This is a genomic window from Saccharopolyspora sp. NPDC000995, from assembly GCF_053599315.1.
In genome coordinates this window covers 1-56665 of record NZ_JBSFLZ010000033.1, presented here as the reverse complement: position 1 = coordinate 56665, position 56665 = coordinate 1, and the positions used below count along the sequence as shown (strand labels likewise).

Below are 56665 nucleotides of genomic sequence, written 5' to 3'. Positions count from 1 at the left end.
GACCAGGACCGATCTCGGCGATCACCTCGCCGTCGACCAGCACGTCCACCGGATCGCCCACGCCGTACGGGCGGACGTCCTTCTGTTGGAGTGTCGGGTTGGCGTCGATCGATCGCACTGTGGATGGACATGGCATCCACCTGGCGGCCACGCTGGCCGTCGCGGCGCCGCACCAGATCGCCCGCGGCCGCAGCGGTCCCGGGCTGGTGCTGCGCTCCGACGATCTGCGGCGGGCCATCCGGGAAGGGCGTGAGGGGAACCTGGTGCTGTTCGCGGTGGATGCGTCGGGGTCGATGGCCGCCAGGGAGCGGATGTCGGCGGTCAGCGGCGCCGTTGTGTCGCTGCTGAGGGACGCCTACCAGCGGCGAGACAAGGTCGGCGTGGTGACCTTCCGCGGCGACTCCGCGGAACTCGCGCTGCCGCCGACGTCCTCGGTTGACGTCGCGGCCGCGCGGATGCGGGGGCTGCGCACCGGCGGTCGCACGCCGCTGGCCGACGGGCTGCTGCGAGTTCGCCGAGTGGTGCAGATCGAGCGGATGCGGGATCCGAATCGGCGGACCCTGCTCGTGCTGCTGACCGACGGAAAAGCCACCGTGCCGGTGAACCCCGATGTCGGCGGGCGGCTTCGGGCCCAACGCGCCGTCGACGACGCGCTGCGTTCGGCCGGGCTGCTCGCCGAGGCGGGCGTGGCCTCCGTCGTGGTGGATTGCGAGAGCGGGCCGGTCCGCCTCGGGTTGGCCGCCCGCCTCGCGGCCGCGCTGGGCGGCCCTTGCCTGCGGTTGGAGGAGCTTTCGGCCGGCAACGTCGCGGGCGTGGTGCGCGCGGTCCGGGACGAGCGGCGCGCCGCTTGATCTCGTTTTGGTTACGAGATCCGGCGTTCTGCCTTCTGGCCCAGCCGACTGATTGGTACGGTACTGCCGTCCACCTGACCCCCAGGGGTGGACTTCCAAGATGCCCCCGCGCTCCCGGCGACCCCCAGGCTGGTCGAGCGCGGGGGCTCTTTTCCGGCCGTCCGGATCAGCTCGTTTCGGCGAGCTTCACCTGGCCCGGCCAGCGCGGACAGGCTCGTTTCGCTTCTGGTAGCGGAAGCGGCACGCGGACGCGGTGATCAGCAGGGGAACCGCGGTGGCGGCGGCGATTCCGAAGACCAGCGAGTACGAACCTCGCTGGATGAACGGACCCGCAGCAGCCGAAGCGACCGCGCTCCCGAGGAACAGCGCCGCGGCGAACAACGCCACGGCGGTGCCCCTGGCCTCCGGGACCACCGACGTCACCCAGGTCTGCAGCGACGAATGCATGAACGACCAGCCGCCACCGAGCAGCAGCGCCGCGACCACGACGGTCGCGATGTTGGCGTCGGCCGTCACGACCAGGTATCCGAGCGCCATCGCGGTGCCGCCGATCGCGATCAGTTGCCAGACCGCCAGCCGCCGCCCCAGCATCTTGACCAGCCTGGAGAACAACCAAACGCCGGCGCCGTAGGTGGCGGTGGCGAGGCCGGCCACGGCGACGTCGACACCCTCCTGCACCAGTGCCGAGGCGAGGAACGTCATGGTGCCCAAAAGCACCGCGCCCTCGACGAACACCAGCCCGAAGACCAGCAGGGCCCAACGATTCCCCAGCACCGCCATCAGGTGGCTGCGCACGCCCTCGACCTGGCTGCGCTCAGGTTCCGGAAGCTTGCGGAGCAGGAATGAGCACAGTGCGGCGCACCCTGCCGGGACGGCGAAAACCGTGCGCCAATCCAGGAAACCGGCCAACAGTCCGCCGACGGCGGTCGCCAGCGCGGTGCCCATCGCCGACGCCGCCATCAGGTCCGAAAGGGCGGCCTGACGGTTCTTCTGCGGCACGGTGTCACCGACGTATGTCAGCGAAGCTGGAACGACGGCGCCCATGCACGCGCCGGTGATGGCGCGCGCCACGACCAGTGCGGTCAGGTTCGGCGCCAGCGCGGAGACCACGCCCGCCGCAGCGGCACCGAGCAGCGTGCCGCGCATGACCGGAACGCGCCCGAACCGATCCGACAGCAAACCCCAAACCGGTTGGGAGAGGCCATAAGCGAGGAAGTAGCCGCTCGCAACGGCGACCGCCGCCCCCAAGGGCACCTGCAAACCGAGCGCGATCAGCACCAGCATCGGCGTGACAGCGAAGCGGTCGAAATTGGAGATCAGCGTGGCGGCGGACAACACCGGCGGCGGCCTGGTAGACATCGGGCGGCTCCTGGTGGATTGGGACGCCCGTCCATGTTCGCCCTCCGCGCCGGCTCGCGACGCGTGAAGTTGGCCACGTTCGTCCCGGGAACCGAGTTGGTCCGTTAGGGGTTTTCGGTCCGGCATAAGGACGAATCTCGCAATTGTCCGGAAGCCGGAGCTGTCGGCGGTGCTAGCTTCAGGCGCGCTGAAGCCAGATTGGACAGCCTGGGGGAAGCCGGATGAAGGAGCCAATCGGAGCGGCAGCCGACGCAGCAGTCGGACTCGCTGCCACGAGCGATGCGATGCAAGGCGTCATCAGCGCGGCCAACAGCGGCCGATTCCGCGTAACCCAGGAGGCAGGTGACGAGCTGATCAGGATTTTCCTGGATTTCCAGGACGCGTTGGGTTCTATGCGCCGCGACGGTCGACAGCTCAACCACCGCACCTTGCTCGGAGACAGCCCTGCGGGCAAGACGATCAGTGATTTCAATCAGCAGGTCGCGGCCGGCGGGGACGGCCGATCGTATGAAGAAATGCTCTTACACTTGCACGAAAGGGTGCCGCAGGTGATCGAAGCCATCAAGAAAGGCATCCGGACATACCGAGAAATCGATGAGGGAAACGCCGAATTCGGTGTGCCGACATGAGATAGAGGTTGTCCAGGTGGGTAAAAATGGTTCGTGTTCCGCTGCGCTGGCAGCGTTGCTGTCCTTGCTCCTCGGCGCTGCCGCCTGCAGCTCGAAACAGCCTGGGGTCCCGGCCCAGACCGATCAACCGGAACCAACGTATGCGAGCAGTGTCTATTCCGGCTTGGCAGCGATGGACGCATGCCAAGTCTTCAACCCCGACCAGGCGTCGCAGCTCGGCCTGGAGGGCACCGGCGAAGTGAAGAACTTCGCCGGTGGCCGCGGTTGCGACTGGAAAACCGCCGACGGCGGTATCCGGGTCGTCCTCTACGACACTACGAGACTGGACCAACTGAACCTGTCCGATGGTCGGGTCGAGCCCACCACTTTCGCCAGTCGGGACGCCAGAATCCAGCGCGATGCATTGGGGCCTGGTGACTGCTCCCTCCTATTCGCGGCCGGTGGGTCGTCCTCGGTTTCGCTGGACGCGTCCTCGAACGACATGAACACCGAGGCGGCCTGTCTGTTCGCCCAGCAGGTCGGGCAATTGGTCGAAGCTAAGCTCCCGGAAAACTGAACAACGCTCGCAGAATCGAAAAAAATCGACGGAAAACTGAAAATGGTTTCGAGGGGGAGTTATGACGTCTCCGTCGGGCGGGGGATCGGAATACATCGCCGACCACGAGCATTCCACGTACGAACAGCGGCGTCAGCAGTACGCCGGGCTGGCTGACATACCGCTTGTCGGCGATGCGCTGACTAAAGCGCTTTCGCGGGCACAGGCCGCGCAGCAGGCCGCGAAGTACGGGCAGCAGCAGGCCGCGGCGCTGTCGGTCGATCAAGAGCTGCGCGAAAAACCGAGTGAGTTGGGGAACACGCACTACCTCTCCTACGGGCACGCGGAACTGGCGCGGTTCGTCCAGGAGAACTTCGACCCGGCCGCAGTGCACGATGTCGGTCGCATCTACCACGACCACGGCCAGAAGTTCCTCGACTTCGCCGAGCGGATCAGGCAGGCCGCGGCCAAGACCCAGGACACCTGGGAAGGCGCGGCGGGTGACGCCATGCGCGCGCACGTCACGCAGTTGGCCGATCACATGTCGCACTCCGGTAATGCCGCGCAGTTGACCGGCAACCAGATCGGCTTGCAAGCCGAGGTGGGGGAGCGGGCGCGGAACTCGATGCCGGACGTGGTCGAGTTCGACCTGAAGGGAGAGCTGAAGGACTACGTCTCCGACCCCAATCCGTTCACCGCCATCAGCCGGGCGAACGCGATCGTGGAGAAGCAGCAGAAGAGCCAGGCCGCGCATCAGGAAGCAGCCGAGGTGATGTCGAAGATGGAGTCGGACTTCGGGTCGGCCGCCGCGCAGACCCCGGCGTTCGTGCCCGCGCCGCGTGCGCCGGAGGAGCAGACCAGCACTCCACCGCAGCAACAGCAGCACACGCTCGGTTCCATCGACTCGTCGATCAGCACATCGGGCAAGCCTTCGTCGACTCATTCGGCTTGGGTCGGTCCGACCCCGTCGTTGCCGCCGCACAGCCCGCCGAGTTCCCCGCCGGTACCGCCGAACAGCACGATCCCGGTGTGGCAGCAGGGCATGGTCTCGCCGGGGCCGGACACCCGGTGGAATCCGCAGACCAGCCAGTGGGAACGCCGCAATTCCTACAGCGGGCGGTGGGCTCCGCTGGCGCCCGACCAGCAGCGTCCGGGGCCCGGCGGCGGGCCGGGTGCTGGCGGTGGCCGTCCCGGCCCCGGTGGTGCCGGCCGGGGTGGCGGCATGGGTGGTGCCGGTCGGATCGGTGGTGCCGGTGGCTCGCTCGGCGCGGGTGGCCGCTGCGGCGTCGGCGGACTCGGTGCGGCCGGAGGTGCGACCGCCGGAGGCACCGGTGCGGCGGGTGCGCGTGGTGGTGCCGCGATGGCCGGTGGCGGTGCCGCCGGGCGCGGTCAAGGTGGCAAGTCCGAACAGGACGAAGAGCGCGCGACCAAGTACGTGCTCGACACCGATGAGGTGTGGGAAGACCTCGGGCTGCCGAAGGTTGCGCCTCCGGTGTTCGGCGAATAGCTCGTTGGTTTCTCAGGGAGTCGGGGCATTTCCGGAGGGGAAGTTATGCTCGATTCGTTCACGCTTTCCGCGGAAGCGGCGGACATCCTCGGCGAAGATCTGCGGATCGACCTGCGGCAGTTCCCGTTCGAGATACCGCACTTCGGCGCCACCATCGACGATCGGGCCCGGCTGCGCAGGGACGTCTGGAGCGGGTTGGAGCGGCGGCGGTTGGCGGAGCGCGGCCGGGCGGAACCGGCGCTGGAGCAGGCGCTGAACCTGTTGCACAGACCGGAGATTTCGGTGGCGGTGACCTCCTACGATGGTCGGGCCGACGCCGTCTATCGGGCGCGGGCGGCGGTGGCCGGCAGCGCTGGGGTGGTGGCGGTCCAGGAGGAGCAGGGCCTGCGGATCGAGTTCATCGACGCCCGCGGGTTGTCCCGGGTTTGCGTCGAGCTGCTGCCGGATGTCCCGGCGGGAAAGCTCGAAGCGGGCACGATCGCAGCCGCCGGTGAGCCGGAACCGGAGCGCGTGGCCAACGACGAGCCGGACTCGTGGCTGGCGACGGCGAGCATCTCCGGCCACGGTGGCGGTGATCTCCGCAAGGTGCAGAAGATCATGGCGTTGCCGGTGTGGCGGGTCGGCTATTTCATGGTGACGGGCGGAAGGCAGGTGCGGTCCCCGGCGATCGGCTGGCGCGACACTGAGGAAGGCCGCTACAGCGTCACGACGAGGCGCAACAACGACGGCGAGCACTGGAACACCTTCGGCCCGGCGGACAAAGCCCGCCTGCACCGCTACCTCGACGAGCGACTCGCCGCCTTCCATCTCGAAAGCTGACCCCGGGCGACCCGGCGCATCCGGGGGAGGCGGCGGTGCCCGACCGGCGATGGTCGGTGCCGGTTCCCGAAACCGCGACAGCACCAACGGCACCCGGTGCGCGGATTACCGTGTATCACGTTTCGGTGACCGACAGTGGCAGAGCGAGGTCCCCGAGGACCACCTGTTCCCGCTGCGCGACTGGCTCGGCACCGCCGATGCGGCTGTAAAGCGGCAGAGGCCCGAACCGTGGTATCCCGGAAATTCACCTGGGTGCCCGAACGGGATCGACCCACCTGCGGGTTGGCGATGTCGCCCCTGTGCGCTCGCCGCCGCAGTCCGTGCGGTCGTCGTGGACGAGCCGCAATCTGACGATCTCTGACGAGCAGGAAGACCTGTGCCGGGGGGCCGCAGGCACGAGCCGAGCGAACCGACGCTGTTGCGGCCCGGTCCGCCCGTTAAGGTCGGTGCATGCCTCAGGGACAGCCTTCGACCGTGCCGAACGACGGGTTGACCACTCGCCAGCGCCGCAACACGCCGCTCGTCGTGGTGCACACCGGTGAGATGAAGGGCAAGTCCACCGCCGCGTTCGGGCTCGCGCTCCGCGGCTGGAACCAGGGCTGGTCGATCGGCGTGTTCCAGTTCGTCAAGTCCGCGAAGTGGCGCGTCGGCGAGGAGTCGGCGTTGCGCGCGCTGGGACGGTTGCACGACGAAACCGGTGAGGGCGGCCCCGTCGAGTGGCACAAGATGGGCGAAGGCTGGTCCTGGACCCGCAAGAAGGGCAGCGAGGACGACCACGCCGCGGCCGCGCTGGAGGGCTGGCGGGAGATCGCCCGTCGGATCGGCGAGCAGCGCCACGGCCTCTACGTGCTGGACGAGTTCACCTATCCGCTGCACTGGGGCTGGGTCGACGTCGCTGAGGTCGTCGAGACCCTGCGCGACCGACCCGGGCACCAGCACGTCGTGATCACCGGACGCTACGCCCCGCAGGCGCTGATCGACGCTGCCGACCTCGTCATGGAGACCACCAAGGTCAAGCACCCGATGGACGCTGGCCAGAAGGGCCAGAAGGGAATCGAGTGGTGACCGGTGCGCTTCCGCAAGCCCGGTTGATCGTGGCGGCTCCCGCATCGGGACAGGGCAAGACGACGGTGGCGACCGGGTTGCTGGGCGCGCTGCGGCGCCGGGGCACCGTGGTCGCGCCATTCAAGGTCGGCCCGGATTACATCGACCCCGGGTACCATCGGCTCGCCGCCGGCCGCCCCGCCCGCAACCTCGATCCCGTGCTGGTCGGGGAGGACCGCATCGCGCCGCTGTTCCGGCACGGTGCCGCCGGGGCCGAGTTGTCCATCGTGGAGGGTGTTATGGGGCTGTTCGACGGCCGCATCGGGCCCGGGGACGGGGTCGCGGTCGGCTCCACCGCGCACGTCGCTCAACTGCTGAGCGCGCCGGTCGTGCTGGTCGTCGATGCCAAGGGGCAAAGCCACAGCCTCGCCGCGCTGCTGCACGGTTTCCGCAGCTACCGACCGGAGGTCCGGGTCGCAGGCGTCATCCTCAACCGAGTCGGCTCGCCGCGGCACGAGGAGGTGCTCCGCGACGCCGCCGACAACGCGGGTCTCCCGGTGCTCGGCGCGATCCCGCGCACCGAGGACCTCGCCGTTCCGTCGCGCCATCTCGGTCTCGTCCCGGCTGCCGAGCACGGCGGGGAGGCCGTCCGCGCGGTCGACGCGATGGCCGACGTCGTTGCCCGGTCAGTGGATCTCGACGCGGTGTGCGCGCTCGCGCGCTCGGTTCCCGCGCTGCCCTGCCCCGCCTGGAATCCGCGCGACGAGGTGGTACCGCAGGCGGGGCCGGTGGTCGCGGTGGCCGGTGGGCAGGCATTCACCTTCGCCTACGCCGAGCACGCCGAGCTGCTCGAAGCCGCCGGTGCCGAAGTCGTCGTCCTCGACCCGCTCAACGACGAGCGGCTGCCGGAACGCACCGCGGGTTTGGTGCTGCCGGGCGGTTTCCCCGAACAGCACGCCGCCGAACTGTCGGCGAACACCGCTCTGCGCGAGGAGATCGCGGCGTTCGCTGCCACCGGCGCGCCGATCCACGCCGAGTGCGGCGGGCTGCTCTACCTGGCAGCGGAGGTGGACGGCCACCCGCTGTGCGGGGTGCTCGACGCGCGGGCGCGGATGTCGCCGCGGTTGGTGCTCGGCTACCGCGACGCGGTGGCCGCCGCCGATTCAGTCCTATTCGCCGAAGGAGCACGAGTGAGCGGGCACGAATTCCACCGCACCGTCCTGGAACCCGGCAGCGGACCGCAACCCGCCTGGATGTGGCGCGGCGCGACCGGTGTCCAGCGGGAAGGCTTCGTGCAGGTAGGAGGCGTGCACGCCTCCTACCTGCACACCCATCCGGCCGGGCAGCCCGGCGCGGTCCAGCGGTTCGTGGCGAGGTGCGCTTGATGCGGCTGGTCGGTGTCGGGGTCGGCCCCGGCGACCCGGAAATGCTGACCCTGGCCGCGCTGCGCGAGATCCGGGAGGCGGGCACAGTGTTCGTCCCGGTGCTCTCCGCCGACGAGCAGGGTCGGGCGGAAGCCATCGTCCGCGCGCACCTGGGTAACGACGACCGGGTGCAGCGGCTGGTCTTCGCGTTGGCCGATCCGGTGGACGGCCCCCAGGACCGGCGACGCAGGCACTGGTACGAGGCCGCCACGGTCGTCGCGCGGCGGCTGCGTGCTCAGGGCGGCACCGTGGCCTTCGCCACCCTCGGGGATCCCGCCGTGTATTCGACCTTCAGCTACCTCGCGGGCACTGTGGCCGAGCTGTTGCCCGAGGTCGAACTGGCCACCGTGCCGGGGATCACCGCGATGCAGGCCACGGCCGCACAAGCAGGCGTGGCGCTGACCGAAGGTGCCGAATCACTCACCGTGATACCGGTGATGCGTGACGTGACCGCACTGCAGGAGGCGCTGCGGGCACGCGGTACGGTCGTTGCCTACAAAGGCGGCCGGCGGCTCGGCGAACTGCGCGCCGCGATCGCCGAGAGCGGAGCCATGCAGCGCGCGGTCTACGCCGAGCACCTGGGCACGCCGGACGCGCGGGTGCTGCCGCTGTCCGATGTGTCCGAAGTGGATGACGCGCCTTATCTGTCCACTGTGGTAGTGCTTCCACCCCGAGGCGGAAGAGGAGAACAATGGTGACTGGCCGGATCTCGTTCATCGGTGCCGGACCGGGCGCGGCCGACCTGATCACGGTCCGCGGTGCCCGGCGGATCGCCGAAGCCGACATCGTGGTATGGGCTGCGAGCCTGGTCGCGCCGGAATGCATCCAGGAGCACGCGCGCAGCGATGCGGAACTGGTCGACTCCTCCCGGCTGACCCACGAACAGGCGCTGGAGATCTACCGCCGCGCCGAGCGCGACAAGCTCAACGTCGCCCGGGTGCACTCCGGTGACCCGTCGCTGTGGGGCGCTGTCCAGGAACAGCACGACGCGTGCGCGCGGATGAACCTGGAAGTCGAGATCGTGCCGGGCGTTCCGGCGTTCTCCGCCGCGGCGGCCGCCGTCGGGCGAGAGCTCACCGTGCCGGAAGTCGCCCAGTCGCTGGTGCTGACCCGCCTGGAGGGCGGCAAGACGCCGATGCCCGAAGGCGAGAAGGTTCGCGAGTTCGCCAAGCACGGCACCACGATGGCGCTATTCCTCTCCGCCGCGCGCACCGGCCAGCTAGTCGAGGAACTGCGGGCCGGCGGCTACCCCGACGACACCCCGGTGCTGGTGGCCTACAAAGTCACCTGGCCCGATGAGCTGCTGCTTCGCACTAACCTCGCCGACCTGGAGAAGACCGTCAAGCAGCACAAGCTCTGGCGGCACACGCTGTTCATCGTCGGCAAGGGCCTCGCCAGCTCGGGAACCCGCTCGCACCTCTACCACGCGGGGCACTTCCACACCTACCGCCGAGCCGACCCGGCCGCGCGCCGCGCGCTGCGGGCCGAGCGCCCCACCGCCGCGGGCCGCCGCGCGGAGAGCGCCGTGAAGCCCGCCCCCAGCGCCGAAGACCCGGGGGAGCGGGTGCGCGACTCCGACGTCGCCTGGTGGGCGGTGCGCGACTGGCAGGAGAGCGCCCGCGGCGCGGCGCGGGTCGCGGCGAACCGCGCGGCCCCGGCCCGTCGGGTGGACGCCGCGCAGTCCCAGTTGTTCACCGACGACCTGACGGCGGGCGAACGGCCTGTTGGTGCCGTGGAGGTGGGTGAAGGGTCCGTTGGCTCCGATGCGCGTGTTGGTGCGGTGGGGGGCGAACGGCCTGTTGGTGCCGTGGAGGTGGGTGAAGGGTCCGTTGGCTCCGATGCGCGTGTTGGTGCGGTGGGGGGTGAACGGCCTGTTGGTGCCGTGGAGGTGGGTGAACAGTCCGTTGGCTCCGATGCGCCGGAGCCGGAGCCGCGCCGGACCTCGGCGGCCAGCACGACGGTTACCCGGGCCACGGCGCAGGCCGTTCCCGCGAAGCGGGGTGGAACGAAGTCCGGGGCGAAGAGCGCGGCGACGAAGTCCGCGGCGAAACCGGCCGCGGTGAAGCGGACGAAGTCCGCGACCACCTCGACGGCAGCGGCGAAGGCGAAGCCCGCCGCGCGGCGCAAGTCCCCGGCGAAGCCGGATGAGCACAGCGAGTAACGAGGCGCAGCCGCCGCTGCGGGAGCCGGACCTGCCGCGCACCGCGAAGGTCCGGCCCAAGGCGCTGCGCACCGGGTTCACCACGGGTGCGTGCTCCGCGGCGGCGGCCCGGGCGGCGGCCCAACTGCTCGCCACCGGAGACCTCCCGGCCACGGTGGACATCCCGTTTCCGGACGGCAGGTACCGGCGCTTCCAGGTCGATTCGGGATCGATCGGGCCCGCCACCGCAGTGGTCGTCAAGGACGCGGGCGACGATCCCGACGTCACGCACGGCGCTCGGATGACCGCGTCGGTCACCGCCCGCGATGATGGCGAGATCGTGCTGCACGGCGGAGAAGGCGTCGGCGTCGTGACCAAGCCGGGCCTCGGCCTGGAGGTCGGCGGACCGGCGATCAACCCGGTGCCCCGCGAGATGATCACCAACGCGGTGCGCGAGGCGCTCGGCGCGCGCGGCGCGGACGTCACGATCACCGTGCCCGGCGGCGAGAAGATGGCCTACAAGACCACCAACCGGCGGTTGGGCATCTTCGGCGGCATCTCGATCCTCGGCACCACCGGCATCGTGCGGCCGTTCTCCACCGCGTCCTGGCGGTCCAGCGTCGAACAGGCGGTTTCCGTGCTCGCCGCGCAGGGCGGCCGGGTTGCGGTGCTGTCCACCGGCGGTCGCACCGAGAAGGCCGCGATGCGGCTGCTGCCCGACGAGCCCGAGGTGGCGTTCATCGAGGTCGGCGACTTCACCGGTGCAGCGCTGCGTCGCGCCGTCGAGCACGGGCTGGACGAGGTCGTGTTCGTCGGCATGATCGGCAAGCTGACCAAGCTCGCCTCCGGCGTGGTGATGACGCACTACACAAGGTCCAAAGTGGACACGGCGTTGCTCGGCAGGCTGACCGGCGAGTTCGGTGGCGCTCCCGAGCAGGTCGCCGAGATCGAGCAGGCCGCCACCGCCCGCCGGGCCTACGAGGTGTGGCAGCACAGCGGGCTGCTCTCGGCGTGTGCGCACCGGCTCTGCGGGCAGGTGGCAGCAGTATTGGAGCGGTTCAGCGAGGAATGCGGCCGTCGGCTGCGTGTTCGGGTCGCGATGGTGGACTTCCAGGGTGAACACGTGGTGGCGGCCACCGAGGCGAGGTGGGTGACGTGGCAGTCACGGTGATCGGGGTCGATGGTGGCGACTTGCCGAAGGGCGGTGCCGAAGCACTGGAGTCGGCGCGGCTCGTGGTGGGCGGCAGACGGCACCTCGAAGTGCATGCGCCGGAACACGTGCGAAAGCTCGAGCTGGGGCCGCTGGAACCGGCGCTGAACGCCTTGTCGTCGCTGTCCGGTGACGAGAACGGCGTGGTGCTGGCCTCGGGCGATCCCGGCTTCTTCGGTGCGGTCCGAGCGCTGCGCGAACGCGGCATCCGGTGCACGGTGCTGCCCTCGACCTCCAGCGTTCAGCAGCTGATGGCGCGCGTCGGCCGCTCCTGGGACGACGTCGTGGTGGTCAGCGCGCACGGCCGCGACCTCCGCCAGGCGATTAACGTCTGCCGCGCGCGACCGGCGGTGGCGGTGCTGACCGCGCCGAAGGCGGGCCCGGCCCAGATCGCATCCGGGCTGGCCGGTTGGCGCCGGACCATGGTCGTCGCCGAGGACCTCGGCGGGCCGAACGAGTCGGTGGTCACCATCGAACCGGCCGAGGCGGCCAAGCGCACCTGGTATGAGCCGAACATCGTGCTTTCTCTGACGGAGCTGGACGACGTGCCGCACCGGGGCTGGATCGCCGGCGGCGAGCCGGTGCCGCCGGCGACCGGCTGGGCGCTGTCCGAGGACGAGTTCTCCCACCGCGACGGCATGATCACCAAGGCCGAGGTGCGGGCCGTGGCGCTGGCGAAGCTCGCGCCGAGGCCGGGGACGCTGGTCTGGGACGTCGGGGCGGGATCCGGTTCGATGGCGGTGGAGTGCGCCCGGATGGGAGCGGCGACGATCGCGGTGGAGTCCGACGAGGCCCAGGTGGTGCGGTTGATCACCAACGCGGCGAGCCACGGCGTGGACGTCCGGATCGAGGAGGGCGCGGCGCCGCAAGTGCTGCGCAACCTGCCACGGCCCGACGCGATCTTCGTGGGTGGCGGCGGCACCGAGGTCGTCGCGGCGTGTGCGCACGCCGGAGCGTCCCGCGTCGTGGTTGCGCTGGCGGCGCTGGACCGGGTCGGGCCAACCCGCGACGCGCTGCGGGCGGCGGACTACGAGGTGGAGGGCGTGCAGCTGTCGGCGGCAAGGCTGGCGGAACTGCCCGACGGCGCGTCCCGCCTGGAAGCGGCCAACCCGGTCGTGCTGATCTCCGGATGCCGGAAACAACGCTGACGGGCCGGAGTTTTCGCATTTCAGGGCCCGTGAGTACTTTTGGGTGAGATAGCCCCCGAACGCAATCGCGGCCGTTGACCAGCGCTGGGTTCCCGGCCCTGGATGTCGATGTTCGGGAAGATGACTTGCTGGCTCGGGGTGGCCGCTTCGCGTGGGCGACGTTGTCGACGACCTTCAGGCCTGGGGGGCCCGATCGGCGCGCATCTCCGGAAAAGCGCCGACGGCTGATCAAGGCCGGACAACGCATCTGGGCTGGGCCGCGCTGGCGCAGACGTCAGCACGAGGTTCGCAGCCGCCGACGCGGCTACCCCTAAACTGCCGGGCAGAACTGAACGCAGAATCAGAACGCGGCGAGAAGGTGCCCGGCATCGGGATTCGGCCTGGCGCGACGCTGCCCGGACAACGGCGGCTGACGGCGTCCGCGCGAGAAACATCGACGAGGTAGAGGAGCAGCAGTGATCGGTCTGTTCGCGGTGACCGCGGCGGGGCGGCGGGCGGCCGCCGAGCTGGCCGGACGGCTGGGGCCGGAGGCGGTCGTCGCCGACGGGCCGATCGGTCCCGCCGTGCGCCGGCTCTGGGACCATCTGGACGCGGCGGTGTTCTTCTTGGCCAGCGGCGCTGCGGTGCGGCTGGTTGCGCCGCTGCTGCGGGACAAGCACACCGATCCCGGTGTGGTCTGCGTCGACGAGGCGCGCCGCTTCGCCATCTCCCTGGCCGGTGGCCACGCCGGAGGCGCCAACGCGCTCGCTGAGCAGGTCGCCGATGTGCTCGGCTGCACCCCGGTGGTCACTACCGCGACCGACAGCATCGGCACCACCCCGCTGGACGAACTCGTCGACCAGCTCGACGCCAGCGTGGACGGTGACCTGGCGGCCTGCGGCGTCGCGATCCTGGACGGCTGGCCGGTCCGCCTGGTCAACCCGCACGGCTTCCCGCTTCCCGCTCTGCCGTCCAACGTCGCCACCGCCGCCGAAGCGCCACTGTGGACGGTCGTGATCGACGACCGGCGGCCAACGCAGGACGAGGAGCGGACGCTGCGGCTCATCCCGCGCACCCTGGTCGTCGGCATCGGATCCGCGCGGGGCGTCTCGCGGACGGCGGTGACCGAGACGGTCGCGCGGCTGGACCGCGAGCACGGTCTGGACCCGAGGGCGATCCGCGCGGTGGCCAGCGTCGACCTGAAGGCCGACGAGGACGGCATCCTCGAAGCCTTGCAGGACCTGAGCTTCTGGTACTCCGACGGCGGGGAGGAGCTGTCGCTGCTGACCTATCCGGCGGCGGCGCTGGCCGGTGTCGAGGTGCCCAACCCCAGCGAGGTGGTGCGCGCCGAGGTCGGCACGCCCTCCGTCGCGGAGGCATCCGCGCTGCACGCGGCCGCCGAACTGGGAGCCGGGGCGCCCGTCGAGCTGGTGGTGCCGAAGATCAAGGGCGACAACGTGACCGTCGCCGCCGCCCGCATCCAACCGCGCGGTCGGCTGGCCATCATCGGCATCGGCCCGGGTGCGCCAGACCTGCGAGCCCCGCGTGCCGACATCGAGCTGCGCCGCGCCTCCGTGGTCGTCGGTCTGGACCAGTACGTCGACCAGGTGCGGCACCTGCTGCGCCCCGGCACCGAGGTGCGCGCCACCGGGCTCGGCGCCGAGGAGGCCCGCGCCGCCGAGGCGGTGGAGCTGGCCCGGGCGGGGCGGGCGGTGGCCTTGATCGGCTCCGGCGACGCCGGGGTGTACGCGATGGCCAGCCCGGCGATGGAGAAGGCCGACGTCGATATCGAGGTCGTCGGCGTGCCGGGGGTGACGGCGGCGCTGGCCGCGTCCGCGCTGCTGGGCGCGCCGCTGGGCCACGACCACGCGCTGATCAGCCTGTCCGACCTGCACACGCCGTGGGAGATCATCGAGCGCCGCGTCCGGGCAGCGGCCGAGGGTGACCTGGTGGTGTGCTTCTACAACCCGCGTTCGGAGCAGCGGCACTGGCAGCTCGGCCGGGCCCTGGAGATCCTGGCGGAGCACCGCCCGGTGACCACGCCGGTCGGCGCCGTCCGCCAGGCCAGCCGTGCTGGGGAGCGGGCGTGGTGCGCCCCGATCGGCGAATTCGACCCGGCCGAGGTGGACATGTTCACCACGGTGCTCGTCGGCTCCTCGCAGTCCACTGTGGTCGGTGGTCGGATGGTGACGCCCAGGGGTTACCGGTGGATGGCGGCGGATGCCCGCTGATCCGCTGGTGATCTCGACGGCCTGCACGGCGTGCGGGGCCTGCCTCTTGACCTGCCCGGAGCACGCCCTCCGCCCGGCCCACGGGCGCCCGGCGGTCCTGGCGGACCGCTGCACGGCCTGCGGGGAATGCGTCGAGATCTGCCCGGCGGACGCCATCGACCTGCTCCGCTGACCGATTTCGGTTTGTTCGTTTCGCCGGTGGTGGTGTGCATGCGGGGGACATCGCGAACGCACGGTACTGCCGCCGGCGGGGGCCGATGAGCTGCTGGGATTGCTCCGGGGCGCTGGATGAGCAAGGCAATGCCGCAGCGTTGATCACCCGCGACGGCTCGCGGATTGACCTGCCGGACGAACTGTAGGACGTGTCGCACGACGTGGTGTTCGCACTGGCCCGTGGCTTGGCGATCACAGTTGCCCGGGACACACGGTGCTGACGACCGGCGAGGCGGAGGAGATTTGGGGTCTCCAGGCCAACGCTCGGCCGGCTCCTCGAATCAGGCGGATGCCTTTCGAGCAGCCGGGCCGCCATCGCCGGATTCGGCTGGACGACTTGTTGGCGTACCGCGAGCGCGCTCGACGTGCCCGCGCGGCGGGCTGGATGAAATGGCGGGTGTCCGACGCGGCGGGCTTTTACGACCTCCCAGCCGACTCGGATGTCGAGCGGTGTCCGAATCAGAGCAGGAAGACTGAGCCACGACGGATGATGCGAGCTTTTCATGCGTGTGTGCTGTTCGAGCCGCTGCTCTGCGGTTCCCTCCTCGGCATCGCGGGGAGGACGCATACCGGCTGCGAAGACCTCATCAGAGCAATGACCAACGACGCCAGATATAGTCACGGGCTCGCCGCGGCAGTTCGCGGAAACGCAGAGGTGGTCGTGACGGAGAACCTCCGCGTTTTCCCGAAGGCAGCCGTGGAGCCCTACGACATCGTGGTGCTCGACCAGGACGAGTACCTGCTCGGTCTGTACTTCCTGGCTTCGGGTGCGGTGGAGTGCTTAGCTGGCTGTGATGAGTGAGCACATGTCGCCGGAGGAGTTCCGGGCGTTCGGTCGGCAGGTCGTTGACTGGATCGCCGACTACTACGCCGGTGTCGAGAAGCATCCGGTTCGCTCGCAGGTGCGGCCCGGTGAGGTCAGGTCGCAGCTCCCGGCGCATCCGCCCGAGCAGGGCGAGCCGTTCGAGCGGGTGCTGAGCGACCTCGACGCGGTGCTGATGCCGGGCGTGACGCACTGGCAGCACCCGAACTTCTTCGCCTACTTCCCGGCCAACGCCACCGGCCCGTCGATCCTCGGCGATTTGCTCTCCAGCGGGCTCGGCGTGCAGGGCATGATCTGGACGACCAGTCCCGCGTGCACCGAGCTGGAGTCCGTGGTCGTGGACTGGATGGCCGAGCTGCTGGGCCTTGCCGAGCACTTCCGCACCGACGCCGTTGGCGGCGGGGTGATCCAGGACTCCGCCTCCAGCGCTGCGCTGGTCGCCTGCCTAGCGGCGTTGCAGCGGGTCAGCGACGCGCAGGTTGCGAGTCGGGGCATCACCCGGCGGCACACGCTCTACGTCTCCGCGCACACCCACTCGTCCCTGGAGCGCGCGGCGCGGATGGCCGGCATCGGCGCGGACAACGTCCGGATCGTCGACGTCGACCCGGACTCGCTCGGCATGGACCCGAAGCACCTCGACGCCCTGATCACCGAGGACCTCGCAGCCGGCGCGGTGCCCACGCTGGTGTGCGCGACGATCGGCACCACCTCGACGACCGCGATCGATCCGGTCCGCGAGATCGGCGGCGTGTGCCGGGCGCGTGGGGTCTGGCTGCACGTGGACGCGGCGTACGCGGGCGTCGCCGCGGTGTGCCCGGAGCTGCGCTGGATCAACGACGGCGTCGCCGAGTTCGCCGATTCCTACTGCACCAACGCGCACAAGTGGCTGTTGACCAACTTCGACTGCAGCCTGCTGTGGATGGCCGACCGGCGGCCCATGATCGACGCGCTGTCGATCCTGCCCGAGTACCTGCGCAACCCGGCGACCGCGTCCGGTGAGGTGATCGACTACCGGGACTGGCAGGTGCCGCTGGGCCGCCGGTTCCGGGCGTTGAAGCTGTGGTCGGTGCTGCGCTGGTACGGCGCGGAAGGGCTGCGCGAGCACATCCGCACCACCGTCGGCCTCGCCCAGGAGTTCGCCGGCTGGGTCCGCGACGACCCGCGCTTCGAGCTGCTTGAGCCGCACCCGCTGGGCCTGGTCTGCTTCCGGCCGCTGTTTCCCGGACTGTCCACCGGGGACGCCAACGATCAGGTCTACCGGCTGATGGAATCGCTGAACGAGTCAGGGGAGCTGTACCTGACCCACACCAAGGTGGGCGGCAGGACGCTGCTGCGGCTCGCGGTCGGTTCGCCGCAGACCGAGCGGCGCCACGTGCTGGCGGCCTGGAAGCGGATCCAGCAGGCGGCGGGCTGACTTGCCGCGAGCAGCGCGTAGCGATCAGCAGGAACACGTGCGTCGGCGCTGGCCAGCGGCCCGCGGTCGCGGCTTGGAGCGCGTGAATCGCGGCTGGGGTGCTCGTCGTCGGCGCGTGGCGGTGAAGTCGCTGATCGGTGCCGTGCTGGACGTCGTCGCGCTTTGTTGATCAATCGGCCGGTCGGCGGGCGCAGTCGGGACGCGGGAGCGCTCCGGCTGGACTGGTACGCGGCGGCGGGCTGGACGCTGACGGGGCCCGCCGAGCCACTGCCGATGGTCGTCTTCGACGAGCCGTGCATCATGCGGCGGCTCGCATTGGACGCGGTGACCGAGACCGGCCGGTAGCCGGACCTGGTGTGCGAGGCGGCCGATCTGGTCGGCGTGCTCGCGGCCGCGCGATCCGGACTCCGCGTCACGCTGCTGCCCTCGGCGAAGCCGCGCCTGGATGGGCTCGTAGTGCGCGATGACCTTCCACAGTTGGAGCCCACGCCGCTGCGCGTCCGGGCACGTCCCGGACTTGCCGACGACCTCGCGGGCCTGGCGGCGCAGACGGTTCGCGAAGTCCTCGAAGCGCACTCGTGATCGCGCTGCGCACGACGTGAAGGGCACTTCTGACCGAAAAATCGGACAGCAAGTGTCCTTCCAGGTCAGGCCCGGTGTGTTCGATCTTGATACGGCGTCTGCTACGTGTAGCGCTACACAAGATCATCGCCGGGCCTGATCCTGAGCTAGGCTCGCCGACGCGCTGTGCTCATGACCGAGAGGGACATGAGCAATGGGCTACGCCCGATCACTCGCCTCAGGCAGCTGGGCTGCTTACTACCGGGAGCCACTGGCCGACGCGTCCGGCCGACGGCTGTGCGCCCGGGTGCCGAAGTCGCCGGACTACCCGACGAAGGCCACTGCCAAGGCTGCCGGGGATGCGTATGAGCTTCATCTAAGGGCTGTCTCCGCCGACCTGAACGTTGAAGTCGCACCGCGACGCGGGGTGGTGACGCTGGACGCCTACGCGCCCGGTGCCATCGACCGGGCTCCCGATCTTGCGCCCAACACCCGCGCCACCTACAAGACCGCGGTGCGCAGCGCTGGACGGGAGCACTTCGGTGAAGGCTTCCCGGTGGATCGGCTGACCGCCGACGCGGTCGAGCGCTACTACTCCAATATCGGGCACCTCGCGGCGAAGACGCGGCAGACGCGGATCATCGCCTTGGCGACCGTGGCTCGCCGGGCGATTCGCGAGGGGGTGCTGGCCACCGAGCACCATCCGGCGCACTGGGGCATCACTGTGCGCGAAGATCAGCCCGTCCGGCGGCGCGTGCTGTCGTACACCGAGCTGCACCGCCTCGCGGCGGCCATGCCAGCGCACCTGTGGGCCGCCCCGATCATCGGCCACGACACTGGGCTGCGGGTCTCGGAGTTAGCGGCCCTGTCGCTGACCGACATCGAATGGGGCGATGGCGGTCGGGCCTAATTGTGGATTACACGAACGACGAACGGCAATGGATAAGTTCTTCATCCGCACGTGAAGAACAAGGTGATCCGCCGCGTACCGCTGAGTGTCCGGGCCCTAGGGGCATGGATGTATCACGCCGGGAATTTCGTCCCTGACGGCGCGCAGCGACTTTTCTGGAAAGGTCGGCAAGGGAAGCGGAAGCTTGCTCCTGCTGGTACTGACTATTTCAGGCACACCATCCAGCGGGCGCGTGAGATCGCTCAGATTGAGCGCATGGTGGAGTCGGGACACAAGCCTCTTGTCGGGTGGCACGATCTGCGTCGTGCGTTTGCGACGAAGATCTACCGGGCAACTCGTGATGTTCGGGAGGTGCAGCATTTGATGGGTCATTCCACGGTGGCGATGACAATGAAGTACATCCTCGATTTCGAGCGCGAGGAGGAGCACAGGGAGGCAGTCGACATCGCCTTCGGAGTACAGGACTTCACTCCGCCGCAGCACCTCCTGCCGAGCGGCAGGGCCGAGACCGAGGGCTCGCACTCGTCCATGTGGGCGATCACGGAGAGCGCCGCCTAACCTGGGACGTTCTGTCCCAGAAGCGTCGAAAGCTCACCAGCTCTGCGCTGAACGGGTGGCATTCGGAAAAAAATTCACGACGATCAAGACGGTTCGACGGGGCGATCAAGGTTGTGGTCGCCCCGTCGGCTCTTTGTGCTGGTCTAGACGCTTCGCAGTGCACCGTATCTCTCAGATGAAAGAACTTTTACGGAGTCCTTGTGGTGTCTTTGCGGTGCCTTCGCGTGGCCTATGTTGTGCCTTCGCGCGATCTTGCTAGCGATCTATCTTCGTTGACGTTCTCCCGATCTGCGGTTAAAGATCGAAGACACAACGGGGACGAGCACGGCGCAAACATCATGCAAGGCCAATCAAAGATCAGTATGCCCTCCGGGAAGGGGCCCGGTGGCTGTCGCAAGGAGTTACTAGTTGCCCAAAGGAGAGGCTCGCCCGTCCGGGGTGCGGGCAATCGAAGATCCGTCGAGTGAAATCGTACTTCCGGGAACGTCTGTGTATCTCTACCTCGGGCAGGAAGTTGTCACCCGGAGGGGAGCTCAAGAAATCCTGGGAATTGGCTCGAAGGCAATGCGAGAGCTGGTCACCAACGGCGGAATTGCTCTCTTTCGCGAAGGGGTGGGTCGCCAGTGCGATCTGATCGAGGTCGCCGCTACCGCGATCAGATGCGGGCGCGGGGCCTGCAGGAGCGGGATCGGCGGGCGAGGAACGCCAAGCGGTCACGGCTTCAGTGATTCGGCCGCTGATTTGACGAACAAACTTTCGAGAAAGTATGGAGAGTTCAACGTCCGGCAGGTCGGGATGGTCCAAATTGCCTAGTTCATGAGCGCACCGGCTCCTACTACGAAGTTGTGGCCGCTGACGCGGCCGGGAACCTTGGGCACAACCCGCATGGCGTGGTCTTCGATGAGGTGCTGACCCAGCGCGATGCGCGGCTGTGGGATGCGATGCGCACCGGGATGGGCACGCGGATGCAGCCGATGATGATCGCCGCCACGACTGCTGGCGATGACCCGGCGAGCTTCGCCCGCAGCGAGCACGACGAGTGCGTGCGGATCATGGAGGACCCAGACCGCGCCCGGCACCGCTTCGCCTACGTCCGCAACGTCCCCGAGGACGCTGATCCATGGGACGAGACGAACTGGCCGCTGGCGAACCCCGCGCTCGGCGACTTCCTGTCGATTCGGTCCCTGCGGCAGGAGGCCGAGGAGGCGAAGAACGACCCCAGCAAGGAGAACGCGTTCCGGCAGTACCGGCTGAACCAGTGGGTTCAGCAGTCCCACCGCTGGATGCCGATGCACCTCTACCGCCAGTGCGCGGGCACCGTCGCCCCGGCACCGGACTGGCTGCGCGCCGAGCTGACCGGCCACCGGGCCTACGGCGGCCTCGACCTCGCAGCCAAGCTCGACATGACCGCCTGGGCGCTGCTGATCCCCGACGGCCTGAACGGAATGCCGTCGATGCTGTGGCGCTTCTGGCTCCCGGAATCTGCGGTGCAGTTCCTCGACGGCCGGACCAACGGGCGGGTCTCGCAGTGGGCCGAGGGCGGATGGATCACCGTCACCCCGGGCGACGTCATCGACTACGACGTCATCGACTACGACGTCATCGACTACGACGTCATCGACTACGACGTCATCGACTACGACATCACCGCCGACTGCCGCGACTTCCGCGTCATGGACGCCGGATACGACGAATGGTCCGGTGAACCGGTGCGGCAGGAGATCCAAAAGAAAACCCGACTCGACCTCGTATCGATCCCACAGACCTACCGCGGCCTGACCTACGGCATGACCGAGCTGATGGCGCTCACCAAGTCGCGCGGCTGGACCCACCACGCCAACCCGGTCGCCGAGTGGTGCTTCGACGCCGTGGAAGTCCGCCACCCACCCGGCGACGCAGACCAGCTCCGCCCCGACAAGCCCGACCGCGCCGCCGTCGGCAAGCGCATCGACGCCGTACCAACGGCCGCGATGGCTGTCACGCGCTGGCGTGAGCTGGCGCAGAAGCACGGACGATCAACCCGCTTGATCGTCCGGTAGGTCGGTTGTTGCAGCAGGGATTCCTGTTCTTGAGGTCATCTAAGCAGAAGCACTCAGGGGCTTGAGTGAACCAGCGGGTATACCAGCCTCCACCTAAAGACGAAGATCCATCATGATGTCCGATGGAAAAGTACCGTCGGCAAAGCAAACTCACGTTGGAGGATTAGCCGATGATGACGGGCAGACTGCGTCGTGGTTTGGCGATCGCGACAGTTTCAGGAGGCCTAGCCGCTGCTCTGGCTGGCACCGCAGGAGCCGCTCCTCAGTCCTACGTCGAGTCTGACAATATTTTTCCGAAAAATCCAGCCGTCCGGAATCAGCTAATTAGAGATTGCTTGCGGACGCCGAGCGTCCCTGCGGGAAATCTAGTTCTCAGTCTCGTTAACGCCCCGGGCGGCGAAGTTAAGTTGCTCTGCGGAAACGAAGTGTTCGGAGCTCGTCATATTCACGCAGGGCACCCGATTAACAATTCGGATGCCTTCGCGGCTTGCTGGTTGACCATTATAGCCACCAATAACACTCGGCCAGGAAGTGGCCCCAACGGCAGTACGGAGTGGCATTTCACTTACGGCGTCGGTAAGGAGGCGGTAGTCGTCACCGATAATGCCGACCGCGACACCTTGACTGCGTACACGTCGGGCTCGGGTGGCCACGCGGACTGGGAAGGATGCGCAGCCACCCTGTGAGCAGTATTCGTTTGGCACACCCAGCGATCACTGGGTGTGCCATACTCGCAGGATGGTGGATCACGGCATCCGGTATGCACAACCTTCCGATGACCAGGTAGAACGACTGACCCGCGAACTCATTGTTCGCCCGCATGACACGCCGGAGGACAGTTCGGTAGCCAAGATGGTTGAGTGGTTCCGGGCTGAGCGCGACAAGGGCGGAGCCGAACTCGCAGGTTTTCACATCGCGAAACATCCAGTTTTCGATTCATTCGCCGGTCGCAATGCTTTGAATAGCCCTAATGTGATCGAGTCCGTGCTCGCGCATGACGCTATTCGTGACTCATTGCCACACTTCCAGATTTCCAGCCCCATTAAATACAGGGATTTTGGGCGAAAGTTGCGCGGCTGGAATGTTGTGTGGCCTTACCAAATCGCGGGCGACTGGGCAACCTACTTGGATTCAGGTGGATTCTATGTGAATCCCGACCGTGCCACAAAAAGTGATCGCGAGGCGCGTGGCGCTGCTGCTATGAACACGGCAACGTCTGCATATAGAGCTCTCACTGGTGATCGCTACCTTCCTGATGTTTGCGCCTACCGCAGCACGGATGCTTGGTGCGAATGGTTTCCTGGTGTTTTCAATGGGACATGGGTGGTGTACGACGCGGGCTACCGCCTGCTGTGGCTTCTAGCGATCACTGATATGGATTAACGTCCTAGATTTTCATCGACACCTATCGCAGCTGCCCAGACGATCGCCTCCCCGAAGACGATGAGTGACTGAGCAAGTAGCCAGCGCGGCAGTGACCTAACAGTCTTGCAAGACGTACGGCCTGGATTCGGCGGGGTGGTCCGCACGCATTCTCCTTGGCGGGTAGTGCCGCACCCTGCGGCAGATCGCCGTGACTTCTGCATCCGCCCCTTCGCACCGAACGGACGGGGGTGGTCTGGTGGCGATCGGTGACGCTCCCACGCAGGTCGAGCAGCAGTGGCTGACCCGGTTGGTTCTGCAGCACAACGCCGAACTGCCGGAGCTGCATGGGCTTCTGGCGTACTACGAAGGTCGTCAGCGGCTGTCCTACATGCACCCGGAGCTGGTGGAGACGCTGGACGAGCGAGTCCGCCAGGTAGTGATCAACTGGCCCCGTCTTGTGGTCGACGCACTGGAAGAGCGCATCGACCTGCAGGGGTTCCGGCTCGGCGGTAAGCCCGAGCTGGACGCCAACCTGGACCACGTCGCGCAGTACAACGACCTCGACGCCGGGTACCAGCAGGCGCACGTGACCGCGATGGTGATGAACCGTGGGAGCGGGGCGTAATCAGGTGGCCAGCTGCGCGCTACCGCGCAGCGCTTCGTGCTGTCCTTGAAGTTGCAACCGACGCCGAGCTTGGGTTTAGGAAGGGAAGCGGCGGGTGTAACACGGAAGACGTGGACCGCAAAACGTTTCTACGAACCACCCTTGGGCTCGGAGCGAGCGCTGCGCTGGCACGCGCAACGCCAGTCGCTCCGGCGCTGGAAGGTGGCCAGGATGATCTCGTGTCGGCAGTCGCAGGTCCGACTCAGGACTACCGGCGCATGGAATCCAGCGTCTCGTCTCAGTACCTCGCTCCGGCCGCCGAAGGGCATCTACGACTGGCCAAGCAAGTGGTGCACGAGAAGGTTCGGAACGGCAAGGGCTTTGCAACACTGAGCGAGATCGCTGGGCTCGCAGCATGGCTTGCGGCAGATCGAGGAGACTCAGCGACGGCTCGCGCTCGTTACAAGGAGAGCATTCGCTACGCGGAATCGTCTCGAAATTCGCTGCTGGTTTCCTGCATGACAGCCAGCTTGGGCCACTACGCAGTGGAGATGGGTGATCCCCGCCAGGGGTTGCATCTGCTCGATCGGGCTGCGAAGTACCACGACAATCGCACTCCGGCTGCCGCACGCGCATGGTTGGCCTCCTTGCGCGCTGTCGCGTTCGGAGCGATGGGAGATCGAGCGCAGACGTTTGACGCGCTCCGAACAGCTCAGCGCAACACCGACCGCCAGGCCAGCGATGCCCAGTGGCCGTGGCTGTTCGCGTTCACCTCTGCCAAAGCAGCTCGATACCAGTCGACCGCGCTTGCGGCCCTGGGCGATCACGCGGGTTCCCGTGCGGCCTATGCAGCCTCGATTCCCACGATCACTGCGCCCAAGCCGTTGGCGCTTGCGAAGGTCGAGCACGCCAGTCTCATGGTGTCTATGCGGCAAGAGGACGAAGCGTGTCGTCTCGCTGAAGTGGTCCCCGGGAGTTGGACTCGTTAATCAAGAGTCTAGGCGGCGAGGGTCTAATTCCGGGATGACCACGAAGTGCGGCGACGCCAACCTGCTCGACCGGATGTTGATCGACCTCTACGACTGAAGGAGTCACTGTGACGCGACTTGCTGTGACGGGACACCGCGGGTTGCCGCAGCAGACCACCACGCTGGTGGACCATGCGCTTCGCGCCGAGCTAGCGAAGTACGGCGAATCCCTGACCGGGCTGAGTTGCATCGCTGATGGAGCGGATGCCCTCTTCGCCCGTGCTGTCCTCGATCAAGGCGGGTCGCTGATCATCATCGTTCCAGCAGTCAACTACCGTGAGAAGCTCCCCGAAGAGCACCACGCCGACTACGACGAACTGTTCAGTCAGGCCTCGAAGATCATTCGGCTCGACTTCCCCGACTCGACCTCCGAGTCCCACATGGCGGCCAGCGTCAAGATGATCGAGCTGGCAGATCGCCTCGTCGCAGTGTGGGACGGCAAGCTCGCTCGTGGCTACGGGGGTACGGCTGATGTTGTGGATGCTGCTCGTGAGCGTGACCTCCCGGTTACCGTCATCTGGCCGGATGGAGCCGAGCGGGACTAGCCCTCGAACTTGCGCGTAGCAGCCGCCGCAACCTGTGGATCTTGGGCGTAGCAGCCAGGTAGCAGCGCAGGTCCAGCAAGGCCGTGACCAGGCAATACCAAAGGCACCACAAGGTCATGCAGTGATATTTTGGGGAAGGCTCAAAGAGCCGCAATGACCTGGGATAACACGAACAGCACAGCTCATCGGGCTGCAGTTCTAGGTGAAGGGCACCTTCGGGGAGCAGTTCAGACCGCCGAAGATGCCCTTCACCTGTGCGTCAGGCGGGCAGGTGCACGCGGCGGTGCAGGCGCTCGCCGATGTCGTTGGCCGCGTTGTCCAGCAACTTGTGCGCCAGCTCGAACAGCGCGCGGGCGATCGCGATCTCGTCGCCGATCTGCGGTACCTCCGGGTCGTCCGGGTGGCGTCGCGCAGTGCCGTGGCCGTGCAGCGCCTGACCGCCCGGTGTGGTGAAACCGACGTCGGCGGTGGTCTTCGCGCCCGCCTCCACGACCTGCAGGTTCAACGTGATGGTGTGGGTCTCGTTCATGGTCGCCTCCTGTCCCCGTCGGCCCGCGTACCCGCAGGCCATCGAGGTCGCCGTAGTCCAAGCATGCGCTGGCCGACCGCAACCGCGAAAGAGCGGACCGCACGCACTACGGGCGCCGGCGATCGGCCGCGCAGATTGGTAAGTCGGACGTACCCAATCAGGCTGTGTCGTCAAACAAACGGCGCAGCCGAGGGCCTCCGCGAATCGGTTTGCACCGCAGGCGGGCGGCGCTGGCGGGGTTCTGGATCCGTCCCGCCCTGCGGCACTTCTGGGAAAGTCGTGCGGCGATTTCGCGCGGGATCGCCGCCCCAGGCACCCGGTCCGCGCGCCACCGCCCGCAGCGGATCATCGCCGGGATCGTCATCAGGGGGTTTGACCTCGTGTCGTGGGCAGGGAAAGATACGGCCGCCGACAGTGCAGGAACCCGGTGCGAATCCGGGACGGTCCCGCCACTGTGACCGGGGAGTGGGCCCCACTCGTTGCCACGGCTGCCAGCAGCTGGAAGGCAGGGGAACCACGTCGATCCGGGAGTCAGGAGACTGCGCGTCGGCCCCGCGTCGCGCCGCGACGCGCGGACACCGAGCCCCTCGGGCGGGAAACCCTGGAGGTCGGAGATCCCATGTCTTGGGATGCCGAAGCGAGTCGGCCGCAGGCCGGTTGGGGCGCCACCGAGCGCCGGAAAGCAGCGGTCGTGCTGGTCGCCGTCGGGACGCTCCACCTAGCGGGCTGGAGCGCCTACCTGCTGCAGCAGGAATCGTTCAGCGCGGTCGGTGGGCTGGCCGCCGCCGGGACTACGGCGTACCTGCTCGGCCTGCGCCACGGGTTCGACGCGGATCACGTCGCGGTGATCGACGACGCGACGAGGCTGCTGATGCAGCGCGGCCGCCGACCGGTGTCGACCGGCATGTGGTTCGCGCTCGGGCACGCCAGCGTCGTGCTGTTCCTCGCCGTCGCGATCGCCTTCATCGCCGGACCCGCTGCGCAGAAGTGGGCCGAACAAGCCGGGGTGCAGGTCGCCACCGTCGTGGACCTGATCGTGATCGCCGTGCTGAGCACGTTGGCCGTGCTCAATGCGCTGGTGCTGCGCGATGCGCTGCGGTTGCTGAGCCGCGCCCGCCGCGGCGCGGTCGAGGAGACCGAGGTCGAACTGGTATTGGGGCGGCGCGGCCTGCTCGCCCGGCTGCTGCGCGGGCGGATGCGCGGCGTCGGCCGCTCCTGGCACCTGTTCGGCATCGGGCTGCTGTTCGGGCTCGGCATGCAGACGGCCACCGAGATCACGGTGCTGGCCATGGTGTCGCCGACCGAGCACCTGTCCGCCATCGCGGTGCTGAGCCTGCCGCTGCTGTTCGCCGCCGGCATGTGCACAGTAGACAGCGTGGACGGGATGCTGATGTCCCGCGCCTACACTTGGTCGCTGGCGCGGCCCCTGCGGCGGCTGTGGGTGAACGTGACCACCACGGCCCTGACCGTCGTGCTGGCCGTCGTGATCGCCTTCATCGTCCTCTGTGGACTGCTGGCGGAGCACGGGCTGTTGTTCCTGGACGGGATCGCGGCCGTGAGCGACCAGTTCGAACTGCTCGGCTACATCACGCTCGGGCTGTTCCTGGCGGTCTGGGGCGGGGCGGCGCTGTGGTGGCGCCTCACATCTCGGAAGGAACCGGAAGTCGAATGAGCGGCGGTTTCGCAACAGCCGGGGAAAGCAGCGGCGGCACTCCAGCCGACCGCACCGTGCACCCGATAGAGACAGAGTCCTACCGGATCATGCGGGCCAGGGCCGATTTCGCCCACTTCCCGCCGTTGACCAGGGCGGTCGTCGAGCGCGTCGTGCACACCACCGCGGACCCGAGCTGGACCGGCGAAGTCGTCGCCGGCGAAACCGCGCTGCGGACCGGGCGGGCGGCGCTGCTCGACGGCGCGCCGCTGATCACCGACGTGCGCATGGTCGCGGCTGGAATCACCGCGCGCCCGACCGAAATCGGCCTGGAACGCTCCGGCGTCGCCGAGCTCGCCGCGACCGCCGGCTTGACTCGCTCGGCGGCGGGCATCCGGCTGGCCGCCGAAGAACACCCCGACGGCGCGGTGTGGGCCATCGGAAACGCCCCGACCGCGCTGTTCGAGCTGATCCGCCTTGCCGAGACCGGCCGGCTCAACCCAGCGCTCGTCGTCGGCGTCCCGGTCGGCTTCGTCGGCGCGGTCCACGCCAAAGCCGCGCTGCGGCGTAGCGGCCTACCGGCCGTTACCACTTTGACCGAACGCGGCGGTGCGGCCATCGCCGCCGCCGCGATCAACGCCCTCCTCTACTGGGCAGAACCTGGAGGTAATCGGTGACCGAACCGCTGCTGGTCGTGGGCCACGGCACGGTGGACGAAGGTGGTGTGACGGAGTTCCACGCCTTCCTCGACCGCCTGCGCACCCGGATGTCGGCCGCAGGCGTCGACACCGCAGGCGGGTTCATCGAGCTGTCCGCCCCTGCGGTCACCGAAGCCTGGAGCGAACTCACCGCCCGCGGCCACCGCCGGATGGCCGCCGTGCCGCTCGTGCTCGTCGCCGCCGGACACGGCAAGGGCGACATCCCGGCCGCGCTGGAACGCGAAGTCCGTCGACACCCTGGCACGTCGTTCGTGTTCGGCCGCCCGCTCGGACCGCACCCGATCCTCCTAGAACTGCTCGCCGAACGGATCGAGGCCGTGGTACCGCGCGCCGACTGGCCCGACACCGCCGTGGTGCTCGTCGGCCGCGGCTCCACCGACCCGGACGCCAACGCCGAAGTGTGCAAGGTCTCACGGCTCTTGCAGGAGACCTGCGGCTTCGACACGGTAGAAACCGCGTTCATCTCCCTGGCACCACCGGACGTCGCCGGTGGGCTGGAACGAGCTCGCAGGCTCGGGGCGAAGCGGATCGTGGTTGCCCCGTACTTCCTGTTCGACGGCGTGCTTCCGCAGCGCGTGGTCGACCAGGCCCGCGAGTACGCCAGCTCCGCGTCGGACATCGACGTCCGCGTCGCCGGATACCTGGGAGACTGCGACGCCCTGGTGGACCTCATCGTGGAGCGCTACCACGAGGCCCTGCACGGCGACATCCGGATGAACTGCGACACCTGTGCCTACCGGGTGCTGCTGCCGGGATTCGAGGACAAACTGGGCGCACCGCAGACACCGCACCACCACCCCGACGATCCGACCGGACACGGTCACGGACACGGACACGCACATGGCCACACAACCCGATAATCACTACCTCGCGGGACTCGACCTCACCGGGCGCCGAGTCGTCGTGATCGGCGCGGGTACTGTCGCGCAGCGGCGGCTACCCCGGCTGATCAGCGCCGGAGCAGCGGTCGAGGTGATCGCCCCGGAGGCGACCCCGGCGGTGGAGGCCCTGGCCGACGCCGGGGAGATCACCTGGAGCCGACGCGGGTACCGCGACGGCGACCTCGACGGGGCCTGGTACGCGGTGGCAGCCGCGTCCGACGACGCGGTAAACGCCGCGGTCGGAGCGGAAGCGCAGCGGCGCCGCGTGTTCTGCGTGCGGACGGACCGCGCGACCGAAGGAAGCGCGGTGACGCCCGCAGTGGCGGAGCACGACGGGCTGCTGCTCGGAATGCTCGCCGGCGGCAAGCCGCGGCGCAGCGCGGCGGTACGCGACGCTTTGCTGGAGGCGCTGCAGGCCGGAGTCGTCGACGAGCACGCCGAGCCGCAGGAGGCGGGCGTGGCGCTGGTCGGCGGCGGCCCGGGGGCGCCGGACCTGATCACGGTGCGCGGGCGCCGCCTTCTGGCCAAGGCGGACATGGTGATCACTGATCACCTCGCGCCGCGGGAGTTGCTGGAGGAGTTGGGGCCGCACGTCGAGGTCGTCGACGCCTCCAAGATTCCCTACGGCCGAGCCGCCAACCAGGAGGTCATCAACCGCACGTTGATCGACAACGCGCGGGCGGGCAAGTTCGTGGTTCGCCTCAAGGGCGGCGACCCGTACGTCTTCGGTCGCGGTTTCGAGGAACTGCTGGCGTGCGCCGAAGCCGACGTGCCGGTCACGGTCGTGCCCGGTGTGACCAGTGCCTTCGCGGCCCCGGCGGTCGCCGGCGTGCCGGTGACGCATCGGGGAGTGGCCCACGAGGTGGTGGTCGTCTCGGGGCACGTCGCGCCCGATGACGAACGTTGCCTGGTGGACTGGACGGCGCTGGCGCGGCTGCGCGGCACCCTCGTGCTGCTCATGGCGGTGCAACGCATCGAGGCTTTCGCGGGAACCCTGATCAAGAACGGCCGCCCGGCGGACACCCCGGTGGCGGTGGTCCAGGAAGGCACGACCAGCACCCAGCGCTCCCTGCGAACCACCCTTGCAGCGGTCGCCGAAGAAGTTCGGGCCAACAACATCAAGCCCCCGGCAGTGGTCGTCATCGGCCCGGTCGCAGCACTGAAATAGGGAATTCTTCGGATCGGGTGGAGGCGGGTAGTGGTGACCAGGTGAGCGGGACGCGGTGAGCTGTGCACGACGACTCCTGCCTGGTCGTTAGTTGTGCAGGTGCACCCCGGGAGTCTCTTGGGCTTCTATGGCAACCAAAGACTCACGGCATCTCGCCTGCGGAAACAGGAGGGCGGCCCGCACAAGCGCCAGTTCTGGTGGTCCAGAACTGACAGTCACTGGTCCTCAGCGGACCGATAGTCGCAATAGACACGGCGGGCTGGTCCCGCGTGCGACTGAGCTCTTGGCCGGGCTTTCGACCACTAAGCCGATGCCGCGATGCCCGGGAGAGTCGCGGCATCGCGGCGGCGCTGGCAATCGACGTTCATCCGGGTCTACGTGGACGCCACCCCTGGACGAGCACTTCAAGGGAGCTTGGGCGCAATCCCTGGTGGAACTGCGCCCAAGCTGCCGATGTCTTGAGGTCGGCGCGGTTCGCTGCGGACTCGGCGCCTACGTGCGGTCGCGTCGCATTCCGCCGCGGTCGTTGCGGGCGCTGTGGGCGCTGTGGCCTCCCCGCCCGCTCCGGCCCGACGGGCCGTGCGCGTTGCGGCCGCCTCCGCCGCTGCCGCGGCCTCCGGCTTCGCTGTGGCCTCCGGCCGCTGCGCGTCCGCCGTCGGCGCCGCCGCGACGGCTCTGACCGCTGACGCCTCGCTCCGCACGGCGCGGCCCGCGCCCGCGGGGCTCGCCCCGGCGTCCGCCGGGCTCGTAAGACGAGCGCTGCGCTGCGCCCGCGTCGCGCCCGCGCGACGCTTCACCTTGCTTCGCCCCACGGCTACGCCGCGCTTCATCGTGCTGCGCACCGCGGTTGCGCGGTGCTTCGCGTTTCGGGGTGGCGATGGCGACGCCGTTGGGTTCGCGGGCGCCGGTAAGGCGCGCCAGTTCGGCGTCTTCCGGGCTGACCGCGGTGGTCGTGGCCGTCACGCCGGCTTGGTTCGCCATGGTTCGGAAGGCCTGCTTCTGGTCGTCGGTGACCAGTGTGACGACAGTGCCGGTCGCGCCCGCTCGGGCCGTGCGGCCCGCTCGGTGCAGGTAGTCCTTGGGGTCGGCCGGGGGTTCGACGTGCACCACGAGGCTGACATCGTCGACGTGGATGCCTCGCGCCGCGACGTTCGTCGCCACCAGGGTTTCGGTCTCGCCGCTCTTGAACTCGTCGAGGATGCGGGTTCGCGCGTTCTGGGCCTTGCCGCCGTGCAGTGCCCCGGCGCGGATTCCGACCGCGCGCAACTTCTTCGCCAGGCGGTCAGCATGGTGCTTGGTGCGCACGAACATGATCGTGCGCCCCTCGCGGGCCGCGATGCGGGCGAGCACAGCCTGCTTCTCGGCTGCGGACACCAGGAACTGGTGGTGCTCCATGCTGTCCACGCTCGCCGCCGAGGGCGCCAGCGAGTGCACCACCGGGTTGGTCATGTAACGCTCGACCAGCTTGTCGACGTCGCCGTCCAGCGTCGCGGAGAACAGCAGGCGCTGGCCGTCGGCGGGGACCAGGTCGAGCAGTTCCCGGACCTGCGGCAGGAAGCCCATGTCCGCCATCTGGTCGGCCTCGTCGAGCGCGGTCCGCTCCACTTCGGACAGCACGCACGTGCCTTGGCGCACGTGGTCGGCTAGCCGGCCGGGCGTCGCGACGAGGACGTCCACGCCCCGGCGCAGCGTATCGACCTGCCGGGTGAACGACGTGCCGCCGACGACCTCGCGGACGTAGAGCCCGAGCGCCTTGGCCAGCGGCTTGAGCGCGTCCGTGACCTGCGTGGCCAGTTCGCGGGTGGGCACCAGCACCAGCCCGCGCGGGTGCAGCGGGCGGGCGTTGCCCCGCTGCATCGCCAGCAGGGGCAGGCCGAAGGCGAGCGTCTTGCCGGACCCGGTCTGGCCCCGGCCGAGCACGTCGCGGCCGGTCAACGCGTCCGGGATGGTCGCCGCCTGGATCGGGAATGCCTCGACCATCCCGTTGTCCGCCAGGGCGCGCACCAGGCGGTTGGGCAGCCCGAGCCGGTCGAAGGGCGCCGGGTCGACGGCCGTGACGCCGACCTCGTCGAACAGGCTCCGCTTCGGCGCAGGCTGCTGTGCCGGCGGGCGGCGTCGGCGGGGTCGGCGGGATGAGCGCGCGGGCGTGGTGAAAGAACTTGGTGACACGAAGAAACTCCCGGAAGACGGCGCGTCACGGGGAGGCTTCGCGGGGGGCCGCGTGCGATCTCAAGGACGAGCCCGGCGCGTTCGCGCCGATAGGTGGATTTCGAGTCCGTTGACTCGCGGTTGGGCCGGTGGTCCTCCCGGCCGGTTCGGTGCCGAGTCTAGCCGATCGTGCACAGTCGCCGGTGGCTGGCGTGCGCGGTGGCCAGACCCGGCGCTGAGACCGCGATCACATCCGTTTTCCCGCTGCGGTAGAGAGAACCGCGAGTTCCTCCAAGTCTGCCCGGTGCTCATCGGCGCCGCGGGCGCGGAACCAGCCGGCGATGTTGTCCACGTCACGTCGAAGGTAGGTGAGCCCCAGCGGATTCGCCGCCAGGTCGGCCACCTGCGGCAGGTCGATCAACATCAGCCGGCCGTCGTGCACCAGCACGTTGTACGCCGACAGGTCGCCATGGGTGAACCCCTGTTCGGCCAATACCACGAGCGCGTCGACGAGTTGCAACCAGAGCTCGTCGAGCTCGTCCGTGGTCGGGTGCAGCGCCGGGAGCCGCGGGGCCGCCGTGCCGTCGGCGGAGCCCACGAATTCCAGCAGGAGCGCGGTTCCGACGCGCTGCACGGGATAGGGCACCGGCGCACCGGCCGCCCACAGCGACGACAGCACGGAGAACTCCGCCACCGCCCGCTGCTGCGCGATCATGCCGCGGCCGAACTGCGTTGTTGCATCGCCCGCATCTCGCGAGACTTGCGCATCCGCCGGCCTTCCATGTATCCCGCGTCGCGGTGGAACATCCGGTGGTCCATGTCCAGGTACCGCTTCGCGGCGAGCAAGCAGGAGCGCCCGCCGGGAACCGACCGGCGCAGCAAGTGCACGTCGGCTTCCTTGCCGGGCTTCCGGACTCCCGCTCGTGGTCGACCGCGGCCAGCTCGGTCACCAGCCAGGACGGTTGCGGCCGCGGACCCCGGTGTCCCATGTGGACCGCCGGTCAGCATCGTCGGGCAGCTGTTGTGGCTCGGGCTCGTCGCGCAGCACGGCGAGCCGTTCGCGTTCTTCCTCGGTGAGTCGGCCGCGTCGCATCGGCTCGTTGTCGCACCGGAGCTTTTTCGGCTGCTTCTTGTTGCGGTTCTTGGTCGGCTTCGTGGTGCGGAACAGGTTCGGGTCGTACGCGTCTAAGAAGACAAGTCTGGTGCTCCTCAGGCGAAACCTCCGCCGGGCACCGCTGCTTCAGCGCACGGGAGGCGGAGGGATAAGAGTTCGGGTGTCATCGCGCGCGAAAACTCCGCGCACAGCCGTTGCAACGGCCACCATCACGAACCTCCCTCCTCGTGCTGTGCCAGCTCGCGGACAAGTCTCGACGATCAGCGCCCGGCGCAGCAACTGATTTTTCGCGGGCCGGTGCGCTGTATTAACTAGCCGAGCCCAGCGGCAGGCGTTCAGGCTTGAACGACGAGGCAGAGCTTGCGGGTGCCTTCGCGCTCCACGAGCAGGCCGGCGTCGTTGGCCACGTCGATGACGTCCTCGACCTCGGCGGGCACGTCCGGCGACTTGGCGAGCGCCCGCGCCAACTTCCCCTTGTGCGCCTTGTTGTGGTGGCTGACGACCTTGCGCTTGCCCGTCGCATCCTCAGACAGCACGCGCACCTCCACGGCGCTGGCAACCCTGGCCAACGCGGCGTAAGCGCCGGACCTCAGGTCGACGACGAGGTCATCGGCCGCGGCCAGCACCGGCTCCAGCGCCGGCCGCCACGCGCCGCGCAACGTGCCCAGACCAGGCAGCGAACTGCCGCCGGAGAGCCGGTAGGCCGGAATCGAGTCCGTGCCGTGCACGATGCCGAACAGCGCCGAGGCGACAGCAAGCCGAGCATCGGCCTGCTTGCGTTCCACCGCCGACAGCGAACGCACGTCGAGGGCGTCGTAGAGCACCCCGGTGTAGCGCTCCAAGGCCGGCGCGGTGGGCGAATCCCAGAGCTCGGAGTTGCGCCGGACCTCGTCGACCTGCCGCTGCGACAGCCCGAGCACCTCCAGGCTGGCAGGTACGTCGTCGGCCAAAGTGGACAGTGCCTCGATCAGCTTCCGCCTCGTGGGAGTCAACTCCGCGTGCGACAGGCCGTCCAGATCCAGTGGCGAGCCCGACCCGCCGACAGACTTGGTCTCCGAAGGAGGAAGCAGAACCAACACCCCACCAGAGTAATCGGCCACAACCCAACGCCGACGAGCCCCGTGCCCCCCGGGTTCACGCAATTCCCATTGAGGTGATCTCAGTAAGAAGTGTCTGGAGGGCGGCCTGCCGGAATGGGTGTGTGATCGGGTAGGGCTGGCCGGGGAGAGTGGGACGTGGGGTCCCTGGTAGAAGAAGTTCGACCAAGAAACGCCATTTCCGGTTGCGGAAGCTCGCCACGCCCGCCTTCTGGCCGCGCCACCTGGAGACCTACTGCGGGCGCATCGAGCTGGTGTACTCGTCGCGACAAGTACACCGAGCCGACTGCGTACTAGCGGCCCCTACTCGCGAATCTCCTGCTACAGCAGGTACGGGTCGTACCGCCACGGGGAGTGCAGCATGCGCGCGATCGGGTCGCTGGGCTTGGCGAAGAACCAGGTCAGCGCGCCGTGCACGAGCAGTCGGGTGCGGCGGCCGAGTTCCGCCCACCGGCTGTTGGCGGTGGGGGCCTGTCGCGCGGACGTCGGACCCCCTTCGCGAAACGGACCTACTTCGAGGTAACCGCAAGTGCGGCGGCTCGACGACGGGCCAACCGGATCAGTGTCCGCTCGCGACGCAGAACTCGTTGCCCTCCGGATCCGCAAGCACGGTCCACTGCAGGCCGTCGGGCCCGTCGTGCTCACCCAGTTCCGTCGCCCCCAGCTCGACGAGGCGACGCACCTCGGCCTGCCGGTCGGCGGCGTCCAGGTCCACGTGCGCCCGGTTCTTCCCGGCGCGCGGCTCGGGCACCCGCTGCAGCGCGAGCGCCACACCGCCCACCTTGTTCGCGGCGAGCATGACGAACTTCTCGTCACCGAAGACGACCGAGGTGTCCAAAGCCTGCGTCCAGAACTCGGCCAGCTTCCGGGGCGATGCGCAGTCGATCGTCACCATGCCGATACTCAATGCCATGGTGCGGAAGATATGCGCCGACCCCGACACGCGCCGGGTGACGCGGGTAATCCGCTGGTGGTGACCCCGGGGTGGGTCGCTACCCTGCCGTTGACGAATCAGGCCGGATGAGGAGCTAGTAGCCGTGATCACGAGGATGTCGACGTTGTTCCTGCGTACCCTGCGCGAGGATCCGGCCGACGCCGAGGTGCCGAGCCACAAGCTGCTCGTCCGCGCCGGCTACGTCCGCCGGATCGCGCCGGGCATCTACTCGTGGCTGCCGCTGGGCCTGCGGGTGCTGCGCAAGATCGAGGAGATCGTGCGTCAGGAGATGAACGCGATCGGAGCGCAGGAGATCCACTTCCCCGCGCTGCTGCCGAGGGAGCCCTACGAGGCCACGAACCGCTGGACCGAGTACGGCCCGAACCTTTTCCGGTTGAAGGACCGCAAGGGCGGCGACTACCTCCTCGGCCCGACGCACGAGGAACTGTTCGCGCTCACGGTCAAGGGCGAGTACAGCTCCTACAAGGACTACCCGGTCATGCTGTACCAGATCCAGACCAAGTACCGGGACGAGGAGCGGCCCCGCGCCGGCATTTTGCGCGGCCGCGAGTTCGTTATGAAGGACTCCTACTCCTTCGACCTCGATGACGAGGGGCTGGCCAACTCCTACCAGCTGCACCGCGACGCCTACATCCGGATCTTCGACCGGGTCGGGCTGCGCTACGTGATCGTCGCGGCGACCTCCGGCGCGATGGGCGGCTCGGCGTCCGAGGAGTTCCTCGCCGAGAGCGAGACCGGTGAGGACACCTTCGTTCGCAGCACCGGGTCGGGCTTCGCCGCCAACGTCGAGGCCGTGGTCACCCCCGCGCCGCCCGCCGAGCCGATCGAAGGCAAGGCGGCCGCCGAGGTCCACCACACCCCGAACACGCCGACCATCGAGACCTTGGTCGACTTCCTCAACGCCAACGCCGACCGCAAGTTCACCGCGGCTGACACGCTGAAGAACGTGCTGGTCAAGAGCCGGCAGCCGGGCTCGCAGGATTGGGAGTTGCTGGCCGTGGGCGTGCCCGGGGACCGCGAGGTCGACATGAAGCGGTTGGAGGCCTCGCTGGAGCCCGCCGAGGTGGCGCTGCTGGAGGAGGCCGACTTCACCGCCAACACGTTCCTGGTCAAGGGCTACATCGGCCCGAAGGCGCTGCAGGACAACGGGGTTCGCTACCTGGTCGACCCGCGCGTGGTGACCGGGACTGCTTGGGTCACCGGTGCGGACAAGGTCGACCACCACGTGGTGGACCTGCTGTGCGGCCGGGACTTCACCCCGGACGGCACCATCGAGGCCGCCGAGGTCCGCGAGGGCGACCCGTCGCCGGACGGCCAGGGCACCCTGGTCGCCGCGCGCGGTATCGAGATCGGCCACATCTTCCAGCTCGGCCGCAAGTACGCCGACGCGTTCTCGCTGGACGCGCTCGGCCAGGACGGCAAGCCGAAGCGGATCACCATGGGCTCCTACGGCGTCGGGGTTTCGCGGTTGGTCGCCGCGATCGCCGAGCAGAGCCACGACGAGCAAGGCCTGGTGTGGCCGCGCGAGGTGGCGCCCGCCGACGTGCACGTGGTGATCGCGGGCAAGGACGAGAGCGTCCGGGAGCGCGGCGAGGCCATCGCGGCCGAGCTCGACGCGGCCGGCGTACAGGTGATCCTGGACGACCGGACGGTGTCGCCGGGCGTGAAGTTCGCTGACTCCGAGCTCCTCGGGGTGCCGACGGTCCTGGTGGTCGGCAAGGGCTTGACCAAGGGCGTCGTCGAGGTCCGCGACCGGCGTTCGGGCGAGCGCGCGGAGGTCGAGGCCGACAACGCCGTGCCGCACCTCATCGAGGTCATCCGCGGCTGACCTGCGGGGACCTCGATTTGTGCATGTCCAACGCGGCTTCGGGTCTGTCCTCGTCAGGTGACATCTGAGGAAACCGCGGCGGTGCCGGTTGCGGGGGCGGGTCAAGCGGCTGGCGCCGCTTGAAGGGCAAGAGCCCGCCCTACCGCACTTCAGACGATCGACCCTGCTGGCTAATTGGCGCGCTCCACCCAGCCGCCGCAACGCGTTCGGATCGGCCAGCCGTCGGCCCCGCTCTGCCAGTTCCCGCGCACGTTCGTGCCCGTTGTGGGGTCTTGGTGGCCGGCCGCATCAGCGCCCGGCAAAACCGCTCCCGGGCCGAGTCCGGGCCGACGAAGACGAACGCCATCCGGTGCTATTGGCGGTGCCGGATGTCGGCGGGATGCGCCGCGGCGTCGCGATAGCCGTCGCCGCGGTGCTGCTCGGTGCGGCGTCGGGGTGAGCTCACGACAGCGCGGCGAGCACCGCGTCGGTGTCGGCGAGGGTGGGCAGCACGGCGTGGGCACCGGCCGCGCGGAGGTCATCTTCGCTGCTGGTGCCGGTGGCCACGCCGACCGCGACGGCGCCGAAGCGCAGCGCTCCCGCGACATCGTGCGGCGTGTCGCCGATGACCACGACGGAGTCGGGGGAGATCGGCTTGCCGTGGCGGTCTTCGGTCTTGGCGACGGAGTCGGCGATCAGGTCGTGGCGGTGCACCGAGGCGGACCCGAAACCGCCGATCTCGAAGTCGATGTGGTGGTGCAGGTCGAACGATTCGAGCTTGTGGAAGGCGACTTCCGCGAGGTTCCCGGTGACCAGCGTCTGGGTGAACCCCGGCTCGGCGGCCAGCGCCGTCAGCGCCCGCGCCGCTCCCGACAGCGCGCTGCCGCGGTGCGACAGCTCGGCGCGCGTCTCGGCGACAGCACTGGTCAGCGCCGCGAACATGGCCGCGATCGTGGGCTCGTCGGGGGTGCTGCCATGGATCTCCAACACGTCGGTGGTGATCGCCAACTCGGTGCGGCCGGCGGTGTCCGGCATGCGTTGCAGCGCCTTGCCGGTCACGTCCGCGAGCGCGCGGCGGTACCAGCGGGAGCCGAAGCCCCGGGCGTCGATCAGCGTCAGGTCGATGTCCCACAGCACGAGTCGGGTCACCGCACCATCCTGCCAGCCGAACGTCCGGGGCGAGCCATGCCAGGTGTCAGGACGCGAGGTCGCTGCGGGCCGTTTCCGTGACGATCGACATGCCCACGACCGTCAGCGCGAGGCAGCAAACCAGCATGATCGTCACCGGCATCGCCGAATGCGTCGCCTGCAGCAGCGCCGCACCCGCCAGCGGCGCGGCGGCACCGGCGAGCACGGTGGCGGCCTGGTATCCCACCGAAATGTCACGAACGCAAAGATGCGCGCAGGATCGCCCCGCACAAGATCTTTGTTCGGATTGGCGAGTTTCCGCTCATCCTCCGCCGTTTCCCGTTCGCATCGAAGGTCCGATTTGTTGTCTTCCAGCCTCTGTGCGACTTCAAGCCTCGCGGCTGCGCCATCGGCCAGGATGAAAAGGCTCATCGCGGGATGAGTGAGCTCAGCCGGGTAGGAAGCTCAGGCGGACACGGCGGACCGGATTGTCCACATTGGTGTCCACCAGGCACACCGACTGCCAGGTGCCCAGTGCGAGCTCGCCGCCGAGCACCGGGATCGTTGCGTATGGCGGGACGAACGCGGGCAGCACGTGATCCCGGCCGTGCCCCGGCGAACCGTGCCGGTGCCGCCAGCGGTAGTCCGCGGGCAGCAGGTCCCGCAGCGCAGCGAGCAGGTCGTCGTCGCTGCCCGCGCCGGTCTCGATGATCGCCAGCCCGGCGGTTGCGTGCGGCACCCAGACGTTGAGCAGCCCGTCGCGGGCCCCGGCCGAACGCAGGAACCGGTCGCACTCCGCGCCCAGGTCGTAGACGACCTCCACGGAGCCGGTCCGGACCTCGATTTCCTCGCTTTGCATGGGTTCAACCGTAGGCAGCCGTACCGAATCGGCCCAGCCGGTGCGAGGATGCGGGCATGCGAGAGGCATTCGGTGCGAGCTTTGACGTCCCGGACGGCTACCTGAACACCGCGAGCATCGGCGTCCCGCCCGTGGACGCGGCCCGCGCGGTCGCCGAATCGGTAATGCGCTGGGGAAGCGGCCTGGACGGACCGGAGGACTTCGAACCGGCCGTGGCCACCGCGAGGACCGCGTTCGCCCGCCTGATCGGCACCACCCCGGACCGGGTGGCGATCGGAGCCACCGTTTCCCAACACGTCGGCCTGGTCGCCAGCAGCTTGCCGGCCGGGGCTCGCGTGCTGGTCGCCGCGAACGAGTTCACCAGCGTCGTCTTCCCCTTCGCCGCGCAGCGGGACAGGGGAATACGGGTGACCGAGGTCGAGCTCTCCGATATCGCCGAGCACGCCGCCGATCACGACGTGGTCGCGGTCAGTGTCGTGCAGTCCAGCGACGGCCGGATCGCCGATCTCGACGCCCTGCGGCAGGTCGCCGCGGCGAACTCGACGCGGGTGCTGCTCGACGTCACGCAAGCACTCGGTTGGCTGCCGTTGCAACTCGATTGGGCCGACTGGGTCGTGGGCGCGGCCTACAAGTGGCTGCTGTCGCCGCGCGGCGCCGCCTGGCTGGCGGTCCACCCGGATGCGCCCAAGATCCAGCCGAGCAGTGCGAACTGGTACGCAGGCCAGGACCCGTGGAGTTCCACCTACGGCCTGCCCCTGCGGCTGGCGAACGACGCCCGCGCGCTCGACCTCTCGCCCACGTGGTTGGCACAGGTCGGGGCGGCCGCGGCGATGGACTGGCTGGCTGGGATCGACATGACCGCTGTGGCCAAGCACTGCGTCGGGCTGGCCGACGAGTTCCGGACGGCCCTGGACCTGCCCGCCGCGGGCTCGGCGATCGTCTCGGTGCAGGTGCCCGACGCCGTGTCGAAGCTCACCGCGGCCGGGGTCGCCTGCGCGGCGCGGGCGGGCCGGGCCAGGCTGTCGTTCCACCTGTACAACACAGGTGCCGACGTCGAGCGCGCGGTGGTCGCGTTGCGATGAACATCAGGGGTGTCCATCTCGTAATCCGCGCCCGCTACCGTTGGTGCTCGTGTCGGACCGACAAGGTATGCCCGAAGAGATGACGGGAGCACAAGCCAACACGCAGCGTGAAACCACGCCGCTGCGCCGCGATAATTCGCTGATAAGGCCTGATCACGCGCCGGCGGTGCCAGCGGAAGAGGCCACCCGGCCTGCGTTCGTCGCGCCGCCCCGTCAGGACCTTCCCCACCCCGAACCGTCTCGCCCCGAACCGCCGCGCCTCGATGCGCCGCAACCGCAGGTGCACCAGCCGACGAGTCGGCAGGCCGCCCCGGTGGCGCAACCGCGCCGCATCACGCCTGCGGGCTGGCTGCTGCGAGGGCTCGGGTTGTTGGTGATCTCGGTGCTGTCCGGCCTGATCTGGCTGATGCTGAAGCCGGACAGCGGCGAGGAGGCCGCGCCGCCGCTGGACCTGCCGCGCTACCAGTTCACGCCGATCCACCGCGAAGAGGCGTTCCAGGGGTGCCAGAACGTCTCCACCGCGAAGATCAAGAGCTTCTTCCAGAAGCAGGAGTGCACGCACCTCACGCGGGCGCTCTACAGCACCACGCTGCCCGACGGCACCCGCGTGCTGACCTCGCTGGTCACCGTCCTGATGCCGGACGCGGCGACGGCGCAGCAGCTGAACGACCTGACCACCAAGGACGGCACGGGCAACATCCGGGACCTGGTCGACGACGGCCGGGACGGCACCAAGGACATGCCCGCGCTGGACGACGACGCCTACGCCTCGGACCGCCAGGATCGGCTGGTGGTAATCGGCGACTCGGCCTACTACGACAAGAACACGCCGAAGAAGGACTCGGCCCTGCTCGACGTGACCCGCGAAGTCCTGAAGCTCGGCTGGCCCCAGGAGCAGACCCCGCGCTGACACCCCGGGCACCCCGGCAGGTCCCACGCGACCCGGTTCGCTCCCGGCAGCGCCGCGTTTCCGCTGGTCAGTTCCTGCGAGTCAGCAAAATCGCCCACGGGGCTAGTTGGTCGGTGCCGCCGACAAGCCAGCCGAGAGCCGCTTCTCTGAACTGACGCATGTGTGCGCTAAGCCGAGGTCGACTACTGGTCGTCGGAAGAAGGCGCTGTCGGCGGCATGACAATGCGTTCGCCCGTGAGAGAGTTGCTGTCATGGCAGCTGGAGTGACACCGGGCCGCGAGGTTGTACTCGAGACGGATCGCCTGCTGCTCAGACCGTGGCGGGTAGCCGAGGCGGTCGTCCAGCGTGAGCTGTGGACCGAACGTGATCCACGAGTGCCGCCGCACCGCCGAATCGACGCGGATGGACACCCCACGGTCGCGGAGCTTGAGGATTCGATCCGCACCAACCAGCCATCGTCGATCGGGTTGCTCGCGGTCGAGCGGAAGGCCGCTCGTGACGTCATCGGCTACTGCGGGCTGATTGACAGCGGACGAGGATCGGAAGGGGAACTTGACCTGGCGTTCGAGCTGCTGCGCCGAGTCTGGCGTCAGGGATACGCGACCGAGGCCTCGTTGGCGGTTCTGGACTGGGCAAGATCGTCCGGGTACGAACGTCTGTGGGCCACGGTCCGGGAGTGGAACACCGCTTCTCGACGTGTGCTGGCCAAGGTCGGGTTCACCGAGACCGAGCGGAAGGAAGTGGACGCCGTCTACGGGACCACCCTATTCACCACGATACGGCTCTGACAAACCCGATCTATTGGCCTTGAAGGCCGGCTCCGAGTAGCGACGGCAGGCGTCAGCTGTCCCATTCCGAGTTCGTCCCAGGGGTAAGAACGGGGCCACCAGTGAACCCGCGTCGTCGACTGAGGAGGTCAGGGCTGGCCGGGGAAGGGTTGCACGGCCGGTTGCCTGCCGATGGTGAGCCGCCAGCGGGTGGCCCGGACCGCTGATGTGGTGAGGCCATCGAGCGCGATGCCGCGCAGCGCGGGGTCCTCCGTGTTCTCCAACACCGACCGCCAGCCGATCTCGCAGTCGTTCTCCGCCGTGACCAACAGACCGATCGCCGCCTCCTGGCCGCTCACCGGCCCCCCGACGGAGTACGCCGGCTGAGCCGCGGGCGGCGTCTGCGCCGCGTCGCGGAGCGTCCGCTCCGCGGTGTCGCGCAGCCTCTGGTGCTGCTCCATCGCGTCGTCGATCGCGCTGCGCACGCGAGGTTCGCCCGCGAACGCGCTCGCCAACCCGTACACCCACACGGCCGCGTGCTCCGCGCTCAACGCGCTGCGCAGCGCGTTGCCAGCTTCCTCCGAAAGCTCCGTCATCCGAGTACCTCCCGCAGGCTCGCGCAGCTCGCCGAGACCGACCCTGCCAGCCCGGCTCGGTAGGGTGGCAGCCCCGGTACCAGCTTGGCCGTTGCGTCCTGCGCCCGGGTCAGTGCATCGCGCAGCGCCTTCGTCGCTGCGTTCGCCGATCCCGGGGCCTGCTTCGGCGCCGGTTCGGGCACCGACGGCGGGTCTTTCGGATCGCGCGGGGCGAGTCGGTCGATCTCGCGCTGCATCGCGTCGGCGTGCGCGCGGCGCGCGGTGGCGATCTCGTTGGCGGCGTCGGCCAGTTCCGAATGCGACTGCGCGATCACCTTCGCGAGCTGGGCGTCGGATTTCGCTGCCGCCGCCAGTGCCAACAGCGGGTCGGGCTCGTCGGGTGCCGAGCTGCACGCCGCGGTCAACGCGGCGGCTGCCGGCACGGCCGCGAACAGCCGCAGCACGCTCCGCCGCCCCAGCACCGACCTGGCTCGCGAGGGGGATTCCACGCCGTCCTATCCTGCCAGGCGATCACCCGGCCGAACGCCCCGGCACCGCCGGTGGTGATCCGCACGGTCGCCGACTCGATCCGCCGATCGTTGGGGTCCCATGCCGCGCTCGGGTGCGGGTGGACGCGATACGCTGGGCGACCGCGGCCCGCACGGGCAGCATGGTCGTGCCGGTACCGCGGGCCGACCGGCCCCGCGACCCGGTGCCGCGATGTTGCCAGGTCTGTACAGACCCCGATCGAAATTTAGGGAGTGCCAACGTGTCCAGCCCGCCGCGCGGTGCGATCACCGCGCAGCTGGAGCCCGTCGTAGCCGAGGCCGTGGCTCGAATGGGCTTCGACCTGGAGGAGTTCGACGTGCAGCAGGCCGGCCGCCGTCGGCTGATCAAGGTCGTCATCGACTCCGACGACGGGGTCGGGCTCGACCAGATCTCCGACGTCAGTCGCGCGGTGTCGGAGGTGCTGGACGCGCATGAGCACGTCCTGGCCGGCTCCTACACGCTGGAGGTCACTTCGCCGGGCGTGGACCGGCCGCTGACCCGCGCGCGGCACTGGCGGCGGGCGCGCTACCGGCTGGTCAAGATCAGGTTCACCGGCGGCGAGAAGTTGGTGGCGCGGGTCGGGGAAGCCGATGATGAAGGCGTCACGGTGCTCTTCGGCGGCGAACTGCGCCGGGTGGCCTACCGTGATGTCGAACGCGCGGTGGTCGAGGTGGAGTTCCAGCAGCCACCGGCGGAGGATTTGGTCAAGCTGGAGCGTGCTGCGGGCGGCGTTTCCCAAGCGGGGGACGACCGGGAAGACACGGAGGAGTCGAGGTGAACGTCGACATCGCGGCGCTGCGTGCGATCGAACGCGACAAGGACATCCCGTTCGAGACGGTCCTGGAAGCAATCGAATCGGCGCTGCTCACCGCATACCGCCACACCGAGGGGCATGAGTCGCACGCGCGGGTGGAGGTGGACCGCAAGACCGGTGTCGTGCGGGTCATCGCGCACACCCTGGCCGCCGACGGGAGCGTGCAGGAGGAATGGGACGACACCCCGGAGGGCTTCGGGCGGATCGCGGCGACCACCGCCCGGCAGGTCATCCTTCAGCGCCTGCGCGACGCCGAGCACGAGCGGACCTTCGGCGAGTTCGCCGCCAAGGAAGGTGAGATCCTCGGCGGCGTCATCCAACGCGACGCCCGGGCCAACTCCCGCGGCATGGTCATCGTGCAGGTCGGGGACAGCGAAGGTGTGATTCCCGCCGCGGAGCAGGTGCCCGGCGAGAACTACGAGCACGGCACCCGGATCAAGTGCTACGTCGTCGGGGTGTCCCGGAGCGCGCGCGGACCGCAGATCACGCTGTCGCGCACCCACCCGAACTTGGTGCGGCGGCTGTTCGCGCTGGAGGTGCCGGAGATCGCCGACGGCACCGTGGAGATCCCCGCGGTGGCGCGGGAGGCCGGGCACCGCTCCAAGATCGCGGTGCGTTCGACGGTCAGCGGCGTCAACGCCAAGGGCGCCTGCATCGGGCCGATGGGCGCCCGGGTGCGCAACGTGATGAGCGAGTTGGGTGGCGAGAAGATCGACATCATCGACTACTCGGACGACCCGGCGACCTTCGTCGGCAACGCGCTGTCGCCGGCCAAGGTAGTCTCGGTGGAGGTCGTCGACGAGCGGACCAAGACCGCTCGGGTTGTCGTGCCGGATTTCCAGCTCTCGCTGGCGATCGGCAAGGAAGGCCAGAACGCTCGGCTGGCGGCGCGGCTGACCGGCTGGCGGATCGACATCCGCAGCGATGCCGACCCCGGTGAACCCACCAGCGCGGCGGCCCAGCCACCGGCGCAGGCGTCCGGGCTCGACCCCGCGGTGGAAGGTCTGCCGACCGTGGGTTCGGCCGAGTAACGTCGTCGGGTTAGAATCACAGGAGGTTCGACGCGAGGGAGCGACAATCCGCACACGTGTGTCCGGCGAACGCGGCGAGAGCCGTGGACCGGTACGTACTTGCGTGGGGTGCCGTGCCCGGACGTCGTCCTCTGAGCTGCTGCGAGTGGTGGCTGAGGTCGATCGGGCGGGTCCCGTCGCTGTTCCCGATCCACGACGTCGGCAACCGGGCCGGGGAGCATGGCTGCACCCCGATCCGGGGTGCCTTCGTCTGGCCGAGCGGCGCCGGGCTTTTCCGCGTGCACTGCGTGTGCCGGGAGCCCTGGACACCTCAGCCGTGCAGGCCCACCTGAGTGCCGGGCAACCGCAGCTGGCGGCTCAGGACATGACCGACGCGGGATTCGTCCCGCGCCAGGCAACTGAAGGAAAGCAGGTCGACCCGTCATGAATCAGCCGTGAAGCTGAAGCCATGAACGCGCATCGGCGATAGGACGAGGTCGAGCGGGACTGCCGCCCGGCCTCACCCAGATGAGGAGAGCAGTGGCAGGCAAGGCCCGCGTACATGAGCTCGCCAAAGAGCTCGGTGTTACCAGCAAGGAAGTTCTGAACAAGCTCGCCGAGCAGGGCGAGTACGTGAAGTCCGCGTCGTCCACCGTGGAAGCCCCGGTGGCGCGCAGGCTGCGCGACGCGCTCGCCAAACCCTCGGCGTCGAGGAAAAGCGACGCCAGCGGTGGCGGCAAGCCCGCTCCGGCAGAGCCCAGGCCGTCCCGCGCCGAAGCGGCGGCGCCGAAGCCTGGACCCAAGCCCGGTCCGCGCCCCGAAGGGCCGGCCGGTGAGCGTCCCAAGCCCGGCCCCAAGCCGGGTCCGAAGCCGACCCCCAAGCCCGAGCCGGAGTTCAAGGCGGTCGAGCAGGTTCCGGCTGCCAAGGCCGAGACCCGACCGGGGCCGGGCCCCAAGACCGAGAACAGGCCTGCATCGGGCCCCAAACCCAGTCCCAAGCCGCGCCCGAAGCAGGGCGGCGACGGCGATGCAGGTGTGGTTCCGCCGCGCCCGAAGGCACCCAAGCCTGGACCGCGGCAGCCGCGCGTCGGCAACAACCCGTTCGGCGTCGGCAGCGGAGCGCCGCAGCAGCGGCCGCCGCGGCCGGGCCCGGGTGGCCGTCAGGGCGGCGGGCAGGGCCCCGGCCGCCAGCACGGCGGTCACGGTGGTCCCGGTGGCCAGCGCCAGGGCGGCGGTCAGGGTGCCGGCACGGCACCGGCCGCGGGCAACGCGCCACGCGGTGACGGTGGCTCGCGCCCGAACCCGGGCATGATGCCGCCCCGTCCCAACCCCGGCATGATGCCGCCCCGTCCGCCGCGCAGCGGTGGCGGTCCCGGCGGCGGCCGTGGTGGCGGCGGTCGTGGTGGACCTGGCGGTGGTGGCGGCGGCGGTCGTCCCGGCGGTGGTGGCGGCGGTCGTCCCGGTGGGGGCGGCGGCGGCTTCCGTGGCGGCGGCGGTGGCGGCGGCGGTGCGCCCAGCGGCGCTCCGGCCGGCGGTGGCTTCCGCGGTCGTCCCGGCGGCGGCGGTCGTCCGGGCGGTCCCGGTGGTCGCGGCGGTGCGGCCGGTGCGTTCGGTCGCCCCGGCGGTCCGGCCAAGCGCGGTCGCAAGTCGAAGCGGCAGAAGCGCCAGGAGTACATGGAGAACATGCAGGCGCCGTCGGTCGGCGGCGTCCGCCTCCCGCGCGGCAGCGGCGAGACCGTTCGCCTGCGCCGTGGTGCTTCGCTGACCGACTTCGCCGAGAAGATCAACGCCAACCCGGCTTCGCTGGTGCAGGCGATGTTCCACCTCGGTGAGATGGTCACCGCGACCCAGTCCGTCTCCGACGAGGTGCTGGAGCTCCTCGGCCAGGAGATGAACTACAAGATCGAGATGGTCAGTCCGGAGGACGAGGACCGGGAGCTGCTGGAGTCGTTCGACATCAGCTACGGCGACCCGGGCAGCTCCGAGGACGAGCTGGCGGCCCGTCCGCCGGTGGTGACCGTCATGGGTCACGTCGACCACGGCAAGACGCGACTGCTGGACACCATCCGGAAGACGAACGTGCAGGCCGGCGAGGCCGGTGGCATCACCCAGCACATCGGTGCCTACCAGGTCATCACCGAGCTGGAAGGCAACAAGCGGCCGATCACGTTCATCGACACCCCTGGTCACGAGGCGTTCACCGCCATGCGTGCCCGTGGTGCCAAGTCGACCGACATCGCCGTGCTGGTGGTGGCCGCCGACGACGGCGTCATGCCGCAGACGGTGGAGGCGATCAACCACGCCCAGGCGGCCGGTGTGCCGATCGTGGTCGCGGTCAACAAGATCGACGTCGAGGGTGCGAACCCGGCCAAGATCCGCCAGCAGCTGACCGAGTACAACCTGGTCGCTGAGGAGTACGGCGGCGACACCATGTTCGTCGACATCTCGGCGAAGCAGGGCACCAACATCGACAACCTGCTCGAGGCGATCCTGCTCACCGCGGACGCCGCGCTGGACATGCGGGCCAACCCGCACATGCCCGCCCAGGGTGTGGCGATCGAGGCTCACCTCGACCGCGGTCGAGGCCCGGTGGCCACGGTGCTGGTGCAGCGGGGCACGCTGCGGGTCGGCGACTCGGTGGTTGCCGGCGACGCCTACGGTCGCGTCCGCCGGATGATCAACGAGAACGACGAGGACGTCTCCGAGGCGCTGCCGTCGCGGCCGGTGCAGGTCATCGGCTTCACGTCGGTGCCGGGTGCGGGCGACACCTTCCTGGTGGTCGACGAGGACCGGGTGGCCCGGCAGATCGCCGACCGCCGCGGGGCCCGCATCCGCGAGGCGCAGAACGCGGCCAAGCGCAAGCGGGTCAGCCTCGAGGACCTGGACAAGGTGCTCAAGGAGACCAACCAGCTGAACCTGATCATCAAGGGTGACAACTCGGGTACCGTCGAGGCGCTCGAAGAGTCCCTGATGAAGATCGAGGTCGGCGACGAGGTCGAGCTCCGGGTGATCCACCGCGGCGTCGGTGGCATCAACGAGTCGGACATCAACCTCGCCACCGCGGAGAACACCATCGTCCTTGGCTTCAACGTCCGGGCCGAGGGCAAGGCGACCGAGGTCGCCAACCGCGAGGGCGTGGAGATCCGGTACTACTCGGTGATCTATCGCGCGATCGAGGAAATCGAGCAGGCCCTCAAGGGCATGCTCAAGCCCGAGTACGAGGAAGTCGAACTGGGCAGGGCCGAGGTCCGCGAGGTCTTCAAGTCCTCCAGGATCGGTTCCATCGCTGGTTGCATGGTCACCGGCGGCATCATCAAGCGCAACGCCAAGGCACGCCTGCTGCGGGACAACGTGGTGGTCGCCGAGAACCTCAGCATCAACTCGCTGAAGCGGTTCAAGGACGACGCGACCGAGGTCCGCGAAGGCTTCGAATGCGGTCTGACCCTGGGGTCGTACAACGACATCAAGGTCGGAGACGTCATCGAGCCCTACGAGATGCGCGAGAAGCCGCGCGACTGAGCCGGTACTACGCAGGGGGTCGTCGCTTCGGCGGCCCCCTGCGCAGCGGTTCGTTCCCGCGTGAGGAACACCCATGTACGTTGGTGTGCTCGAACTGGACGTCCTGCTTGGCGACGTCCACTCCCTGAAGCAGAAGCGCGCTGTCGTCCGGCCCGTGGTGGCCGAGCTGCGGCGGCGCTTCGAGGTTGCCGTCGCCGAGGCCGGGAACCAGAACCTGCACCGCCGCGCGCTGTTCGGCGTAGCGGCGGTCTCCGGTGACGCCGCGCACGTGCGCGATGTGCTGGACGCGTGCGAGCGCCTGGTCGCCGCACGCCCCGAACTCGAATTGCTCTCGGCCCGACAGCGCATGCTGGGGCCGGAGGACTAGGAGCTCTTCGTGGTCGTTTTGCGTCGGGTGCGGGTGGCGGGACCTCAGGCGCCACCTGCGGCGGTGCGAACGGAGTCCCACACCGCAAGCGGCTGGCACCGCTTGTCAAATGAACTGAACTTTCCCCGAAGGAGGTGCGCTGTGGCGGATACGGCGCGCGCCCGCAGGCTCGCCAAGCGCATCGCGCAGATCGTGGCATCCGGGCTGGAGCACGAGGTGAAGGACCCGCGGCTGGCGATGGTGACGGTCACCGACGCGCGGGTCACCCCCGACCTGCGGGACGCCACTGTGTACTACACGGTGTTCGGCGACGACGCCGACTACGCCTCGACCGCCGCGGCGCTGGCCAGTGCGACCGGGGTGCTGCGGTCCCGGGTGGGCCAGCAGACCGGCGTCCGGTTCACCCCGACGCTGACCTTCGTCGCGGACACCGTGCCGGACAACGCGCGACGGATGGAGGAGCTGCTCGCCAAGGCCAAGGAGGCCGACGATGAGGTGGCCCGACTGGCTTCCGGCGCGGTGCCCGCCGGCGACGCCGACCCGTACCGCACCAGCACCGACGATGACGAACTCGCCACCGACGGTGCGGACCTGGAGTCGTTTTCCGACGCCGATGTGCGTCGTGGGCCACAGAGTGGTTGAGTCGCAGCGCAGCATCAGGTGCGTTGGACATCGGTGGTCAGCACGGCCGCCGATGTCGTGGAGGTGAACCTGTGCGCGGGCAACTCGAATCCGGCCGCTGCGGCGGCGGTCCTTCGACCGGCGTCGACCCGGTCGCACCCGCCATTGCCGAGGCCGCCCGCAAGCTGACCGAAGCCTCGGACGTGACGCTGTTCGCGCACATCAACCCGGACGCCGACGCACTCGGCAGTGCGTTGGCGCTGGGGAGGGTGCTGCGGCGGCGGGGCTGCACGGTCCGCGTGTCGTTCGGGAAACCCGAGCTGCCGCCGTTCTCGCTGCGCGATCTGGACGGCGACGGGCTGGTGGTGCCCGCGGACGAGGTGTCCGCCGCGCCGCCGCTGCTGGTCGTCTGCGACACCGGGAGCCTGCAGCGGCTCGGTCTGCTCGCCGATCGGGTGCCTGCGACGATCGCCGCCGGCGGCGACGTCATCGTGATCGACCACCACGTGTCGAACACCCGCTTCGGCACGCTGCACGTGGTCGACGAGCACGCTGAGGCAACGGTGATGATCGTGCTGCGGTTGCTCGACGAGCTCGGCGAGGAGCTCGATCTGCCTATCGCTCGGTGCCTCTACGCGGGCCTGGTCACCGACACCCGTTCGTTCCGGCACGCCAGCGCTTGGACGCACCGGGTGGCGGCGCGGCTGTTGGAGGCCGGGGTGGACCCCGAAGCGACGACGCGGCCGCTGCTGGACACGCATCCGTTCGACTGGCTGAGCATGCTTTCCGGCGTGTTGGGCGAAGCCCAGCTGGAGCCGACCGCGGCGCAGGGACTGGGGCTGGTGCACGCGACGGTTCGGCTGGCGCAATCCGACGGCCTGCGCAGCGAGGACGTGGACAGCGTCATCGACGTGGTGCGTACGACCAGCGAGGCAGAGGTCGCGGCGGTGCTCAAGGAGACCGCGCCGCAGCACTGGTCGGTGTCCCTGCGAGCCGACAGCCGCGTCGACGTAGGTCACGCCGCTGCTGCCTGCGGCGGTGGCGGGCACCGGCTCGCATCCGGCTTCACGGCGCAGGGCCCGGCCGAGGACATCATCGCGGCGCTGCGCAAAGCCCTCGACGAGGCCCCGCTCCTGGACTGACGCCTCCCCGCGAGCTGTACGCGCGTGAAGGCCGCTGAGGACCCTGGCGGTGCCCGGTTGTGAGTGTGGGCTATGCGCCTTCGGCGCATGCGACGACATCGCGTCGTGGGACTTCAGGTGTCGCGGCTGCGGATCGGCCAGGATGAACAGGCTCAATGGAAATTGCGGACCTCGGCGGACTCCGGCGGGCCTCATCTTCGGCGGGTCTTTGGCGGGTAGGGGCGCGACACGGTGACGGCTGTGGGCAGCTCCGAATCGAATCCGAATCGGCGCCAGGTCAGGCTCGTCGGCGGGCTCGGAAGGCTGCGACATGTATCCGATTCGCGCAGCGGGGGCTGCAGAAGCGCTTGGCCTGGTTCGTCGAGGTGTCCAGGAAGTAGGTGCCGCAGCCCTCGGCTCCGCAGCGTCCCCAGCGTGTAGTGCCGTGCTGGACGACACCCTGTGCCAAGCCCCACGCGGCGGACGCGGCGACCTCGTCGACCGCCGGTGCGTCCGGTCCGGCCACGTGGACGTGCCAGTTGGGGGTGCCGTCGCGGCCTCCGTGCCCGGACAGCCTGGGCCGGGGCGGGTGCGCCGACAGCAGTGCGTTGATCTCCGCGAGCACGGTCTCGCTGTCGTCGGACACCATCGCGTCGAGCGCCCGGCGCAGCCTGTCCGCCACGCCGCGCAGCACCGGCAGGTCTGGTTCGTGCAGCCGGTCGGCCCACCACGGCTCGTCGTGGAGTGCGGCACGCACCGATTCCAGGGTGCTCAGGTCGGCGCTAGCGAGCCTGAGCGCCACCGCTGCGTAATCAGCGTTGTCCATGGGCGGTCCTTACCGTACCCTGCCTGTCAGGGGTGAACCCGTCGATCACAGCTTACCGGGAGGCCAGCGTGTCCGATCTGGGGGAGCGCGTAGCGCCGCGCAAACTGCTGGCGCTCGCGGTACCGGCGCTGGGGGTGCTAGCCGCCGAACCGCTATACGTGCTCGTCGACACCGCCGTCGTCGGACACCTCGGCGCGGTCCCGCTGGCCGGACTGGCGCTCGGCGGCACGCTGTTCACGCTGGTGTCGAGCCAACTGACGTTCCTCACCTACGGCACGACGGCGCGGACTGCGCGGCTGCACGGTGCCGGACGCCGCAAGGACGCCGTCGCCGAAGGCGTGCAGGCGACTTGGTTGGGGGTATGCGTCGGCGTGGTGCTCCTGCTGCTCGCGCAGCTGGTGGCGGTCCCAGTGGCCGAACTGCTCGCCGGGCCCGGCCCGGTGGCCGACGCGGCCGGCACCTGGATGCGCATCGCGCTCTGCGGCGCGCCGATGGTGCTGATCACGATGGCGGGCAACGGCTGGATGCGCGGCGTGCAGGACACCGCACGTCCGCTGCGCTACGTGCTGGTCGGTAACGGTGTCTCGGCAGTGCTGTGCCCGATGTTCGTCTACCCCTTCGGCTGGGGCCTGGAGGGTTCGGCGGTCGCGAACCTGATCGGCCAGACGATCGCCGCCGCGCTGTTCCTGCGGGCGCTGGTCGTCGAACGGGCGCCGCTGAGGCCGGATCCCGCGAAGATGCGCGCCCAGCTCGGGCTCGGCCGCGACCTGGTGCTGCGGACGCTGGCGTTCCAGGCGTGCTTCCTGTCGGCGACGTCGGTCGCGGCTCGGACCGGCGCGGAGACAGCCGCCGCGCACCAGGTGGTCTGGCAACTGTGGACTTTCTTGGCGCTCGTGCTCGACTCGCTGGCGATCGCTGCTCAGTCGCTGGTCGGTGCCGCGCTCGGCGCCGGTTCCGCGCCGCGGGCCAAGGGGATCGCCAGGCAGGTCACCTGGTACGGCTTGGCGTTCGGCGCGGTGCTCGGGTTGGTGTTCGCGGCACTGTCCGGTGTGCTGCCGACGTTGTTCACCACCGACGGCGCGGTGTTGTCTGAGATCCCGCACGCGTGGTGGTTCTTCGTGTTCCTGCAGCCGGTCGCGGGCGTGGTGTTCGCGCTGGACGGGGTTTTCCTCGGTGCCGGCGACGCGGCCTACCTGCGCACCGCGACGTTGTTGAGCGCGGCCAGCGGCTACCTGCCGCTGATCTGGCTGTCGCTGGCGTTCGGCTGGGGCCTGGCCGGGATCTGGACCGGCCTGAGCCTTTTCATGGTCCTGCGCCTGATCACGCTGCTGCTGCGGGCCCGCTCCGGCCGATGGGCCGTCGTCGGCGCAACACCGGCACCAGCCACCGCGTAAGCACCCCGTGGCCAGCGGGAACGCGCCGGCCACCGGGTGGTCACTGCCAGCACCAGTCCTGCTCGCGGACCTGGCGGTAGGCGTCTCGGCGGTGCTCCGAGTCGAGGCGCTGTATGTAGACCACGCCGTCGAGGTGGTCGGTCTCGTGCTGCAGGCAGCGCGCCATCAGTCCGCTGCCCAACACCGTGATCGGCTCGGTCGCCATGCGCAACGCCGGGTCGCCGAGGCGCCTGATCGTTCGGAACACCACCGGCAAACCTCCTCATCACCGCGCGCCACCCTGGCGACGCGCCCCGCTCCGGGTCGGGGAAGATGGTGCCTCGTGTCCGAACGCTCCCGCAAAACGCGTCCCACCGTTTCGCCCGGCCTGCTGGTGATCGACAAACCGGCGGGGATGACCTCGCACGACGTCGTGTCTCGGGTCCGCCGCATCATGGGCACCCGCCGCGTCGGGCACGCCGGGACGCTGGACCCGATGGCCACCGGAGTGCTGGTTCTCGGCTTGGAGCGGGCCACCAAGCTGCTCGGCCACCTCGCCCTGGACACCAAGGCCTACCTCGCCACGATCCGGCTGGGCGCGACCACCACCACCGACGACGCCGAGGGCGACGTGATGTCCGAAGTGGACGCGTCCGCAGTGGATGAGGAGGCGATCCGGGCCGGGATAGCGGAACTGACCGGCGACATCCAGCAGGTGCCTAGCGCCGTCAGTGCGGTGAAGGTCAACGGTCGGCGCGCCTACGAACTGGCGCGCAACGGCGAGAGCGTGGAGTTGGCCGCGCGCGCGGTCACGGTGTCGCGCTTCGACGTGCTGGCGCTGCGCCGCACCGAGCGGACGACCGACCTGGACGTGCTGGTCGAATGCTCGTCGGGCACCTACGTGCGCGCGCTGGCGCGGGACCTGGGCGCCGGGCTCGGTGTCGGCGGGCACCTCGCCGAACTCCGCCGCACCCGGGTCGGTCCGTTCGGGCTGGTCACGGCGCGAACCCTGGAGCAGTTGGAGTCCGAGCCCGGGTTGTCGATGAGCCTGGACCAGGCGGTCGAGGCCGCGTTCCCGCGCCGCAACGTGGACTCCACCGTCGCCAGGGCCCTCTCGCACGGCCAGGTGGTGCCGGCGGCCGGGGTCGAGGGCCTCTACGGGATGTTCGATCCGGACGGTCGCGCGGTCGCCCTGGTCCGCGACCGCGGCCGGACCGCGAAGGCGGTGTTGCTGATCATTCCGGCGAACTGATCGAGCCCGGACGAGTCCCCTTGATTCGCAACCGTTTTCGGCGCAACCCCTGTCCCACTCGGCCGCCCGTGCCGCGTGATCTGCGGCACGGGCGGTGGCGTGCCGGTGCCCGGGTGGCGGCGCAGTAGGCTTCCTGGTCGTGCAGCGATGGCGTGGTTTGGAGCAGACCCCCGGTGGCTGGGGCCGGTGCGTAGTCACTATCGGCGTCTTCGACGGGGTGCACCGCGGGCACCAGCAGTTGATCACGCACGCGGTGCAGCAGGCCCGCCGCCGCAACGTGCCCTGCGTGCTGATGACCTTCGACCCGCACCCGTCCGAGGTGGTCCGCGCGGGTAGTCACCCGGCGCAGCTGACCACCCTGCGGCGGCGCGCCGAACTCGTCGAACAACTCGGCGTAGATGTCTTCTGCGTGCTGCCGTTCACCCGCGAGGTCTCGCGCATCCCGGCCGAGGAGTTCGTGCACGCGATGCTGGTGGAACGGTTGCACGCGGCGGAGATCGTGGTCGGCGAGAACTTCACCTTCGGCCACAAGGCGGCCGGCAACATCGAGCTGCTGGCCAAGCTCGGCGAGCGGTTCGGCTTCGAGGTCGAGTCCGATGCGCTGGTTTCCGGGCCGGTGCAGCGCTCCGATGCCGCGGACGGAACTTCGGTGACCTTCTCCTCGACCTACATCCGCTCCTGCATCGACGCCGGCGACGTCGTCGCGGCCGCCTCCGCGCTGGGCCGCTACCACCGGCTGGAGGGCATCGTGGTGCGCGGCGCCGGGCGCGGTGGCAAGGAACTCGGCTTCCCGACCGCCAACCTGTCCACCCCGCCCCACACGGCGATCCCGGCCGACGGCGTGTACGCGGCGTGGTTCACGCACCGCCTACGTGGCTCGAAGGGGCAGGGGAAGACCCTGCCGGCGGCGGTGTCGGTTGGCAGCAACCCGACCTTCTCCGGCACCGAGCGCACCGTCGAGGCGTACGTGCTGGACGTCGACGCCGACTTCTACGGCGAGCACGTCGAACTGGACTTCGTGCAGCGCCTGCGGTCGATGGAGCGCTACGACACGGTCGACGCGCTGATCGAGCAGATGCACCAGGACGTCGCCGAAACCCGGCGCATCCTGGGGGCGGACGGGTGAGACCCGGCAGGCCGACCCCCCGAACGGAGCAGTTGCGTCGGCTGCCCGGCGCACCGCGAGTGGAACATATTTCGGATTCCCGTCCGCGCCCGGCCGGTGACCTGGCAGTATTCACAGCCGAACCAGCAGCCGTCCGCGGCCGGGTCGGCGCCGACACGGGGGGAGCGAAGGTGACGGAGAGCAGCAACGTCCAGCGGAACCTGGCGCTGCAACGGCAGTGGTACGGCGAGCCGCTGGGGGACCGGGTACGCCGACTGGTCGTTGCGTTCCGCATCTCGCAGGCCCAACTCGCCGAGGTCCTCGGGATCAGCGCACCGATGCTCAGCCAGGTGATGAGCGGGCGGCGCGCCAAGATCGGCAACCCGTCGGTGTTGGCCCGGCTCGTGATGCTGGAGCGCAAGGTGCTCATCCCCGGGGTTGCCGTGGGCGAGTCGGACGCGATCAAGCAGGCCCTAGAGGACGTCCGGCAGTCACAACCGTCGGTGGGGCGCGACAACTTCCCGGTCATGCACGCGGCCAACGGCGAGGAAGCCGCCTGGCCGGTGCTGCGCGAGGTGGCCAAACCCGGCGAACTGGAGGCGGCGGCGTCGCTGCTCGAAGGTCGCTACCCGGCGCTGGCGCAGTTGCTCCGCCGCGCCGCCAACGGAGACTGACCACCTTCCCCTGATTCGATTCCAACGGAAATCGGCGGGTCGATTTCCATTGAAATCGCACGGACACTGGGGAGCATGCGTCTGTTCACCGCGTTGTGGCCGTCAGAAGAGGCGGTGCGGCACCTGGCGTCGACAGTCGACAGGCTCCGCCCGGACCGAGTGGCCAAGGCCACCGCTGGACTGCGCAAGTTCCGCTTCACGCCTTCGCAGCGCTGGCACCTGACGCTGCGCTTCCACGGCGACGACGCCGACCAGCAGCACGTGATCGAGAGACTGGACCACCGCGTCGCCCGCCTGCTGGAGGCCGAACCGGCGCCGCCGCGGCTCCGGCTGGCCGGTGCTGGGGCATTCCGCGGCGTGCTGTGGATCGGCGTCGAGCCGGGCACCGATTCCGACGACGCCGCGCTACGCGCGCTGGTGCGCGCGGCCGGGAGCGATCCACGCGGTTACACAGCGCATCTCACCATCGCCCGATGGGCCGCCGGGCACGCCGATCGGGAGCTGCTGCCCGGGCTGTTCGCCGGCTACGCCGGTCCTTGGTGGCAGTCGCGCGAGCTGGCCGTGGTGCGCAGTGACCTGCAGGAAGGCGGCCGCGAGTACCGGACGGTGTACCGCGTCGCGGTGACGCGCGAGACGCCGGGCTAACCCGGTAGTGCAGTCCTTCCCTGTTATCCTGGCCTGTGGAACGGCTGCAGTCCGTGGTGGCCGAATCTGGTCGATCGCGCGTCGACCCGCTACCCGACCGGCTGGTCGGGCACAGCTGACACGGGACATCGAAGGAGAATCAACTCGTGGCGTTGTCCACTGATGACAAGAAGCAGATCCTGGCCGAGTACGGCCTGAAGGACGGCGACGCCGGTTCGCCGGAGGCCCAGGTGGCCCTGCTGACCAAGCGGATCACCGGGCTGACCGAGCACCTCAAGCAGCACAAGCACGACCACCACTCGCGTCGTGGCTTGCTGCTGATGGTCGGCCGCCGCCGCCGGCTGCTCAACTACCTGACCAAGGTGGACATCGAACGCTACCGTTCGCTGATCCAGCGACTCGGTCTGCGTCGTTGACGAAAGAACGACGCTGCCTTCGCAGTGCCGCCAGAGTTGATCGCGGT

57 protein-coding genes, 1 pseudogene and 1 riboswitch are annotated in these 56665 nt (G+C 69.2%); of the genes and pseudogenes, 45 read left to right on the top strand and 13 right to left on the bottom strand.

What is annotated here, in order from left to right:
• Positions 1-851: vWA domain-containing protein (locus ACWDKQ_RS14155; protein ID WP_450139165.1), on the top strand; the 851-nt coding region annotated here is incomplete at its 5' end.
• Between the two features lie 186 nt (positions 852-1037).
• On the opposite strand, the gene ACWDKQ_RS14150 is transcribed toward ACWDKQ_RS14155, so the two are convergent.
• Positions 1038-2210, bottom strand: a complete 1173-nt coding sequence (locus ACWDKQ_RS14150; protein ID WP_450139164.1) for an MFS transporter — start codon at positions 2208-2210, stop codon at positions 1038-1040.
• A 221-nt stretch (positions 2211-2431) separates the two neighbouring features.
• On the opposite strand from ACWDKQ_RS14150, the gene ACWDKQ_RS14145 reads away from it, so the two are divergent.
• From ACWDKQ_RS14145 to ACWDKQ_RS14035, 23 genes are all read left to right on the top strand, one after another.
• The gene (locus ACWDKQ_RS14145; RefSeq protein WP_450139163.1) at positions 2432-2839 is read left to right on the top strand and encodes a hypothetical protein; all 408 of its coding nucleotides are present in this window, start codon (positions 2432-2434) and stop codon (positions 2837-2839) included.
• Positions 2805-3395: a DUF3558 family protein gene (locus ACWDKQ_RS14140; protein WP_450139162.1), complete on the top strand. Its 591-nt coding sequence runs from the start codon at positions 2805-2807 to the stop codon at positions 3393-3395. Before ACWDKQ_RS14145 ends, ACWDKQ_RS14140 begins: the two co-directional genes overlap by 35 nt.
• Before the next feature lie 61 nt (positions 3396-3456).
• Complete coding sequence (locus ACWDKQ_RS14135) at positions 3457-4881, top strand: hypothetical protein (protein ID WP_450139161.1); 1425 nt, start codon at positions 3457-3459, stop codon at positions 4879-4881.
• Positions 4882-4926: 45 nt separating this feature from the next.
• On the top strand, positions 4927-5700 hold the full coding sequence (locus ACWDKQ_RS14130) for an ESX secretion-associated protein EspG (RefSeq protein ID WP_450139160.1): 774 nt from the start codon (positions 4927-4929) through the stop codon (positions 5698-5700).
• 450 nt (positions 5701-6150) lie between these two features.
• A complete protein-coding gene (gene cobO / locus ACWDKQ_RS14125) occupies positions 6151-6765 on the top strand; it encodes a cob(I)yrinic acid a,c-diamide adenosyltransferase (protein ID WP_450139159.1) in 615 nt (204 codons plus the stop codon).
• Positions 6759-8129, top strand: coding sequence for a cobyrinate a,c-diamide synthase (locus tag ACWDKQ_RS14120; RefSeq protein ID WP_450139158.1), 1371 nt, complete (start codon positions 6759-6761; stop codon positions 8127-8129). The genes cobO and ACWDKQ_RS14120 overlap by 7 nt, the downstream gene beginning before the upstream one ends.
• On the top strand, positions 8129-8866 hold the full coding sequence (cobI, locus tag ACWDKQ_RS14115; RefSeq protein WP_450139157.1) for a precorrin-2 C(20)-methyltransferase: 738 nt from the start codon (positions 8129-8131) through the stop codon (positions 8864-8866). Before ACWDKQ_RS14120 ends, cobI begins: the two co-directional genes overlap by 1 nt.
• Positions 8860-10329: a precorrin-4 C(11)-methyltransferase gene (cobM, locus tag ACWDKQ_RS14110; protein ID WP_450139156.1), complete on the top strand. Its 1470-nt coding sequence runs from the start codon at positions 8860-8862 to the stop codon at positions 10327-10329. The genes cobI and cobM overlap by 7 nt, the downstream gene beginning before the upstream one ends.
• Positions 10313-11479 (top strand): cobalt-precorrin-5B (C(1))-methyltransferase, encoded by a 1167-nt coding sequence (locus tag ACWDKQ_RS14105; protein WP_450139155.1) that lies wholly within the window; start codon positions 10313-10315, stop codon positions 11477-11479. Before cobM ends, ACWDKQ_RS14105 begins: the two co-directional genes overlap by 17 nt.
• Positions 11464-12666 (top strand): precorrin-6y C5,15-methyltransferase (decarboxylating) subunit CbiE, encoded by a 1203-nt coding sequence (gene cbiE / locus ACWDKQ_RS14100; RefSeq protein ID WP_450139154.1) that lies wholly within the window; start codon positions 11464-11466, stop codon positions 12664-12666. The genes ACWDKQ_RS14105 and cbiE overlap by 16 nt, the downstream gene beginning before the upstream one ends.
• A gap of 455 nt (positions 12667-13121) precedes the next feature.
• Positions 13122-14876, top strand: coding sequence for a precorrin-3B C(17)-methyltransferase (gene cobJ, locus ACWDKQ_RS14095; RefSeq protein WP_450139153.1), 1755 nt, complete (start codon positions 13122-13124; stop codon positions 14874-14876).
• Positions 14866-15048 (top strand): DUF362 domain-containing protein, encoded by a 183-nt coding sequence (locus tag ACWDKQ_RS14090; protein WP_450139152.1) that lies wholly within the window; start codon positions 14866-14868, stop codon positions 15046-15048. Before cobJ ends, ACWDKQ_RS14090 begins: the two co-directional genes overlap by 11 nt.
• A gap of 438 nt (positions 15049-15486) precedes the next feature.
• A complete protein-coding gene (locus ACWDKQ_RS14085; RefSeq protein ID WP_450139151.1) occupies positions 15487-15891 on the top strand; it encodes a hypothetical protein in 405 nt (134 codons plus the stop codon).
• Between the two features lie 4 nt (positions 15892-15895).
• Positions 15896-17326, top strand: coding sequence for an aminotransferase class I/II-fold pyridoxal phosphate-dependent enzyme (locus ACWDKQ_RS14080; protein WP_450139168.1), 1431 nt, complete (start codon positions 15896-15898; stop codon positions 17324-17326).
• 165 nt (positions 17327-17491) lie between these two features.
• Positions 17492-17671 carry a hypothetical protein gene (locus ACWDKQ_RS14075; protein WP_450139150.1) on the top strand — a complete coding sequence of 60 codons (180 nt, stop codon included), beginning with the start codon at positions 17492-17494 and terminating at the stop codon, positions 17669-17671.
• Between the two features lie 9 nt (positions 17672-17680).
• Positions 17681-17908, top strand: coding sequence for a hypothetical protein (locus tag ACWDKQ_RS14070; RefSeq protein ID WP_450139149.1), 228 nt, complete (start codon positions 17681-17683; stop codon positions 17906-17908).
• A gap of 193 nt (positions 17909-18101) precedes the next feature.
• Positions 18102-18797 (top strand): hypothetical protein, encoded by a 696-nt coding sequence (locus tag ACWDKQ_RS14065; protein WP_450139148.1) that lies wholly within the window; start codon positions 18102-18104, stop codon positions 18795-18797.
• A gap of 51 nt (positions 18798-18848) precedes the next feature.
• On the top strand, positions 18849-19355 hold the full coding sequence (locus ACWDKQ_RS14060) for a tyrosine-type recombinase/integrase (protein WP_450139147.1): 507 nt from the start codon (positions 18849-18851) through the stop codon (positions 19353-19355).
• 845 nt (positions 19356-20200) lie between these two features.
• Entirely contained in the window at positions 20201-21394 is a 1194-nt protein-coding gene (locus ACWDKQ_RS14055) for a terminase TerL endonuclease subunit (RefSeq protein ID WP_450139146.1), read from the top strand.
• Between the two features lie 741 nt (positions 21395-22135).
• Positions 22136-22777: a hypothetical protein gene (locus ACWDKQ_RS14050; protein ID WP_450139145.1), complete on the top strand. Its 642-nt coding sequence runs from the start codon at positions 22136-22138 to the stop codon at positions 22775-22777.
• A 238-nt stretch (positions 22778-23015) separates the two neighbouring features.
• A complete protein-coding gene (locus tag ACWDKQ_RS14045) occupies positions 23016-23384 on the top strand; it encodes a hypothetical protein (protein ID WP_450139144.1) in 369 nt (122 codons plus the stop codon).
• 218 nt (positions 23385-23602) lie between these two features.
• A complete protein-coding gene (locus tag ACWDKQ_RS14040; RefSeq protein ID WP_450139143.1) occupies positions 23603-24352 on the top strand; it encodes a hypothetical protein in 750 nt (249 codons plus the stop codon).
• Between the two features lie 107 nt (positions 24353-24459).
• Entirely contained in the window at positions 24460-24936 is a 477-nt protein-coding gene (locus ACWDKQ_RS14035; RefSeq protein ID WP_450139142.1) for a hypothetical protein, read from the top strand.
• A 259-nt stretch (positions 24937-25195) separates the two neighbouring features.
• On the opposite strand, the gene ACWDKQ_RS14030 is transcribed toward ACWDKQ_RS14035, so the two are convergent.
• Positions 25196-25465, bottom strand: coding sequence for a DUF1876 domain-containing protein (locus ACWDKQ_RS14030; RefSeq protein WP_093262932.1), 270 nt, complete (start codon positions 25463-25465; stop codon positions 25196-25198).
• A 417-nt stretch (positions 25466-25882) separates the two neighbouring features.
• A riboswitch (cobalamin riboswitch) is annotated at positions 25883-26007 on the top strand.
• A gap of 77 nt (positions 26008-26084) precedes the next feature.
• On the opposite strand from ACWDKQ_RS14030, the gene ACWDKQ_RS14025 reads away from it, so the two are divergent.
• The 4 genes from ACWDKQ_RS14025 to cobA are packed head-to-tail and all read left to right on the top strand — an operon-like array spanning position 26085 to position 29884.
• Complete coding sequence (locus ACWDKQ_RS14025; RefSeq protein WP_450139141.1) at positions 26085-27137, top strand: HoxN/HupN/NixA family nickel/cobalt transporter; 1053 nt, start codon at positions 26085-26087, stop codon at positions 27135-27137.
• A complete protein-coding gene (locus ACWDKQ_RS14020) occupies positions 27134-27793 on the top strand; it encodes a precorrin-8X methylmutase (protein WP_450139140.1) in 660 nt (219 codons plus the stop codon). Before ACWDKQ_RS14025 ends, ACWDKQ_RS14020 begins: the two co-directional genes overlap by 4 nt.
• On the top strand, positions 27790-28695 hold the full coding sequence (locus ACWDKQ_RS14015; protein WP_450139139.1) for a sirohydrochlorin chelatase: 906 nt from the start codon (positions 27790-27792) through the stop codon (positions 28693-28695). Before ACWDKQ_RS14020 ends, ACWDKQ_RS14015 begins: the two co-directional genes overlap by 4 nt.
• A complete protein-coding gene (gene cobA / locus ACWDKQ_RS14010) occupies positions 28676-29884 on the top strand; it encodes a uroporphyrinogen-III C-methyltransferase (protein ID WP_450139138.1) in 1209 nt (402 codons plus the stop codon). Before ACWDKQ_RS14015 ends, cobA begins: the two co-directional genes overlap by 20 nt.
• A 492-nt stretch (positions 29885-30376) precedes the next feature.
• Here cobA and ACWDKQ_RS14005 read toward each other — a convergent pair whose 3' ends face one another.
• The 4 genes and pseudogenes from ACWDKQ_RS14005 to ACWDKQ_RS13990 all read right to left on the bottom strand — a co-directional run bounded on the left by ACWDKQ_RS14005 (position 30377) and on the right by ACWDKQ_RS13990 (position 35156).
• Entirely contained in the window at positions 30377-32053 is a 1677-nt protein-coding gene (locus ACWDKQ_RS14005; protein WP_450139137.1) for a DEAD/DEAH box helicase, read from the bottom strand.
• 226 nt (positions 32054-32279) lie between these two features.
• A pseudogene (locus ACWDKQ_RS14000) lies at positions 32280-33125 on the bottom strand (RIO1 family regulatory kinase/ATPase domain-containing protein).
• A 356-nt stretch (positions 33126-33481) separates the two neighbouring features.
• Entirely contained in the window at positions 33482-34225 is a 744-nt protein-coding gene (yaaA, locus tag ACWDKQ_RS13995; RefSeq protein WP_450139167.1) for a peroxide stress protein YaaA, read from the bottom strand.
• Between the two features lie 577 nt (positions 34226-34802).
• The gene (locus ACWDKQ_RS13990) at positions 34803-35156 is read right to left on the bottom strand and encodes a VOC family protein (protein WP_450139136.1); all 354 of its coding nucleotides are present in this window, start codon (positions 35154-35156) and stop codon (positions 34803-34805) included.
• Between the two features lie 124 nt (positions 35157-35280).
• Here ACWDKQ_RS13990 and ACWDKQ_RS13985 point away from each other — a divergent pair, with 124 nt between their 5' ends.
• Entirely contained in the window at positions 35281-37026 is a 1746-nt protein-coding gene (locus ACWDKQ_RS13985; protein WP_450139135.1) for a proline--tRNA ligase, read from the top strand.
• A 441-nt stretch (positions 37027-37467) separates the two neighbouring features.
• On the opposite strand, the gene ACWDKQ_RS13980 is transcribed toward ACWDKQ_RS13985, so the two are convergent.
• The 3 genes from ACWDKQ_RS13980 to ACWDKQ_RS13970 form a co-directional block, all read right to left on the bottom strand.
• Positions 37468-38154 carry an HAD family hydrolase gene (locus ACWDKQ_RS13980; protein WP_450139134.1) on the bottom strand — a complete coding sequence of 229 codons (687 nt, stop codon included), beginning with the start codon at positions 38152-38154 and terminating at the stop codon, positions 37468-37470.
• Between the two features lie 46 nt (positions 38155-38200).
• Entirely contained in the window at positions 38201-38380 is a 180-nt protein-coding gene (locus ACWDKQ_RS13975; protein WP_450139133.1) for a hypothetical protein, read from the bottom strand.
• A 201-nt stretch (positions 38381-38581) separates the two neighbouring features.
• Positions 38582-38992, bottom strand: a complete 411-nt coding sequence (locus ACWDKQ_RS13970; RefSeq protein ID WP_450139132.1) for a YjbQ family protein — start codon at positions 38990-38992, stop codon at positions 38582-38584.
• Positions 38993-39048: 56 nt separating this feature from the next.
• Between ACWDKQ_RS13970 and ACWDKQ_RS13965 the strand changes: the two genes are divergently transcribed.
• From ACWDKQ_RS13965 to ACWDKQ_RS13955, 3 genes are all read left to right on the top strand, one after another.
• Positions 39049-40074 (top strand): aminotransferase class V-fold PLP-dependent enzyme, encoded by a 1026-nt coding sequence (locus ACWDKQ_RS13965; protein ID WP_450139131.1) that lies wholly within the window; start codon positions 39049-39051, stop codon positions 40072-40074.
• A gap of 79 nt (positions 40075-40153) precedes the next feature.
• Positions 40154-40984: a hypothetical protein gene (locus ACWDKQ_RS13960; RefSeq protein WP_450139130.1), complete on the top strand. Its 831-nt coding sequence runs from the start codon at positions 40154-40156 to the stop codon at positions 40982-40984.
• 251 nt (positions 40985-41235) lie between these two features.
• Positions 41236-41772 (top strand): GNAT family N-acetyltransferase, encoded by a 537-nt coding sequence (locus tag ACWDKQ_RS13955; protein WP_450139129.1) that lies wholly within the window; start codon positions 41236-41238, stop codon positions 41770-41772.
• A 128-nt stretch (positions 41773-41900) separates the two neighbouring features.
• Here ACWDKQ_RS13955 and ACWDKQ_RS13950 read toward each other — a convergent pair whose 3' ends face one another.
• Together ACWDKQ_RS13950 and ACWDKQ_RS13945 are read right to left on the bottom strand one after the other, a co-directional pair.
• On the bottom strand, positions 41901-42347 hold the full coding sequence (locus ACWDKQ_RS13950) for a ferritin-like domain-containing protein (protein WP_450139128.1): 447 nt from the start codon (positions 42345-42347) through the stop codon (positions 41901-41903).
• Positions 42344-42835: a hypothetical protein gene (locus tag ACWDKQ_RS13945; RefSeq protein WP_450139127.1), complete on the bottom strand. Its 492-nt coding sequence runs from the start codon at positions 42833-42835 to the stop codon at positions 42344-42346. The genes ACWDKQ_RS13950 and ACWDKQ_RS13945 overlap by 4 nt, the downstream gene beginning before the upstream one ends.
• A gap of 260 nt (positions 42836-43095) precedes the next feature.
• Here ACWDKQ_RS13945 and rimP point away from each other — a divergent pair, with 260 nt between their 5' ends.
• The 7 genes from rimP to ACWDKQ_RS13910 all read left to right on the top strand — a co-directional run bounded on the left by rimP (position 43096) and on the right by ACWDKQ_RS13910 (position 50348).
• Entirely contained in the window at positions 43096-43653 is a 558-nt protein-coding gene (gene rimP, locus ACWDKQ_RS13940; RefSeq protein WP_450139126.1) for a ribosome maturation factor RimP, read from the top strand.
• Positions 43650-44720 carry a transcription termination factor NusA gene (gene nusA, locus ACWDKQ_RS13935; protein ID WP_450139125.1) on the top strand — a complete coding sequence of 357 codons (1071 nt, stop codon included), beginning with the start codon at positions 43650-43652 and terminating at the stop codon, positions 44718-44720. The genes rimP and nusA overlap by 4 nt, the downstream gene beginning before the upstream one ends.
• Entirely contained in the window at positions 44614-45147 is a 534-nt protein-coding gene (locus ACWDKQ_RS13930) for a YlxR family protein (protein ID WP_450139124.1), read from the top strand. Before nusA ends, ACWDKQ_RS13930 begins: the two co-directional genes overlap by 107 nt.
• A gap of 92 nt (positions 45148-45239) precedes the next feature.
• A complete protein-coding gene (gene infB / locus ACWDKQ_RS13925) occupies positions 45240-48218 on the top strand; it encodes a translation initiation factor IF-2 (protein WP_450139123.1) in 2979 nt (992 codons plus the stop codon).
• Positions 48219-48291: 73 nt separating this feature from the next.
• Positions 48292-48585, top strand: coding sequence for a DUF503 domain-containing protein (locus ACWDKQ_RS13920; protein ID WP_450139122.1), 294 nt, complete (start codon positions 48292-48294; stop codon positions 48583-48585).
• A 141-nt stretch (positions 48586-48726) separates the two neighbouring features.
• Positions 48727-49227, top strand: coding sequence for a 30S ribosome-binding factor RbfA (gene rbfA, locus ACWDKQ_RS13915; protein WP_450139121.1), 501 nt, complete (start codon positions 48727-48729; stop codon positions 49225-49227).
• Positions 49228-49370: 143 nt separating this feature from the next.
• On the top strand, positions 49371-50348 hold the full coding sequence (locus tag ACWDKQ_RS13910; protein ID WP_450139166.1) for a DHH family phosphoesterase: 978 nt from the start codon (positions 49371-49373) through the stop codon (positions 50346-50348).
• Positions 50349-50625: 277 nt separating this feature from the next.
• Here ACWDKQ_RS13910 and ACWDKQ_RS13905 read toward each other — a convergent pair whose 3' ends face one another.
• Positions 50626-51153 carry a CGNR zinc finger domain-containing protein gene (locus ACWDKQ_RS13905; RefSeq protein ID WP_450139120.1) on the bottom strand — a complete coding sequence of 176 codons (528 nt, stop codon included), beginning with the start codon at positions 51151-51153 and terminating at the stop codon, positions 50626-50628.
• A 68-nt stretch (positions 51154-51221) separates the two neighbouring features.
• On the opposite strand from ACWDKQ_RS13905, the gene ACWDKQ_RS13900 reads away from it, so the two are divergent.
• Positions 51222-52547, top strand: a complete 1326-nt coding sequence (locus ACWDKQ_RS13900) for an MATE family efflux transporter (RefSeq protein WP_450139119.1) — start codon at positions 51222-51224, stop codon at positions 52545-52547.
• Positions 52548-52587: 40 nt separating this feature from the next.
• Here ACWDKQ_RS13900 and ACWDKQ_RS13895 read toward each other — a convergent pair whose 3' ends face one another.
• Positions 52588-52797: a peptide deformylase gene (locus ACWDKQ_RS13895; RefSeq protein ID WP_450139118.1), complete on the bottom strand. Its 210-nt coding sequence runs from the start codon at positions 52795-52797 to the stop codon at positions 52588-52590.
• A gap of 72 nt (positions 52798-52869) precedes the next feature.
• Here ACWDKQ_RS13895 and truB point away from each other — a divergent pair, with 72 nt between their 5' ends.
• From truB to rpsO, 5 genes are all read left to right on the top strand, one after another.
• Positions 52870-53778, top strand: a complete 909-nt coding sequence (truB, locus tag ACWDKQ_RS13890; protein WP_450139117.1) for a tRNA pseudouridine(55) synthase TruB — start codon at positions 52870-52872, stop codon at positions 53776-53778.
• 139 nt (positions 53779-53917) lie between these two features.
• The gene (locus ACWDKQ_RS13885) at positions 53918-54904 is read left to right on the top strand and encodes a bifunctional riboflavin kinase/FAD synthetase (protein ID WP_450139116.1); all 987 of its coding nucleotides are present in this window, start codon (positions 53918-53920) and stop codon (positions 54902-54904) included.
• A 170-nt stretch (positions 54905-55074) separates the two neighbouring features.
• Complete coding sequence (locus ACWDKQ_RS13880; protein ID WP_450139115.1) at positions 55075-55557, top strand: helix-turn-helix domain-containing protein; 483 nt, start codon at positions 55075-55077, stop codon at positions 55555-55557.
• Between the two features lie 75 nt (positions 55558-55632).
• Positions 55633-56202 carry an RNA 2',3'-cyclic phosphodiesterase gene (gene thpR / locus ACWDKQ_RS13875; protein ID WP_450139114.1) on the top strand — a complete coding sequence of 190 codons (570 nt, stop codon included), beginning with the start codon at positions 55633-55635 and terminating at the stop codon, positions 56200-56202.
• 146 nt (positions 56203-56348) lie between these two features.
• Complete coding sequence (gene rpsO / locus ACWDKQ_RS13870; protein WP_450139113.1) at positions 56349-56618, top strand: 30S ribosomal protein S15; 270 nt, start codon at positions 56349-56351, stop codon at positions 56616-56618.
• The last annotated feature ends 47 nt before the right edge of the window (positions 56619-56665 follow it).

What these genes read in the sequence shown, in the direction of transcription:
- ACWDKQ_RS13930 (WP_450139124.1), top strand. Translation starts at nt 44,614, where the DNA reads ATGCCGACCCCGGTGAACCCACCAGCGCGGCGGCCCAGCCACCGGCGC.
- ACWDKQ_RS14020 (WP_450139140.1), top strand. Translation starts at nt 27,134, where the DNA reads ATGAGCGGCGGTTTCGCAACAGCCGGGGAAAGCAGCGGCGGCACTCCA.
- ACWDKQ_RS14135 (WP_450139161.1), top strand. Translation starts at nt 3,457, where the DNA reads ATGACGTCTCCGTCGGGCGGGGGATCGGAATACATCGCCGACCACGAG.
- ACWDKQ_RS14080 (WP_450139168.1), top strand. Translation starts at nt 15,896, where the DNA reads ATGTCGCCGGAGGAGTTCCGGGCGTTCGGTCGGCAGGTCGTTGACTGG.
- cobM (WP_450139156.1), top strand. Translation starts at nt 8,860, where the DNA reads ATGGTGACTGGCCGGATCTCGTTCATCGGTGCCGGACCGGGCGCGGCC.
- ACWDKQ_RS13965 (WP_450139131.1), top strand. Translation starts at nt 39,049, where the DNA reads ATGCGAGAGGCATTCGGTGCGAGCTTTGACGTCCCGGACGGCTACCTG.
- cobI (WP_450139157.1), top strand. Translation starts at nt 8,129, where the DNA reads ATGCGGCTGGTCGGTGTCGGGGTCGGCCCCGGCGACCCGGAAATGCTG.
- ACWDKQ_RS13990 (WP_450139136.1), bottom strand. Translation starts at nt 35,156, where the DNA reads ATGGCATTGAGTATCGGCATGGTGACGATCGACTGCGCATCGCCCCGG.
- ACWDKQ_RS14065 (WP_450139148.1), top strand. Translation starts at nt 18,102, where the DNA reads ATGGGCTACGCCCGATCACTCGCCTCAGGCAGCTGGGCTGCTTACTAC.
- ACWDKQ_RS13950 (WP_450139128.1), bottom strand. Translation starts at nt 42,347, where the DNA reads ATGACGGAGCTTTCGGAGGAAGCTGGCAACGCGCTGCGCAGCGCGTTG.
- ACWDKQ_RS13920 (WP_450139122.1), top strand. Translation starts at nt 48,292, where the DNA reads ATGTACGTTGGTGTGCTCGAACTGGACGTCCTGCTTGGCGACGTCCAC.
- ACWDKQ_RS14145 (WP_450139163.1), top strand. Translation starts at nt 2,432, where the DNA reads ATGAAGGAGCCAATCGGAGCGGCAGCCGACGCAGCAGTCGGACTCGCT.
- ACWDKQ_RS14105 (WP_450139155.1), top strand. Translation starts at nt 10,313, where the DNA reads ATGAGCACAGCGAGTAACGAGGCGCAGCCGCCGCTGCGGGAGCCGGAC.
- ACWDKQ_RS14025 (WP_450139141.1), top strand. Translation starts at nt 26,085, where the DNA reads ATGTCTTGGGATGCCGAAGCGAGTCGGCCGCAGGCCGGTTGGGGCGCC.
- ACWDKQ_RS14150 (WP_450139164.1), bottom strand. Translation starts at nt 2,210, where the DNA reads ATGTCTACCAGGCCGCCGCCGGTGTTGTCCGCCGCCACGCTGATCTCC.
- ACWDKQ_RS14140 (WP_450139162.1), top strand. Translation starts at nt 2,805, where the DNA reads ATGAGGGAAACGCCGAATTCGGTGTGCCGACATGAGATAGAGGTTGTC.
- thpR (WP_450139114.1), top strand. Translation starts at nt 55,633, where the DNA reads ATGCGTCTGTTCACCGCGTTGTGGCCGTCAGAAGAGGCGGTGCGGCAC.
- cobO (WP_450139159.1), top strand. Translation starts at nt 6,151, where the DNA reads ATGCCTCAGGGACAGCCTTCGACCGTGCCGAACGACGGGTTGACCACT.
- ACWDKQ_RS13905 (WP_450139120.1), bottom strand. Translation starts at nt 51,153, where the DNA reads ATGGACAACGCTGATTACGCAGCGGTGGCGCTCAGGCTCGCTAGCGCC.
- ACWDKQ_RS13960 (WP_450139130.1), top strand. Translation starts at nt 40,154, where the DNA reads ATGACGGGAGCACAAGCCAACACGCAGCGTGAAACCACGCCGCTGCGC.
- cobA (WP_450139138.1), top strand. Translation starts at nt 28,676, where the DNA reads ATGGCCACACAACCCGATAATCACTACCTCGCGGGACTCGACCTCACC.
- ACWDKQ_RS13955 (WP_450139129.1), top strand. Translation starts at nt 41,236, where the DNA reads ATGGCAGCTGGAGTGACACCGGGCCGCGAGGTTGTACTCGAGACGGAT.
- ACWDKQ_RS13970 (WP_450139132.1), bottom strand. Translation starts at nt 38,992, where the DNA reads ATGCAAAGCGAGGAAATCGAGGTCCGGACCGGCTCCGTGGAGGTCGTC.
- ACWDKQ_RS14130 (WP_450139160.1), top strand. Translation starts at nt 4,927, where the DNA reads ATGCTCGATTCGTTCACGCTTTCCGCGGAAGCGGCGGACATCCTCGGC.
- ACWDKQ_RS14030 (WP_093262932.1), bottom strand. Translation starts at nt 25,465, where the DNA reads ATGAACGAGACCCACACCATCACGTTGAACCTGCAGGTCGTGGAGGCG.
- ACWDKQ_RS14090 (WP_450139152.1), top strand. Translation starts at nt 14,866, where the DNA reads ATGCCCGCTGATCCGCTGGTGATCTCGACGGCCTGCACGGCGTGCGGG.